Source organism: Geobacillus sp. JS12 (assembly GCF_001592395.1).
GTDB classification, from domain to species: Bacteria; Bacillota; Bacilli; order Bacillales; family Anoxybacillaceae; genus Geobacillus; species Geobacillus zalihae.
On the sequence record NZ_CP014749.1, the window covers coordinates 3058433 to 3116103 of the forward strand.

The 57671-nt window shown below is 52.3% G+C and carries 45 protein-coding genes, 2 tRNA genes, 3 rRNA genes and 3 pseudogenes (2 of these 53 running past the window's edge); 20 read left to right on the plus strand and 33 right to left on the minus strand.

Going from position 1 to position 57671, the window contains the following annotated elements; all coding sequences use genetic code 11:
• Both A0V43_RS14975 and manA read left to right on the plus strand, forming a co-directional pair.
• Nucleotides 1-175: pseudogene (locus A0V43_RS14975) on the plus strand (FAD-dependent oxidoreductase); it begins 1351 nt to the left of the window's first position.
• A 190-nt stretch (nt 176-365) separates the two neighbouring features.
• Nucleotides 366-1328, plus strand: coding sequence for a mannose-6-phosphate isomerase, class I (manA, locus tag A0V43_RS14980; RefSeq protein ID WP_063193495.1), 963 nt, complete (start codon nt 366-368; stop codon nt 1326-1328).
• A 123-nt stretch (nt 1329-1451) separates the two neighbouring features.
• Here the strand turns inward: manA and A0V43_RS14985 are convergent, their stop codons facing one another.
• Nucleotides 1452-2606, minus strand: coding sequence for a glycerate kinase (locus A0V43_RS14985; RefSeq protein ID WP_063193496.1), 1155 nt, complete (start codon nt 2604-2606; stop codon nt 1452-1454).
• 301 nt (nt 2607-2907) lie between these two features.
• On the opposite strand from A0V43_RS14985, the gene A0V43_RS14990 reads away from it, so the two are divergent.
• Nucleotides 2908-4146, plus strand: a complete 1239-nt coding sequence (locus A0V43_RS14990) for a GGDEF domain-containing protein (RefSeq protein ID WP_063193497.1) — start codon at nt 2908-2910, stop codon at nt 4144-4146.
• A gap of 80 nt (nt 4147-4226) precedes the next feature.
• Here the strand turns inward: A0V43_RS14990 and rlmH are convergent, their stop codons facing one another.
• The 20 genes and pseudogenes from rlmH to A0V43_RS15085 all read right to left on the minus strand — a co-directional run bounded on the left by rlmH (nt 4227) and on the right by A0V43_RS15085 (nt 24328).
• Nucleotides 4227-4706 carry a 23S rRNA (pseudouridine(1915)-N(3))-methyltransferase RlmH gene (gene rlmH, locus A0V43_RS14995; protein ID WP_041468625.1) on the minus strand — a complete coding sequence of 160 codons (480 nt, stop codon included), beginning with the start codon at nt 4704-4706 and terminating at the stop codon, nt 4227-4229.
• A gap of 84 nt (nt 4707-4790) precedes the next feature.
• Nucleotides 4791-4943 carry a CxxH/CxxC protein gene (locus tag A0V43_RS19395; RefSeq protein ID WP_083509335.1) on the minus strand — a complete coding sequence of 51 codons (153 nt, stop codon included), beginning with the start codon at nt 4941-4943 and terminating at the stop codon, nt 4791-4793.
• A 61-nt stretch (nt 4944-5004) separates the two neighbouring features.
• Nucleotides 5005-6225, minus strand: a complete 1221-nt coding sequence (locus A0V43_RS15000; RefSeq protein ID WP_063193498.1) for a S1C family serine protease — start codon at nt 6223-6225, stop codon at nt 5005-5007.
• 101 nt (nt 6226-6326) lie between these two features.
• Entirely contained in the window at nt 6327-7121 is a 795-nt protein-coding gene (locus A0V43_RS15005) for an MBL fold metallo-hydrolase (RefSeq protein WP_063193499.1), read from the minus strand.
• A 6-nt stretch (nt 7122-7127) separates the two neighbouring features.
• A complete protein-coding gene (locus A0V43_RS15010) occupies nt 7128-7910 on the minus strand; it encodes a two-component system regulatory protein YycI (RefSeq protein WP_063193500.1) in 783 nt (260 codons plus the stop codon).
• A complete protein-coding gene (locus tag A0V43_RS15015; protein ID WP_063193501.1) occupies nt 7897-9225 on the minus strand; it encodes a YycH family regulatory protein in 1329 nt (442 codons plus the stop codon). Before A0V43_RS15015 ends, A0V43_RS15010 begins: the two co-directional genes overlap by 14 nt.
• Nucleotides 9218-11047, minus strand: a complete 1830-nt coding sequence (gene walK / locus A0V43_RS15020) for a cell wall metabolism sensor histidine kinase WalK (protein ID WP_063193502.1) — start codon at nt 11045-11047, stop codon at nt 9218-9220. The genes A0V43_RS15015 and walK overlap by 8 nt, the downstream gene beginning before the upstream one ends.
• Before the next feature lie 6 nt (nt 11048-11053).
• Nucleotides 11054-11767 carry a response regulator YycF gene (gene yycF / locus A0V43_RS15025; RefSeq protein ID WP_011232938.1) on the minus strand — a complete coding sequence of 238 codons (714 nt, stop codon included), beginning with the start codon at nt 11765-11767 and terminating at the stop codon, nt 11054-11056.
• 188 nt (nt 11768-11955) lie between these two features.
• A complete protein-coding gene (locus A0V43_RS15030; RefSeq protein WP_063193887.1) occupies nt 11956-13242 on the minus strand; it encodes an adenylosuccinate synthase in 1287 nt (428 codons plus the stop codon).
• 217 nt (nt 13243-13459) lie between these two features.
• Nucleotides 13460-14824 (minus strand): replicative DNA helicase, encoded by a 1365-nt coding sequence (dnaB, locus tag A0V43_RS15035; protein ID WP_011232940.1) that lies wholly within the window; start codon nt 14822-14824, stop codon nt 13460-13462.
• Between the two features lie 78 nt (nt 14825-14902).
• Nucleotides 14903-15352: a 50S ribosomal protein L9 gene (rplI, locus tag A0V43_RS15040; RefSeq protein WP_020754217.1), complete on the minus strand. Its 450-nt coding sequence runs from the start codon at nt 15350-15352 to the stop codon at nt 14903-14905.
• 7 nt (nt 15353-15359) lie between these two features.
• Nucleotides 15360-17324, minus strand: a pseudogene (locus A0V43_RS15045) (DHH family phosphoesterase); the annotation flags it as partial.
• A 46-nt stretch (nt 17325-17370) separates the two neighbouring features.
• Nucleotides 17371-18297 carry a YybS family protein gene (locus tag A0V43_RS15050; protein ID WP_011232943.1) on the minus strand — a complete coding sequence of 309 codons (927 nt, stop codon included), beginning with the start codon at nt 18295-18297 and terminating at the stop codon, nt 17371-17373.
• 136 nt (nt 18298-18433) lie between these two features.
• A complete protein-coding gene (gene rpsR / locus A0V43_RS15055) occupies nt 18434-18670 on the minus strand; it encodes a 30S ribosomal protein S18 (RefSeq protein ID WP_008880812.1) in 237 nt (78 codons plus the stop codon).
• Between the two features lie 97 nt (nt 18671-18767).
• Nucleotides 18768-19262 (minus strand): single-stranded DNA-binding protein, encoded by a 495-nt coding sequence (gene ssb, locus A0V43_RS15060; protein WP_063193503.1) that lies wholly within the window; start codon nt 19260-19262, stop codon nt 18768-18770.
• Between the two features lie 30 nt (nt 19263-19292).
• A complete protein-coding gene (gene rpsF, locus A0V43_RS15065) occupies nt 19293-19580 on the minus strand; it encodes a 30S ribosomal protein S6 (RefSeq protein ID WP_063193504.1) in 288 nt (95 codons plus the stop codon).
• Between the two features lie 214 nt (nt 19581-19794).
• On the minus strand, nt 19795-20895 hold the full coding sequence (gene ychF, locus A0V43_RS15070) for a redox-regulated ATPase YchF (RefSeq protein ID WP_063193888.1): 1101 nt from the start codon (nt 20893-20895) through the stop codon (nt 19795-19797).
• Nucleotides 20896-21134: 239 nt separating this feature from the next.
• Nucleotides 21135-23156 (minus strand): molybdopterin-dependent oxidoreductase, encoded by a 2022-nt coding sequence (locus A0V43_RS15075; protein WP_063193505.1) that lies wholly within the window; start codon nt 23154-23156, stop codon nt 21135-21137.
• A gap of 56 nt (nt 23157-23212) precedes the next feature.
• Nucleotides 23213-23410, minus strand: a complete 198-nt coding sequence (locus A0V43_RS15080; RefSeq protein WP_011232948.1) for a DUF951 domain-containing protein — start codon at nt 23408-23410, stop codon at nt 23213-23215.
• Nucleotides 23411-23422: 12 nt separating this feature from the next.
• Nucleotides 23423-24328, minus strand: a complete 906-nt coding sequence (locus A0V43_RS15085) for a mechanosensitive ion channel family protein (RefSeq protein WP_063193506.1) — start codon at nt 24326-24328, stop codon at nt 23423-23425.
• Nucleotides 24329-24514: 186 nt separating this feature from the next.
• Here A0V43_RS15085 and yyaC point away from each other — a divergent pair, with 186 nt between their 5' ends.
• Nucleotides 24515-25138: a spore protease YyaC gene (yyaC, locus tag A0V43_RS15090; protein WP_063193507.1), complete on the plus strand. Its 624-nt coding sequence runs from the start codon at nt 24515-24517 to the stop codon at nt 25136-25138.
• A 72-nt stretch (nt 25139-25210) separates the two neighbouring features.
• Here yyaC and A0V43_RS15095 read toward each other — a convergent pair whose 3' ends face one another.
• From A0V43_RS15095 to rpmH, 11 genes are all read right to left on the minus strand, one after another.
• The gene (locus A0V43_RS15095) at nt 25211-25912 is read right to left on the minus strand and encodes a DUF554 domain-containing protein (RefSeq protein ID WP_015376129.1); all 702 of its coding nucleotides are present in this window, start codon (nt 25910-25912) and stop codon (nt 25211-25213) included.
• Nucleotides 25913-25966: 54 nt separating this feature from the next.
• Nucleotides 25967-26836, minus strand: a complete 870-nt coding sequence (locus A0V43_RS15100; RefSeq protein ID WP_063193508.1) for a ParB/RepB/Spo0J family partition protein — start codon at nt 26834-26836, stop codon at nt 25967-25969.
• Nucleotides 26829-27590, minus strand: coding sequence for a ParA family protein (locus A0V43_RS15105; RefSeq protein ID WP_011232953.1), 762 nt, complete (start codon nt 27588-27590; stop codon nt 26829-26831). Before A0V43_RS15105 ends, A0V43_RS15100 begins: the two co-directional genes overlap by 8 nt.
• A gap of 125 nt (nt 27591-27715) precedes the next feature.
• Entirely contained in the window at nt 27716-28561 is an 846-nt protein-coding gene (noc, locus tag A0V43_RS15110; protein ID WP_011232954.1) for a nucleoid occlusion protein, read from the minus strand.
• A 159-nt stretch (nt 28562-28720) separates the two neighbouring features.
• Nucleotides 28721-29437, minus strand: coding sequence for a 16S rRNA (guanine(527)-N(7))-methyltransferase RsmG (gene rsmG / locus A0V43_RS15115; protein ID WP_015376131.1), 717 nt, complete (start codon nt 29435-29437; stop codon nt 28721-28723).
• Between the two features lie 23 nt (nt 29438-29460).
• Nucleotides 29461-31350, minus strand: coding sequence for a tRNA uridine-5-carboxymethylaminomethyl(34) synthesis enzyme MnmG (gene mnmG / locus A0V43_RS15120; protein ID WP_011232956.1), 1890 nt, complete (start codon nt 31348-31350; stop codon nt 29461-29463).
• 18 nt (nt 31351-31368) lie between these two features.
• Complete coding sequence (mnmE, locus tag A0V43_RS15125; RefSeq protein ID WP_011232957.1) at nt 31369-32757, minus strand: tRNA uridine-5-carboxymethylaminomethyl(34) synthesis GTPase MnmE; 1389 nt, start codon at nt 32755-32757, stop codon at nt 31369-31371.
• Nucleotides 32758-33099: 342 nt separating this feature from the next.
• Nucleotides 33100-33756: an RNA-binding cell elongation regulator Jag/EloR gene (gene jag / locus A0V43_RS15135; protein WP_011232958.1), complete on the minus strand. Its 657-nt coding sequence runs from the start codon at nt 33754-33756 to the stop codon at nt 33100-33102.
• Entirely contained in the window at nt 33753-34517 is a 765-nt protein-coding gene (gene spoIIIJ / locus A0V43_RS15140) for a YidC family membrane integrase SpoIIIJ (RefSeq protein WP_063193889.1), read from the minus strand. The genes jag and spoIIIJ overlap by 4 nt, the downstream gene beginning before the upstream one ends.
• 74 nt (nt 34518-34591) lie before the next feature.
• A complete protein-coding gene (rnpA, locus tag A0V43_RS15145; RefSeq protein ID WP_011232960.1) occupies nt 34592-34957 on the minus strand; it encodes a ribonuclease P protein component in 366 nt (121 codons plus the stop codon).
• Between the two features lie 79 nt (nt 34958-35036).
• Nucleotides 35037-35171, minus strand: coding sequence for a 50S ribosomal protein L34 (gene rpmH, locus A0V43_RS15150; protein WP_003253900.1), 135 nt, complete (start codon nt 35169-35171; stop codon nt 35037-35039).
• A gap of 478 nt (nt 35172-35649) precedes the next feature.
• Here rpmH and dnaA point away from each other — a divergent pair, with 478 nt between their 5' ends.
• The 12 genes from dnaA (at nt 35650) to rrf (ending at nt 51982) form a co-directional block, all read left to right on the plus strand.
• Nucleotides 35650-37002, plus strand: coding sequence for a chromosomal replication initiator protein DnaA (dnaA, locus tag A0V43_RS15155; RefSeq protein WP_025949250.1), 1353 nt, complete (start codon nt 35650-35652; stop codon nt 37000-37002).
• Between the two features lie 172 nt (nt 37003-37174).
• Entirely contained in the window at nt 37175-38311 is a 1137-nt protein-coding gene (dnaN, locus tag A0V43_RS15160) for a DNA polymerase III subunit beta (protein WP_015373695.1), read from the plus strand.
• A 188-nt stretch (nt 38312-38499) separates the two neighbouring features.
• Nucleotides 38500-38730, plus strand: a complete 231-nt coding sequence (yaaA, locus tag A0V43_RS15165; protein ID WP_012820418.1) for a S4 domain-containing protein YaaA — start codon at nt 38500-38502, stop codon at nt 38728-38730.
• Nucleotides 38731-38741: 11 nt separating this feature from the next.
• The gene (recF, locus tag A0V43_RS15170) at nt 38742-39860 is read left to right on the plus strand and encodes a DNA replication/repair protein RecF (RefSeq protein WP_063193509.1); all 1119 of its coding nucleotides are present in this window, start codon (nt 38742-38744) and stop codon (nt 39858-39860) included.
• A 46-nt stretch (nt 39861-39906) separates the two neighbouring features.
• A complete protein-coding gene (gene gyrB, locus A0V43_RS15175) occupies nt 39907-41829 on the plus strand; it encodes a DNA topoisomerase (ATP-hydrolyzing) subunit B (RefSeq protein WP_012820420.1) in 1923 nt (640 codons plus the stop codon).
• Between the two features lie 149 nt (nt 41830-41978).
• Nucleotides 41979-44435: a DNA gyrase subunit A gene (gyrA, locus tag A0V43_RS15180; RefSeq protein ID WP_011229522.1), complete on the plus strand. Its 2457-nt coding sequence runs from the start codon at nt 41979-41981 to the stop codon at nt 44433-44435.
• Nucleotides 44436-44580: 145 nt separating this feature from the next.
• A complete protein-coding gene (locus A0V43_RS15185; protein WP_063193510.1) occupies nt 44581-45648 on the plus strand; it encodes an HD-GYP domain-containing protein in 1068 nt (355 codons plus the stop codon).
• Nucleotides 45649-46317: 669 nt separating this feature from the next.
• Nucleotides 46318-47874: ribosomal RNA gene (locus tag A0V43_RS15190) — 16S ribosomal RNA — on the plus strand.
• Nucleotides 47875-48094: 220 nt separating this feature from the next.
• A tRNA-Ile gene (locus tag A0V43_RS15195) sits at nt 48095-48168 on the plus strand.
• A 6-nt stretch (nt 48169-48174) separates the two neighbouring features.
• Nucleotides 48175-48250, plus strand: a tRNA-Ala gene (locus tag A0V43_RS15200).
• 325 nt (nt 48251-48575) lie between these two features.
• Nucleotides 48576-51504: ribosomal RNA gene (locus A0V43_RS15205) — 23S ribosomal RNA — on the plus strand.
• 361 nt (nt 51505-51865) lie between these two features.
• A 5S ribosomal RNA gene (gene rrf / locus A0V43_RS15210) occupies nt 51866-51982 on the plus strand.
• The 16S, 23S and 5S rRNA genes sit together here with 2 tRNA genes alongside, the layout of an rRNA operon.
• A gap of 44 nt (nt 51983-52026) precedes the next feature.
• On the opposite strand, the gene A0V43_RS15215 is transcribed toward rrf, so the two are convergent.
• Nucleotides 52027-53004 (minus strand): YaaC family protein, encoded by a 978-nt coding sequence (locus A0V43_RS15215; protein WP_063193511.1) that lies wholly within the window; start codon nt 53002-53004, stop codon nt 52027-52029.
• 125 nt (nt 53005-53129) lie between these two features.
• On the opposite strand from A0V43_RS15215, the pseudogene guaB reads away from it, so the two are divergent.
• From guaB to pdxT, 4 genes and pseudogenes are all read left to right on the plus strand, one after another.
• A pseudogene (gene guaB, locus A0V43_RS15220) lies at nt 53130-54595 on the plus strand (IMP dehydrogenase).
• A 104-nt stretch (nt 54596-54699) separates the two neighbouring features.
• Nucleotides 54700-56058, plus strand: a complete 1359-nt coding sequence (locus A0V43_RS15225; RefSeq protein WP_063193512.1) for a serine hydrolase — start codon at nt 54700-54702, stop codon at nt 56056-56058.
• A gap of 129 nt (nt 56059-56187) precedes the next feature.
• A complete protein-coding gene (gene pdxS / locus A0V43_RS15230) occupies nt 56188-57072 on the plus strand; it encodes a pyridoxal 5'-phosphate synthase lyase subunit PdxS (protein ID WP_020754770.1) in 885 nt (294 codons plus the stop codon).
• A 24-nt stretch (nt 57073-57096) separates the two neighbouring features.
• On the plus strand, nt 57097-57671 hold the 5' portion of the coding sequence (gene pdxT, locus A0V43_RS15235; RefSeq protein ID WP_015373696.1) for a pyridoxal 5'-phosphate synthase glutaminase subunit PdxT. It continues 16 nt past the right edge of the window; the window shows 575 of its 591 coding nt (coding positions 1-575); its start codon is at nt 57097-57099; its stop codon lies beyond the right edge, outside the window.

The window sequence follows — 57671 nt, forward strand, 5'->3', positions numbered from 1 at the left end:
ACTCCATGTCGTTGACACGACGTGCACTCATATGGGTTGCGAGCTGGAGTGGAACAGCGGCGACCGGACATGGGACTGCCCATGTCATGGCTCGCGCTTCTCGATCGATGGCGATGTGATCGAAGGACCGGCGAAACAGCCGCTCGCGCGCATTGAACTTGATGACGCGAAGTGAGGCGCTGACGCAGGACGGCGGCGCGTGCAGAACATCGTCGCAATCGGCATGTCGACCTTGAGTTCCAATGGGGTTGGGAGCGTATGTTCCTAACCCCCTTATCGTTTTCATTTGCCGATGGCGCATTTCGTGATAAGATGAAAATTAGAGTGGACTGCATGTTGTATGATGTTTTCGGGAGGGATGACGCATGGACCTTGAACCGATTTTTCTCACCCCTGTCTTCCAAGAACGGATTTGGGGCGGCACGAAGCTCGCCGAACGATTCGGCTACGACATTCCGTCTTCGCAAACCGGGGAATGCTGGGCGGTGTCCGCCCATCCGCACGGGCAGACGGTCGTCGCGCGCGGACCGTTTGCCGGGATGACGCTCGGACAATTATGGGAGGAACGCCGCGATTTGTTCGGCCACTTCCCGTCTGACCGCTTTCCGCTGTTGACCAAAATTTTAGACGCCAATGCCGACTTGTCAGTCCAAGTCCACCCGGACGATGAATACGCCAAAACGCATGAAGGCGGAGAACTCGGCAAAACGGAGTGTTGGTACATCATCGACTGCAAGCCGGGCGCTAAGCTCATTTACGGCCATTATGCGGAAACGAAAGAAGAGCTGCGCGCGATGATGGAGGCGGGGGAATGGGATCGTTTACTTCGGAAAGTGCCGATCCGCCCCGGCGACTTCTTCTATGTCCCGAGCGGCACGATCCACGCCCTTTGCGAAGGGACGCTCGTCCTTGAGACGCAGCAAAGCTCAGATACAACCTACCGCGTCTACGATTATGATCGCGTCGACAGCCAAGGGCGGAAGCGCGAGCTTCATCTCGAGAAAGCGATTGACGTCACGACCGTCCCGCATCGCGACATCGATGTCCACCCCCATGTCGCCGAATTTCCCGGCGCGACGGTGACGACCTTCGTGGAAGGAGACTACTTCGGCGTCCAAAAATGGGACGTCCATGACGCGTTCGCGTCAGAACAGACGAAACCGTTTCTCATCGTCAGCATCCTAAAAGGCGAAGGTGAGCTCGTCCGCGAAGGACAGACATACCCGCTTCGCCGGGGCGACCATTTCATTTTGCCGCATCAATTCGGCCGTTTCACCATTCGCGGCTCCCTCCAAGCGATCGCGTCGTGGCCACGGAAAGGCAAATAAACGCGGGTGTCCCAAAGGTTCGGGACACCCGTTCTCATTGCCATAAGCAGCAAAATGACCAAATTGTGTTCGATTTAAGGGGCGTCGCCTTTTTGGGTCAGCCCCTTCTTTTTGTCGAAAATATTAACGGGGGGATTGTTTTCCTAGTTGGCCAAGACGGTATACGCACGCAATATGCCGCGCCGTTTGCGTCACATACTGTTCCGCCTGCTCCAACGCTTTCTCGAGCGGAATGACGCCGGGAACAATTGTAAAGAGGGCGTCAATGCCATGGTCTAAGACGACCGCGCTGTCGTCGCCCAACGACCCGGCGATGCCGATGACGGGGACGCCGAACTGTTTCGCTGTCTTGGCAACGCCGATCGGCGTTTTGCCGAACACCGTCTGTCCGTCAATCCGCCCTTCGCCGGTGATGACCAAGTCAGCGTCTTTGACGCGCTCCGCGAGCTGAACCGTCTCGATCACAATCTCCACGCCGCGCTTTAGCTCGGCCGGGAGAAACGCGAGCAGTCCCGCCCCCAACCCGCCGGCCGCACCCGCTCCCGGGATGTCGCCGACTTGTTTGCCGAGATCGCGTCGGATGACATCTGCGTAATGCGCCAAATTCCGGTCAAGAACCGCGACCATATCCGGTGTCGCCCCCTTTTGCGGACCGAAAATGGCCGACGCTCCGTTCGGACCGGTAAGCGGGTTGTCGACGTCGCACGCCACGTCAATGCGGACTCCCCCAAGACGCGGGTCGAGACCGGAAAGGTCAATCGCATGCAAATCGGCCAGCGCGCCGCCGCCCGGACCGATGTCGCAGCCGTCTTCGTCCAAAAGCCTTCCCCCGAGCGCCTGCACCATGCCGGCCCCACCGTCGTTCGTCGCGCTGCCGCCAATGCCGATGATGAGGTGGGTGGCACCGGCATCCAGCGCTGCAAGGATCAACTCCCCTGTCCCTCGCGTCGTCGTCACCAATGGATTGCGCCGGTCGCGCGGGACAAGGTGCAGCCCTGAGGCGGCGGCCATCTCAATCACCGCCGTCTTCCCATCGCCAAGCAAACCAAAAAACGCCCGCACCGGCTCGCCGAGCGGCCCGGTCACTTCCGTTTCGACGATGCGGCCGCCGGTCGCATCAACGAGCGACCGCACCGTCCCTTCCCCGCCGTCGGCCATCGGCACCTTAACGTATTCCGCCTCCGGAAACACCGTGCGAAACCCACGCTCGACCGCCTCGGCGACTTCGAGCGCAGAAAGGCTTTCTTTAAATGAATCAGGAGCAATAACGATTTTCATTCTTTTTCCCTCCTCATGTGTCAAATTTTGTGGAAAAAAAGCGAAAAACAATGCCATTTTGTCTATTTTCACAATTATGTATATAGTACTATAATAGATATAACCATATGTTCGTTTGTTCCAATTGGGAACATGTTGATTCTATAAAAAAGACGGTTTCCAAATTTACCGTTCGCCATCGTCTGCTATAATCCGTATTTTTGCTGAAAGCCACTGGCATGTGAGCGGTCTTCCTCTTTTTGGAATCACTTCATCAACGACGAAGTTGTCAGAGGTCAGATTTATAGGAGAGAGAGCCGAGATGTTACTCCGAGCACGACCGATTATTTTTGCTGTTTTTTCCGCGTCCATTGCTGTTGTGTTTGTGTCAAAGCCGCCTTTCTTCGATCGCACCTATGTCATCGCTTTGCTGTTTTATTGGCTGTTTTCCAGCTTGTATTCACACTTGCGCGTCATAGACAAAACGAAAAACAATATTCCCGTTGATTACGGCATTAACTACAGTTTATCCTTCTGCTTATTTGCCGGCCCGTTCGGGCTGTTTATCTTTGAAGCGTTGTTTCGCTTGACTGAACATATAGCCAAAAAATATTTGAAAACAGCGGAACCCGATGAATGGCTGCACACATTGTACAACATTGGTTCGTTTGTGACGTTCAATTCGCTCGCGTTTGCCTTATACGATCTCCTTGGTCCGCTGTTTCAGTCTATTCCGTTCATTGGCTTCTGGCTGCTTTTATTCCTGCTCGTCATCGTCGTTTCCTTTTTGACTGACTGTTGCCTGATCATCATTTTTTATATAACCGGCGACATTCAGACACAGCGCGAGGCGTTGGATTTTATTAAGACGAGAAGCTGGATGGACATGGGAAAAACAGCGCTGACAAACGGTCTGTTATTTCTCTTTTTGCAAGAACAGCGGTGGGATATGCTTTTGAGCTTATTTTTGCTGAATTACTTCGTCAGCCGCTCGTTTTTTTCCAAATCGCAAAGCATCCAGCATAAACTAGAACGCGACCACTTCGAAAAAATGGCCTACACCGACTTTTTGACCGGCATCCATAACCGCGCCTACATGGATCAAACGATCGCCAAGCTAAACGGATCCGGTGAATGGATTGGCGTCGTCGTCGCCGATATCGACAATTTTAAAACGATCAACGACACGTATAACCATGCCGTCGGCGACGAGGTGATCCGCCATTTCGCCTCAACCTTGAAACAGTTTCTCAAAGAGGGCGATTTTTTGTTCCGCAGCGGCGGTGAAGAATTTACGATGTTTTTGCGTCATCGCACGTTTGAAGAGAGCGTCCGGCTTGTCGAGGAGATTCGAGAAGCAGTGCGCCGCAGCACCGTGTTGGTCGATTATATGGCGGCGAAACGTCCCATTGCCTATACGTCGTCGTTCGGTCTTTACTTTTGTCAAGCAGAAGGAACGATGTCAATTGAAAAAGCGTACATTTATGCCGACCATTTATTGCTCCGTTCGAAAGAAAGCGGCAAAAATAAAGTATCAGCCCAATGCGGGGGAGTTGCATAAATTAGGCGGCTCTCCCTTGACTTTTCCTTAGCGCAACCTAAGGTGAAGCAGTTCAATTAGTAAATAAACGGAAATTTCCCTTACTTATGATACGGTTCCCCGCGGTTAATGCGAAACGCACGATAAATCTGCTCGAGCAAAATGAGGCGCATCAGCTGGTGTGGAAACGTCATTTTCGAAAACGACAGCGTCTCATCGGCGCGCGCCATCACTTGTTTGCTTAAGCCAAGCGAGCCGCCGATGACGAACACCACTTTGCTTTTGCCGTAGGTGGCGAGCTCATCGAGACGGGCGGCGAATTGCTCGGACGATTTCATCTTCCCTTCAATCGCGAGCGCGATGACGTGGGCGTCATGCGGAATTTTCGCCAGCAGCCGTCCTCCCTCGCGCTCTTTGATTTGTTCCTCCTCAAGTTCGCTCGCCCGCTCCGGCGTTTTTTCATCAGCGACTTCGATGATGTCGATTTTGGCGTATGCGGACAGACGCTTTGTATATTCATTAATTCCAGCGATTAAATATTTTTCCTTCAATTTACCCACAGCGACAATGGAAATATGCACAAACAATCCCTGCCTTATAAACAGCTTATCAACAAGATTTATCCACATATACACAACACATATCCACATGTTGTGAAAAAACTGTTATCCTCCTACGACATATACAGCTTGTTTCGAGCAAAAACAGCACTGTTTTTCGCTGTTGTCCACAGGCAGGAGATCCGGCGCCTGTTCCGTTTCATCTACATATTGATCAATGGCGATGTCGACATGTTCTTCACATGTGAATATCATCATTCTCGCCCCTTTCCTTGTGGAAAAAAGAAGGAGCGTTTCCGCTCCCTCCATCCGCTTTCGTTTAATACGACTCGCGCGCCAGCTTCATCGTGACCGTGCGTTTTTTCCCATCACGATAAAACGTGACTTCCATCCGGTCACCGATCGATTTTTTCGTATACAAATATTTGCGCAAATCAAGCACGTTGCGGATTTTTTGGCCGTCAAGCGCCACGATGACATCAAACTGTTTTAAGCCCGCCTGTGCGGCCGGCGACATCGGCACGACTTGAATGACCGCCGCTCCTTCCGTTACGTTCGTCGGCAAATGGAGCGTCGCCTGCAAATGGTACGATGGGATGTCGCTCAGCGAGCGAAGTTCAACGCCCATATAGGGACGGCGCACTTGTCCGTATTTTTCCAAGTCCGAAATGATCGGAATGGCCGTGTTGATCGGGATCGCGAACCCGATGCCTTCAACCGCCTCTTGGGCGATTTTCATCGAGTTGATGCCGATGACTTGCCCTTTGATATTGACGAGAGCGCCGCCGCTGTTGCCCGGGTTGATCGCCGCATCTGTCTGCAATACTTCTGCATTCCAGTCTGGAGCGCCGTCTTGGTCCAAATCGACTTCGACTGTCCGGTTCGTTCCGGAAATAATGCCTTGTGTCACCGAGCCGGCAAACTGCAAGCCGAGCGGGTTGCCGATGGCAATGACCGGCTCGCCTGGCTTCACTGTATCGGAGTTGCCGAACTGGGCGACTTTTTTCACATGCTTCGCGTCAATTTCCAAGACGGCTAAATCCATAAGCACATCGCTGCCCAGCAACTTCGCCGGCACTCTCGTCCCATCTTTGAGGCTCACTTCGAGCTGACTGGCGTTTTCAACAACATGATGGTTCGTGACGATAAACGCCCGGCCTCCCGCTTTCTTGTAAATGACGCCCGATCCAACGCCAGCCTCGCCTCCTTGCGACCAGAAGCTGGCTTCTTGAATGTTGACAACGCCGACAACCGCATCCGACACTTGGTCGATCGCCTTTGTCACCGCCGTCGTCACATCAACGGAAACACTCTGCCGAATCGGTGGAGTTCCATTTTCCTCTGTTTTTGGCTCTTCCTCTGCTCTTTGATTCGGCACAACATCATACGGGAGGATATCCCAACGGGAAAGCGCCGGAATGGACATGAGGACGAGCAGCCCTCCTAACACGGCGCCGACAAGCGCGGAAACAAACGATCCGCTGCGCCGCTTCCTCCTCATTTGTTCGTACGGCTCATAATGGTCGTCGTAGTATCCCATGCTCACCCTCCTTTCCACATTCGTCTCCATCCCTCATTATAATCATGAACATGAGAAAAAATCCAACAAATGCGTCTCCCTCAGTTTCGGCAAAACGGGCTTTATACATACGCCAGCGCTGTCGCCCGACGCGGATCGGTATCATACAAACGAAAGTGGGCGCCGACCGCTAAGCCTTTCTGTTCCAACACTTGCGTCACGGTCATGCGCGCCAGCTCTTTCATATTGTTATCTTGGCTCAAATGGGCCAAATAAATTTGCTTTGTCCGGTCGCCGATCACGTCAGCAAGCGCCAAACCCGCTTCCTCATTCGAAATATGGCCGACATCGCTTAAAATGCGGCGCTTGACGCTCCATGGATATCTCCCCATCCGCAGCATGCCGACGTCATGATTGCTTTCAAACACGAACACATCCGCGTTTTCAATCGTCTTTTTGATCCGCTCGCTCACGTAGCCGGTATCGGTGAGCAACGCAAGCTTTTTTCCTTCATAGTGGAAAACGTAAAACATCGGCTCGGCGGCGTCGTGAGAGACGCCGAACGATTCGACGTCAACATCGCCGAACGTCCTTACCGCGCCGAGCGGAAAGACAAATTTTTGCTCGGGCGGAATGTCGCCGACCGCTTGTTCCATCGCCCGCCACGTTTTTTCATTGGCATACACCGGCAGCCGATACTTGCGGGCAAGCACCCCGAGCCCTTTAATATGGTCGCTATGTTCATGGGTGACAAGCAGCGCATCAAGCTGCTTTGGATGGCGGCCGATCTGGGCAAACAACTCCTCAAGCTGCTTGCCGCTCAAACCGGCGTCAACAAGCAGGCGCTGGCGGTCTGTCTCAATGTAAAAGGCGTTGCCGGTGCTGCCGCTGGCCAGCACACTAAATCGCATCGTCATGTTCTTTCACTCCAGCACATTTCCTTGATCATTGATCACTTGCCCTTCAAACGCATTGACGAAATAGTCTTCCTTCCGATTGACAACGATATGCCAAGTTGGAGTCAACACTTGGGATGCAGTAAATTGAACAAGCCCGTAATAGCCAAGCTCCACTTTTGTGACGCGGTCGCCCGGCTGCAAATGCCCTTTTCGGTACAACGTCTCAATGGCTTTAATCGCCGGGACGATATCTTGCTTCCGCTCGTACTTTTCCAAGTCGCTGAGCATCGTCTGTTCATACGACAGCGCTTCCCGTCTCCCGTTGACATGGATGACGAGCTTGCTGTTTTCATTGCCGTAAATCATCTTACCGTCATACACTTGGTAGCAGGTCAAGATTCCTTGTTTTTCATCAAACGACCAAAAGGCATATTGCCCGCCGCCGATGATGTAGCGCTGCAAAAACTCACGCAGCTGGTATGGATCGTCAATCGGCAGCGCAACCGGATCGATGAACGTCCCTTTGACTTTCGTTTCTCCTTCGATTTTCACTTTTTGCCCGGGCAGCTTTTTTACATCCGCCATGGTGAATGAGCGGCTTTTGCCGCTGACATACGCCGCTTTCGTCACTTCTTTCGGCAGATCCACATACGTAATGCCGTTCGCCTCAAGCTGCTCTTCAATCGTCGTTTCCAAAATGACATCGAGCTGGCTGCTGTGTCGTTTTTCCATAAACTGATAGCCTAAAAAGCAGTCGAGGATGAGGAACACGATAATAAAAATCGTCTTCGTTTTACTCCAGTCCATTTGTTCCCCCTCCTCCCGCCTCATCGCTCGTGTCCACCTTTTTCCACGTTTGTCCGTACAAGTAGAACCATGCCGGTTCAAGGCGGATGACTTTTTCCCGCTCGGGATCTTTGATGAGCTCATAGCCGATGGCGATATCTTTGATGAGCGATTTGCGAACGCCTTTCGTCTGTTCGAACCAGTTGACGACCTCATGGCCGGACGGCAGCGTTTTTGGTGTGCGGTTGCGATCCGCGATTTCAAGGCGGAAGAGCGGACGCTGGTATTTCATCAAATCGGACGCTCCCCACGTCTCCACGATTTCTGACATGCCGTATTCATTAAAGACTGGATAGCCGTTGACGACAAGCCGGAACGTGACTTTTCGATCCTCCTCGCTCCAGCGGGCGAAATGATACAGATCCGTCCAACCGCCATGCTCATTGACGAAATCAATGCTTTTTTGGATGATATGGGTTTCTTGCTCCGTTTGTCCCATATTCGAGACGCGCGCCGCTGGATTCACATACAGCAGCATCCGTTGAAGAAAATCGACGTCCATCAGCCGCGAACCGTCTGTATATTCTTCGCCAAACGGAATCAAATCTTTTTTGACAAAGCTTGGATCGCTAAAGAGCGCATCTTTAAACTTGTCTGCATCCAGCTCGTCGGTATAATATTGCAGACTGCTGAGCACCACTTCTTTTTCCGGCAAATACAACTGCTTCGTTTCGCTGACCGGATAAGCGAAATAACGCGGAAAATGGCCCGCTTCTTTCGCCAGCCGGCCGATCGCCGATAAGGAGGCATCGCTGGCAATGGCTTTGTAAATTTTGCGCTTGTCGGTCGCGATAAAATAAATGGGAAACTCATCTTTTCCACCAAGCGGAACGAGAATGCGATCAAAAGCCAATCCGTCAAGCCTCTTGTCCTCAATCTTGAAAATCAATCGGTATATGTCGATCGGCACTTCATCGGGGTAAATGATCTCAAGCCGCTCTTTGCCATTTAAAAACGATAAAAACTTCCCTTGCGGAACAGAAGACGAAACATCTTCGAAATCGTCAAGCGTCCATCTTCTCATTTCTTTCAGCACTTCATTTTTCTCTTCGTCTTTCGTCACAGCATAGGGGACGCCGTTTTTATGAATGAGAATCTGCCTTGGCTGCACGACCATCGCTGTATCCACTTGCGTATTGCTCACGGAGACGTGTTGAATGTATTCGTCGTTTTGCAACACGTCGTATTTCGGATGATATGTCCATAAGGCAAACGTTAAGGTAATGCTGATGAGCACAAGCAACGTCAACACGATGGTTTTGATCGTTTCATACATCGCACCAGTCATCCTTTTGCTCGCGTTCTAGCGGCAGCGTAAAATAAATCGTCGTCCCTTTATGTTCTTTGCTTTCCGCCCAAATCGTTCCGCCATGGGCGAGCACGACTTCTTTGGCAATGGCCAGCCCAAGCCCCGTACCGCCCAATTTGCGCGACCTGGCCTTGTCGACCCGGTAAAACCGCTCAAAAATTTTCGCCAAATCGGCCTTCGGGATGCCGACCCCTTCGTCGCTGACGCTGACAATCATTTCATCAGAAAGTTTGCGGACGCGAAATGTAATCGTCCCGCCTTGCGGAGAGTATTTCAAAGCGTTCGAAATAATGTTATCTAACACTTGCGTAATTTTATCTTCATCAACTTCAATAAAAATCGCCTCGCGCGGAATTTTGCGAACGAACCGGATGTTGTCGCTTTTCGTCAACTCAAATCGGTCAATGACTTTATGGAAATAGGCTGAAAAATTGATCCACGTTTTCTTCAGCTTGTAGTCTTTGCTGTCGAGCTTGGACAGATGGAGCAAGTCGTTGACGAGCCGAATCATCCGTTCCGTTTCATTTTGCACGACTTGAATGAACCTCGGCGCGATGTCTTTATCTTGCCAAGCGCCGTCAGCGAGCGCTTCTAAGTAGCTTTTCATCGTGGTGAGCGGCGTGCGCAATTCATGCGACACATTGGCGACAAACTGCCGCCGCTCGCGGTCGATTTTTTCCTGTTCGGTAATGTCGTGCAAAACGACGATCAACCCGTTGACAAATCCGCCCTCTTTTTGAATCACCGACAACGACGCGCGCAAAATATATAGTTCCTCATCCGTGCTGAAATCTAAAATGAGCGAATCGCGCTCCTCAAGCAGCGTTTCAAACGTATACTGGTCGGCAATGCCAAGCACGTCGACGATCGAACTCGACAGCACTGTTTCACGTGAAACATTCAAAATGTTTAACGCTGCATCGTTAATGAGAATGACGCGCCCGCGACGGTCGGTCGCAATGACGCCATCCGTCATATGCGTCAAGACGGACTCGAGCTTGCGCCGTTCCCCTTCCGTCGTCGCCTGCGCTTCCTGCAGTTTTTTGGTCAGGTTATTGAACGTCATCGCCAATTGGCCGATTTCATCATAGCCGTACACTTTGACCTTGCGTGAGAAATCTCCCCTCGTCATCGCCAGCGCTTGCCGGCGCATATCGGAAATCGGCCGGGTGATCGTGCGCGACAAAAAAATACCGAGCACGGCGGTAATGGCGAGAGCGATCCCCGTCCCGGTCGCCAAAATCATATTGATTTGCCGCATTTGCGAAAAGACGTTTTCCATCGAGGCGATGACGTAAATGACACCTTTGATTTCGCCGCTCGTTTTGATCGGAGTCGACGAAATGTACATGCGATGACCTGTTTTCGAATCGAGCAGCATCCGGTCGACGATTTCGCCGGTGACGAGGGAACGTTTTACATAAATCTCGGTCGTCCGCTTTCCGACGATGTTTTGCATATACGGATTGGATGTCGCAAGCACTTTCCCTTTCTCATCGATGACGCGCACTTCGGAAATGTCTTGGGAAACGAAATCATGAAGAAGCGAACGGATGTCTTCTTCCAATGTCGGGCTTTTTTCATCGCACTCCCGATTCATCGCCTGCTCGACGTTATAGGCGAGCAAGGTCACCCGTTCGTTTAATGAGTTTTTAAAGTTCTGCACAAGCTCCGTTTCCAGCTTGCGAACGAAGTACACGCCGATGATTTGCATGGCGACGAGAATCAGTAATACATAAATGATGACAAACTTAAAATGAATCGAACGGAATGGACCTACTTTTTGCATGCTGGCTCATGACTCCTGTTCCGGATTGCGCAAGTAATAGCCGACTCCCCGTCTTGTGACGATCCAATTCGGGTGGGAAGGGTTGTCCTCAATTTTTTCACGCAGACGTCTTACCGTCACGTCCACGGTGCGCACATCGCCATAGTAATCGTAGCCCCAGACGGTTTGCAGCAAATGCTCGCGCGTCATCACTTGGCCGATATGTTTCGCTAAGTAATGAAGCAGTTCAAATTCGCGGTGGGTCAGTTCAATGGTTTCCCCCCGCTTTTGCACGACATACGCGTCCGGACGGATGACGAGCGGGCCAATGACGATTTCATTTGTTTCGTTTTCTCCTTCTTCTTGGTTGGCCGTTTGCGCATGGCGGCGCAAGTTTGCCTTCACCCGCGCCAGGAGCTCGCGCGTGCTGAACGGCTTTGTCACATAATCGTCCGCACCAAGCTCCAACCCAAGCACTTTATCAATCTCGGAATCTTTCGCTGTCAGCATAATGATCGGCATATCATACTTTTTCCGCACTTCACGGCATACTTCCATGCCATCTTTTAACGGCAACATAATATCCAATAAAATCAAGTCCGGCATCGTTTCTTCAACTTTTTGCAGCGCTTCTTCGCCGTCGTAGGCGCAAATGACTTCATATCCTTCTTTTTGCAAATTAAATTGCAAAATATCGGCAATCGGTTTTTCATCATCAACGACTAAAATGCGTTTTTCCATCTCGCTCACATCCTTCCTTTTGCGATGGAATCCTATCATTACTAATTTACCATGTTATGAACATGAAATCATCCTTTGCCGATTGCCATTTTGAGGAGCCGATCAAAGAAAAAAGCATAGACGCGCGCGCATCTATGCCTGTCGTTTGCATTGTTTATACGCTGCCTGCCACCGTCCACTGTTGCCGCTTACGCGTAGACGCTGCGGACGACGTTCGTTTGCGAACGGTCCGGTCCGACGGAGAAAATCGAAAGAGGGATGCCGGTGAGCTGGGAAATGCGCTCGACGTAATGGCGGGCGTTCGCCGGTAGCTCGTCTAGACTTTTCACCCCGGTGATATCTTCCGTCCAGCCAGGAAGTTCTTCATAGATCGGCTCGCATTCGGCCAACACTTTTAAGCTGGCTGGAAATTCTTCGAGCACTTGGCCGCGGTAGCGATAGGCGACGCAAATTTTCAACGTTTCAATGCCGGTCAACACGTCGATCGAGTTAAGCGACAAGTCCGTAATGCCGCTCACCCGGCGGGCATGACGGACAACAACACTGTCAAACCAACCGACGCGGCGCGGACGGCCGGTCGTCGTCCCATACTCGCGGCCGACTTCGCGAATGCGGTCGCCGATTTCATCGTGCAACTCTGTCGGGAACGGCCCGTCGCCGACGCGCGTCGTATAGGCTTTCGCCACCCCGACGACATGCTTGATTTTCGTCGGCCCGACACCGGCGCCGATCGTGACCCCGCCAGCGACTGGATTCGACGACGTGACAAACGGATACGTTCCTTGGTCAATGTCAAGCATGACGCCTTGCGCTCCTTCGAACAAGACGCGGCGCCCTTCATCGAGCGCATTGTTCAATACGACCGATGTGTCGCAGACGTATTGGGCGATTTGCTGGCCGTACTCGTAATACTCCTCAAAAATGTCCTCCAATCGGAAGCCTTCGACCCCGTACACTTTTTCAAGCAACGTATTTTTCTCCCTCAAGTTGCGCTCCAGCTTTTCGGCAAACACGTCGCGGTCAAGCAAATCAACAATGCGGATGCCGATGCGCGCCGCCTTGTCCATGTACGCCGGCCCAATTCCTTTTTTTGTCGTGCCGATTTTGTTTGCCCCTTTCCGCTCTTCCTCAAGCTCGTCCAACTTCAAATGATACGGCAAAATGACATGGGCGCGGTTGCTGATGCGCAAATTATCAGTCGAAATGCCGCGCTCGTGCAAATACGAAAGCTCCGCAACGAGCGCCTTCGGATCGACGACCATCCCATTGCCGATGACGCAAATTTTATCTTTATAAAAAATGCCCGACGGGATCAAGTGCAGCTTATACTTTTCCCCGTTGAACACGATCGTGTGTCCGGCGTTGTTTCCCCCTTGATACCGGGCAATCACTTCCGCATTTTCCGATAAAAAGTCCGTAATTTTCCCTTTCCCTTCATCGCCCCATTGCGTGCCGACAACAACGACTGACGACATGGCGAGCACCTCCAGTTTCCTCGGTCTAAACATTGTCAGTGTACCAGTTTTCAGCCATAAAGTCAATGAAACACGAACATTAAAAGAAAATATCGTCTTTTTTATTCGTTTATTAATGATCAGGAAGGCTCCCTCTTCAACGCCGCGGGTGTAAACGGGGAAATAGTCAAAGACCAAAAGAACAAAAAGGCGCTCGACGCCGGCAGCGCGGTCCGTCTTACGCCCCCGGTGGAATTTGCGCCTCATCGAAACGGCGCTCTAAGTTGACGAATTTATTGTACTCTTTAATAAAGGCGAGCTGCACCGTCCCGACCGGGCCGTTCCGCTGTTTGGCGATAATGATTTCGATGATGTTTTTGTTCTCGGAATCTTTGTTGTAGTAGTCGTCGCGATACAAAAAGGCGACGATATCAGCGTCTTGCTCAATGCTCCCCGATTCGCGAAGATCGGACATCATCGGCCGCTTGTCCTGGCGCTGCTCAACGCTGCGCGACAGCTGTGACAAAGCAATGACCGGCACTTCGAGCTCGCGGGCGAGCGCCTTTAACGAACGGGAGATTTCCGACACTTCCTGCTGGCGGTTTTCCCGGTTGCGCCCACTTCCTTGAATGAGCTGCAAATAATCGATCACCACCATGCCGAGGCCGCTTTCCTGTTTCAAGCGGCGGCATTTGGCGCGAATGTCGCTGACGCGGATGCTCGGCGTATCGTCAATATAAATGCCGGCGTTTGACAAACTGCCCATCGCCATCGTCAGCTTGCCCCAATCTTCCGGCGTCAGCTTGCCAGTGCGCAAGTTTTGGGCGTTGATGTTGCCTTCGGCGCAAAGCATCCGCATCACAAGCTGCTGGGCGCTCATTTCCAAGCTGAAAATCGCGACATTTTCGTTCGTCTTCGTCGCCACATTTTGGGCGATGTTTAATGCGAATGCCGTCTTCCCGACCGATGGCCGGGCGGCGACGATAATCAAGTCGCTGCGCTGAAATCCGGACGTCATCCGGTCGAGTTCCGTGAATCCGGTCGGGATGCCGGTGATGTCCCCGTTCCGGTTATGGAGCATTTCAATGTTGTCATACGTCTGTACGAGAACATCTTTAATATTTTTAAAGGCGCCTGAATGTTTCCGTTGGGAAACCTCCATAATTTTCCGTTCCGCTTCATCGAGCAAAACGTCAATTTCATCTTCCCTTGTATAGCCATCTTGGGCAATCGATGTCGCCGTGCGAATGAGGCGGCGAAGCAATGATTTTTCTTCAACAATGCGGGCGTAGTATTCGACGTTGGCCGCTGTCGGCACAGAATCAGCAAGCTCGCTTAAGTAGGAGACACCGCCCACTTCCTCCAGCTGCTCCAAAGCGGCCAGTTCCGCCGTCACCGTCACTAAATCGACCGGCTCGCCTTTATCAGCGACGCGAAGCATGGCGTGGAAAATTTTTTGATGGGCCGCGCGGTAGAAGTCTTCGGGAATTAATCGTTCCGAGGCGAGCGTCAGCGCAGTGGGATCCAAAAACACAGCGCCAAGCACGGCCTGCTCGGCTTCAATGCTTTGCGGAGGAATTCGTTCTGAAAAAAGTTCGCTCATCGTCTCACCGCCTTTTCCCCCGTTTCATTTCCGTCGATAATGCCCCCGCCATAGCGGGCGGGGGCATCGTCGCTACCGTTATTTTTGTTCCTTGACGTGCACTTTTAAGGTCGCTGTCACTTCCGGATGGAGCTTCACCGGCACATTCGTATATCCGAGGGAGCGAATGGCATCAGCAAGCTCGATTTTCCGTTTGTCAAGCTTTAAGCCATGCTGGGTCTGAAGCGCCTCAGCGATTTGCTTGCTCGTGATCGAGCCAAACAAACGGCCTCCCTCGCCCGCTTTCGCCGGGATTTCCACCGTCAGCTTCTCGAGCTCTTCTTTCAGTTTTCTCGCATTGGCCAATTCTTCCGCCGCTTGGCGCTGCTCTTTTTGTTTTTGCGCCTCGAGCGCTTTGATGTTCGCCGGCGTCGCTTCAATGGCGAGCCCTTGTTTGAACAAAAAGTTGTTTGCGTAACCGTCGGCGACGTCTTTGATTTCCCCTTTTTTCCCTTTTCCTTTCACATCTTTTAAAAAAATGACTTTCATGATGGCTTCCCCCCTCGAAATAGTCATGAATGGCTTCACGCAGCTGCCGCTCCGCCTCTTCCACCGTCACTTCGGACAATTGGGCGGCGGCGTTTGTCAAATGTCCGCCTCCACCAAGCCGTTCCATAATGACTTGCACGTTGACATCGCCGAGCGAGCGGGCGCTGATGCCGACCGTCCCGTCGGACCGCTTGGAAATGACGAACGAGGCAACGACGCCGCTTAAAGTGAGAAGCGTATCGGCCGTTTGCGCAATCAACACTTGGTCGTGCACCTCGTTTTCGCCGCCTTTGGCGATGGCGATGCCATGCTCATCGATCACCGCCCGTTCGATCAATTTCGCCCGTTTGACGTAGTTGGCGATGCTTTCCCGCAGCAATTTTTGCACAAGCACCGTATCCGCTCCTTGGGCGCGCAAGTATGACGCGGCGTCGAACGTCCGCGAGCCGGTGCGGAGCGTAAAGCTTTTCGTGTCGACGACGATGCCGGCAAGCAGGGCGGTCGCTTCGAGCATCGTCAGCTTCATCCGTTTCGGTTGGTACTCTAACAGCTCGGTGACGAGTTCCGATGTCGAAGAAGCATAAGGCTCCATATAGACGAGAATCGGCGCCTCAATGAACTCTTCGCCGCGGCGATGGTGATCAATGACGACGATATGGTCGGTGCGATACAATAGCCGCTCTTCAATGACGAGCGACGGACGATGCGTATCGACGACGATCAAAAGCGTATCCTCGGTGACGAGCTCAAGCGCCTGCTCCGGTTTTAGGCATCTTGACCATAATTCAGCATGTTTTTTCATTTCCTCAAGCAACCGTTGCGCCCCGGCATCCGTTTTGGCCGGATCGACGACGATAAACCCTTCCTTTTGGTTCGATTGGACGACTTTTAAAACGCCGATCGCCGCTCCCATGGCGTCCATATCGGGATATTTATGGCCCATGATGAGCACTTTGTCGCTTCCTGCAATCAGTTCGCGAAGCGCATGGGAAATAACGCGGGCGCGGACGCGCGTCCGCTTTTCCATCGGGTTCGTTTTGCCGCCGTAAAACTTCACTTTTCCATTTCCTTGCTTAATCGCGACTTGATCGCCCCCGCGCCCCAACGCTAAGTCCAAGCTTGATTGGGCGAGCGCCCCCAGCTCCGGGAGCTGGGACACGCCGGCGCCGATGCCGATACTCAGCGTCAGCTGGGCATGATGTTTTGCCGTCTGCTCTCGCACTTCGTCGAGAATGGAAAATTTGCTTTTCTCGAGCCGCCCAAGAATATGTTCGTTCAATACGGCAATAAATCGGTCGGATGACGTCCGCTTTAAAAAAATGCCATAGTCGTTCGCCCACCGGTTCAACACGGACGTGACGAGGCTGTTTAGTTGGCTTTTTGCCTGATCGTCCATCCCTTGCGTAATTTCATCATAATTGTCAAGAAAAATAATGGCGAGCACCAGCCGTTCCGCTTCATACTGCCGCTTCAATTCCAAATGCTCCGTAACATCAAAAAAGTAAAGAAGCCGTTCCGAGCGGCGAATGACCACTTTCAGTTGCTTTCCGTTCAATTCGACGATCTCTTCGTCCGTTTTTCCCCTTTTCACAAAAGCGGCCAACGATTCGGAAAGCTCGGCGAGAGAGCGGCCGACAAGCGTCTGTTCCTTAAAGCAGGCGGCCAAAAAACGGTTCGACCACTCGATTTCTCCCCCTTCATCGATGAGCATAATGCCGATCGGCATTTGCATCAACGCTTCCTCGCCTACTTTTTTCACCCGGTGCGACAAATTGGAAATATAGTGCTCCAACTCTTTATGCAAGGAGCGTTGCGCCCCAATGACATAATAAAGCACAAACCCGACGCCAAGAAGGGCGACGAGGCCAAGCAGCCATTGGAAGTAAAACAAGCCGATCGCCATAAGCACCGCCAAGGCGGCTAACGCATAGAACGGATAGCGATACGCTTTCCTTTCATAAAAATGGGACATTCAAGTCAGCTCCTACACTGAAGAAATGACTCGCCTGATCCAATTATCATATGCGGCGGCGCAAATCAAATCCTAAATCAATTATACCGAATATCGCCACAAGATAAAGTAGAAAAGGCAGGAATAAGCAAACAACCGTCCCTGCCGCCACCACACCTTTGCCAACCCCTTTTTTGTAAGCGGCGTAGTAAAGAAACGAAAATCCTTGCACGATCATCGCCAGCTGCAACACATACGATAAGTTCAACACGGCGATATAGGCAAACGATCCTTCTTTGAACGGGAACAAGGAGAGAAGGAGCACGAAGACATACAACCACAATACCGTTTTCGGCCACATAAGCTCGCGAAACGGCGGCCATGAACCGACCGGCAGCTTCAGCCTCTTCATCACCGGCAGCGAGACGATGATCGTCGCGTACGCCAGCGCAAACGAAGCGATGACAAACAGCGTCGGAACCATATAGCCGATCAGCTTCAGCCCTTGTTCGAACTGCCTTTGCATCTCCAAAGGCGGCGCTTGTCCCATTCCCTTCATTAGATTCATTGCCGTGTCAAACGATTCTCGCACGAGCGCAAGCGTATCTTGGATCATATCGACGTGCAAAAATTGAATCGAGATGATGTAATCAAGCACGATATTCGCCAAAAATACAAGCGCGCCGACAAGAAGAACAAGATAACGGTTTTTCTGTTTCGAAAGCATCGCGCCGACGGCCATGCCGACGGTGCCAAACATAAGCGCCATCGGCAGCGACAAAAGCGAGCCGATCAAACCGGAGATGACAAGGGCCGCCGCCAGCAGCAACATAGCTGGAATCCACCCATGGCGCATCGTAAACACCATAAACGGAAGCGCTAAAAACAAAGCGGCGACAATCCCAATGACCGGCGCGTACAGCGCAAGCAAAAACAAAACAGCAAACAGCGCGAGCTCAATCGCCGCTTCGGTGAGGGCGTGCGTTTTTCGCAATGGACGTTCCCCTTTCTTTGTTTTTTTAGTGATTTGACCTCCTTCCCCACTTTCACTCTGCTTGGGAGTGGGAGTCCGCTCAGTCAGAGGAGATAAAAAAAGCAGTAAGGATCCCCCCTTACTGCTTGCTTTCGGCTCACTCATCCGCAACGTACGGCAGAAGCGCCATTTGGCGCGCGCGTTTGATCGCGACCGTCAATTTGCGCTGATATTTCGCGCTCGTTCCCGTTACACGGCGCGGCAAAATTTTGCCGCGTTCAGAAATGAACTTTTTCAGCAAATCGACATCTTTGTAGTCGATATGCGTAATGTTGTTCGCCGTGAAGTAACATACTTTGCGGCGTTTGCCGCGGCCGCCTTTCCGTCCTGCCATGCTGTTTCCTCCTTTCCATTGCCATCGTTTCCTCATCGGTGGAATGGCCCGCTGCCTGCGCTTTGCTTCAAGACAGGGGCTTCAAGCGACTTGTTTATTAAAACGGCAAATCATCATCAGAAATATCGATCGGCTGGCCGTCATTGGCGAAAGGATCGTCATCGATGCGGCCAAACCCTTTTTCATCGGGATGTCGGTGGTTCTGATCTTGTCCGAATGAGAATGGATCCCCGTAGTAGCCGCCTGCTGTTGCCCCTCGCTGCTCGCTCGTTCCTTTCGGCTCAAGAAATTGGACGCTATCAGCCACCACTTCCGTCACGTACACGCGCCGACCTTCTTGATTTTCATAGCTGCGGGTTTGCAGTCGGCCGTCGACACCAGCCAAGCTCCCCTTTTTCAAAAAGTTGGCGACGTTTTCCGCCTGGCGGCGCCAAACGACACATTGGATAAAATCCGTTTCCCGCTCGCCCTGCTGATTTGTAAACGGACGGTTGACCGCGAGCGTAAACGTGGCAACAGCCACTCCGCTTGGAGTGTAACGCAACTCCGGATCTCTCGTTAACCTGCCGACCAAAATGACGCGGTTAATCATCAGAACCACCTCTTCATCATGTCGAAAAGATTATTCTTCTTCTTTGACGACGATATGACGGATGATGTCTTCGCTGATGCGCGCTAAGCGGTCGAATTCTTGCACCGCTTTCGGCTCCGATACGACATTGATGATCATGTAATAGCCGTCGCGGTATTTTTGAATTTCATAGGCTAAGCGGCGCTTGCCCCAATCCGTCACGTTCGTAATCTCCGCGCCGTTTTCTTTCAACACGTTGTTGAACCGTTCCACGAGAGCTTGTCTCGCTTCATCGTCCATGTTCGGGCGGATGATGTACATGATTTCGTACTTTCTCACGCTCGTCACCTCCTTTTGGTCTAAGCGGCCCTTCCATTCGAAGAGCAAGGAGCAATCACCATTACTCACATTTGTTGATTATACCATGACCGACAACGATAAGCAAGGCAGTTTGCCGCATTCCGTCGGCGCAAACATCTTCCATCCGTATGGCCAAGCCAAAAACGGCCCCACGCCGTGACCTGCTGCATCCGCCCTGCCCTCGAACCAATGGTTACACGTTGAACCGGAAATGCATAATGTCGCCGTCTTGCACTTCGTAGTCTTTTCCCTCCAAGCGCACTTTTCCGGCTTCGCGCGCCGCCGCCATCGATCCAGCCGCGACAAGGTCATCGTACGACACCGTTTCCGCGCGAATAAACCCTCGCTCAAAGTCGGAATGGATGATGCCGGCGCATTGCGGCGCTTTCATCCCTTTGCGGAACGTCCACGCCCGCACCTCCTGCTCGCCGGCGGTGAAAAACGTCGCCAATCCGAGCAAGCTGTAAGCGGCGCGGATAAGTTGGTCAAGGCCGGACTGCTCGATGCCGAGCTCCTGTAAAAATTGCCGTTTTTCCTCATCGCTGAACTCAGCGATTTCCTCTTCGATTTTGGCGCAGACAACAATGACTTCAGCGTTGTCGCGCTTGGCAAACTCGCGCACGTCCTCGACAAACGGATTGCCGCTAGAGTCAGCGATATCTTCCTCGCCGACATTGGCGACGTAAAGCATCGGCTTTATCGTCAACAAATGCAGCTGCTTGACGACTTTCATCTCTTCATCAGTGAACTCGAGTGTGCGCGCCGGCTTGCCGGCTTCGAGCGTCTCCTTCAACCGCCGCAAAATGTCGTATTCAAACGCCGCCTCTTTATCCTTTTGCTTGGCGATTTTGCCGACCCGCTCGATTCGTTTGTCAATCGTTTCCAAATCAGCCAACACGAGCTCCAAATTGATCGTTTCGATATCGGCGAGCGGGTCGACTTTGCCCGCCACGTGGGTGATGTTTTCATCACTGAAGCAGCGGACGACTTGGCAAATTGCATCGACTTGGCGGATGTGAGACAAAAACTTGTTGCCAAGCCCCTCTCCTTTGCTCGCCCCTTTGACGATGCCCGCGATATCGGTAAATTCAAAAACAGTCGGCACCGTCCGCTTCGGCCGAAACATTTCCGTCAATACATCGAGCCGCTCATCGGGCACTTCGACGACACCGACGTTCGGCTCAATTGTGCAAAACGGATAGTTGGCTGACTCAGCACCTGCTTTTGTAATGGCGTTAAACAGCGTCGATTTGCCGACGTTCGGCAATCCGACGATTCCTGCTGTCAATCCCATTCGTTCCACTCCTCTTTCCCGTTCACATCTTTCCTCATTATATGGGCTGGCCAAGAAAATGACAAGCGCGCCGCAAGCGGGGAATGTTTCCTCTCCCACCCGCTTCAAAAAAGGCGGAAGTTTGCGCCCTTTTCCCAACACTTGGATGACAAAATCATCTTTTCGGATCAACAGCCTCAAACCGCATTTTGTCGTCGACAATATCTTTTTTCTACTGATCCGAAGCAACTGTGAACCGCTTACTTTGCTTCCGACGTGACTTTTTCAATATTGACCAAACAGTCATACAGCGTGCTGCCGCAGCCGTTATCCGACTCCAAATCGGACGTGAGGACGTTGACCGGCCCGCCGAACACTCCCCATTGTCCTTCGTCAATGTTGATCGTGCCTGGGTAGGCGCCATCAAGCATCTTGACCGTTCCCACGAGCGATCCACGGTCGTTGTAAACAAGCGCCCGGTCGCCATCGGCAAGACCTTTTGCCGCAGCAACATCAGCCGCTACCTCAATGCGGACTGTCTGAAGCGCTGGGATGAGCGGATAATGTTGCGAATGATTCGAACGGAGCGGATGGATCGTCAACAGCCGATACGGATATTTGGCGGCTAGTGCCGGATTGGACTCCTCCGATTCGGCCGGATACATGATTTGCAACCGGCCGTCCATCCCTTTTTGCTTGGCGATGATTGACGTAAATTCGTATTTTCCGCTTGGCGTTTGAAACCGGCGGTCGCGCCATGGCACCGGTTCGACAGGCAAAAGGACGCGGTGTTCTGTTTTCAATCGCTTCAGCGTAATGCCGTGATGCTCCAACGGCCGGAGCGCCATCGCAAGAAACTGCTCACGAGTATAGGCAAAATCATCCCCAAACCCGAGCCTTTTTGCCAGCTCCGTCCAAATCCACAAGTCCGGCTTCGCCTCACCCGGCGGGTCGACAAGCTTCGGCCCGTAGTTCAAATACGCATGGTACATCGATGAACAATAGACGTCTTCCTCTTCAAACGAAGCCGCTACTGGCAAAACATAATCAGCCATGGCAGCCGTATCGGTCATGAACTGCTCAAACACAACCACCGTTTCAACGGAAGCGAACGCTTTTTTCATCAAGTTCGTGTTCGGCACTTGAGCGAGCGGGTTGCCGCACGTGACGATCACCATGCCGATCGGTGGATCATTCGCCCGCAATATCTCTTCTCCCTGCTTCATCATCGTCCATGTGCGCGATGCCGTTTTCCGCTCTGGGAGCGTCAATGCGGCTTTATCAAAACACTCGCCCACCTGCAAGTTGCCAAAATTCGCCCCTCCACCCGGAATGCCAACGTTGCCGCTTGCGGCGACAAGGGCATCGATCCATCGGATTGTATTGCCGCCGTTCACATAGCGTTGCATGCCAAGGCCAAGATACGTTGCGGTCGGCCGGTCCCCGTAAAGCCGGGCCAGCTCCGTCATTTGATCGCGGCTAACACCGGTATGCCGCTCAATCTCCGCCAACGAAATTGTCTGCAATAGTTGTTTGACATCATCAAACCCAATTGTGTGTTGCTTGATAAAGGCCCGGTCCTCCAACCCGAGTCGAAGCAGCTCTTTCATAATGCCCATCGCCAAAAAAGCGTCCATTCCCGGCTTGATGCATACGTACTGATCGGCGATGCGCGCCGTCGGGCCAAACAGCGGATCGATGACCACAATGGTCGCCCCGCGTTTTTTCGCGGCAAGCAACCGCTCGAATAAATGCATGTTCGTGCGGGCGACGTTTCGCCCCCAAATGACGATGTGGCGGCTGTTGTCGATATCTTCTGGCGCATGGCTGTAGGCGTTGCCAAAATCCCATGTCTGCGCCTCAATGCCCGCGCCCCAGCAAAGGCTGCCGATAAGCTCTGTTGCCCCACCATAACAATTAAAAAAACGGCGGTCCAGGTTTTTCAGCAGCCCGTTGTTGGCGTAATCATGGCTGTGAAGCACGGCTGTCGGCCCAAATTGTTCTTTCAACTTCCGCATTTTCCCGGCGATGTCATCAAGCGCCTCTTCCCAAGAAATGCGAACGAACTGCCCGTTTACTTTTTTCAACGGATAGAGAAGGCGTTCTTTGGCGTTTACCCGCTCTTTCAACATCCGCCCGCGTCCGCAAATGTTCCCTTTCGTGATGGGATGGTGTTCGTCGCCGTCAACCCGTACGACTTTCCCCTCGTTCACCGTCACCTTCAGCCCGCATACGTCCCAGCAGTTGAGCGGACATGATGTTACATGCGTCGTTCCCGTCATTTTCTCCCTCCCCTTCGCAACAAAAGAGCATGGCCTCGCCACCATACTTCATTTGCTTATTCTTCATGCTTGACGAGCACTTTTTTCATTTTGCGGATAAACTCTTTGCGCGGCAACAAAACGCTATGGGCGCACCCTTCGCATTTAATGCGGATGTCAGCGCCCAAGCGGATCACTTTCCAACGATTCGTTCCACATGGGTGCGGCTTTTTCATTTCGACGATATCGTATAGGCCGAACTGTTTCTCTTCCATCGATCCACCTCCCTATGACAACGATTGCTCCCGTTGCGGCTTTGCCTCCGGCTGCTCTTGTCCGTCGCGGCGATGCAGCACAAGCCGCGGGTACGGGATTTCGATTCCCCGTTCGTCCAACAGCAACTTCACTTCCTTGCGGATCGCCCGAGCGACCGCCAGATGGCGCATTGGCTTCGTTTCGCACGTGATGCGCAATACGACTTCTGAGCTGGCTAAATTTTGCACGCCAAGCAATTCCGGCGGGGCGACCATGTCTTCATACTTCGCCGGCAGCTGCGGAAGAAGCTCGCGGATGGCTTTCTCCGCCTCTTCAATGTCTTCTTCATAGGCGATGCTGACGTCAACGACAGCGAGGCTGTTGTGCAGTGAATAGTTCGTCACTTGAGTGATGCTGCCGTTTGGCAAAATGTGCACTTCCCCGGTCCAACTTTTAATTTTCGTCACCCGAAGCCCAATCGTTTCAACATACCCTTCAAAATTGCCGATGCGCACATAATCGCCGACCGCAAACTGGTCTTCAAAAATGATGAAAAATCCAGTGATGATGTCTTTCACTAAGCTTTGTGCGCCAAAACCCACGGCCAGCCCGACGACCCCAGCCCCGGCGAGCAGCGCTTTGACGGGAACGCCAAACGTATCTAAAATCATCAAGAGCGCAATAAAATATAGTACGTACGTAATGACGTTGTCGAGCAGCCGAACGAGCGTCGCCTCCCGCCGTTCGGAAATGCGGATCGGCGCCTTCTCGCGCACTTTGAACATGTTATGAACGGCGATTTTCAACACTTTCACTGCAATGGCGCATATGAGTAGGATGAGAACAATCTTCAGCGTCCCTTTTCCGATCTGGAGCCACAATTTCTCATCTATCAAAAATGCGAACAATCGGCTCATCGTTTTTTCCATCGTGTTCAACGTTGGCGACACCTCAATCTTTTTTCTTGTTCTGCGCTTTTATTTTAACAAGACCGGCCGCTGATTTGTAGACCGATATCCCGTTATCGCGAAGAAAAGGCAAGAAAACGAACAATGAAATGTATATCATTCTTTTATTTTCCGTATACTGTTAATACTTTTGAAACGAAAGTAGGAGTGAAGCGAATGAGCATACCATCGATATTTTTCTCGTCCAAGGAGGAAAGGGACCGCGTGTTTTACGATGAACAAGGGGCGGTGTCGTCGATCGCTTGGCGGGTTGCCTCACTGCTTCCCGATCCGCTCGTTCAGCCGGTCGCTATCGTTTGCATCGGCACAGACCGCTCGACCGGCGATTCGCTTGGACCGCTCGTCGGCACAATGCTCAAAGAGAAGCCGTTGGCTCGCTTCCACGTGTACGGAACACTCGAAGAACCCATCCATGCCGTTAATTTGGAAGAAAAGGTAGAAGCCATTCGACTCATTCATCACGATCCGTTCATGATCGCGGTCGATGCCTGCCTCGGTCGGCTGAAAAGCGTCGGCGCCATCACGATTGCCAAAGGACCGGTCCGCCCTGGGGCTGGGGTCAACAAACAGCTCCTTCCCGTCGGCGACGCCCATATTACTGGGGTTGTCAATGTCAGCGGGTTTATGGAGTTTTTCGTCCTGCAAAATACGCGCCTCCATCTTGTCATGAATATGGCGAAAACAATCGCCAACGGCATTTACGATGCAGAGCGGTTCATCATCCGAAAAGAGCGGCTCGCTGCCCCTCCGCTCCCAACAGACCGGCATTCATTATGGTAGGCAGCCAATCCCCCTCTTGATCAGCTGTTCAAAGAGGGGATTTCTTTTCTGTCCGGCCAAAACAACCGGCCGTTAAACGAGTGAAAGAATGAAAACGGCGGCTGCCGTAATGAGAATGCTCGGCAGCAAATTGGCCACGCGAATGTTCGTCAAACCGAGCATATTGAGTCCAATAGCCATAATTAAAATACCTCCGGTCGCCGTTGATTCGGCGATGAACGAATCGAGCACTTCCTTCGGCACAAACCGTTCGATTTGCGTCGCCAACAGCGCGATGCTCCCCTCATAAACAACGACCGGCAAGGCGGAGAAGATGACGCCGATGCCGAGCGTCGTCGTCAAAATGACACTGGCAAAGCCGTCTAAAATCGATTTCGTATACAAGACGCTATGGTCGCCGCGCAGCCCGCTGTCAAGCGCTCCGACGATGGCCATCGCCCCGATGACAAACAACAACGTCGCGCTGACAAACCCTTTCGCGATGCTTCCTTGCCCGTTTCCGCTCACTTTCGCCTCGAGCCATTGACCGAGCTGGTTCAGCTTTTCCTCCCAGTTCCACCACTCCCCGAGAATGCCGCCGAAAACAAGGCTGAAAATAACAACGAGAAACTGTTCGCTTTTCATTCCCATTTGTATGCCAAGCAGCGCCACCGCAAGCCCAATCCCCCCCATCACCGTTTCCTTTACTCGCTCGGGGATGCGATGAAGCCATTTTCCAATCAACGCCCCGGCGATAATGCTCACTGCGTTGACAATCGTCCCTAACAACACCATGATGTCCAACCCTCTCTTGCAAAAAAATAAACCGGCCTTGATCAAAGGGCCGACTTACTCGTCGAACCGCACATCGAGCAGTTCTAATATTCTCTCTAAATCTTCCAGAGAAAAAAACTCAATTTCAATTTTTCCTCTTTTCCTCGTTTGTTTAATTGTGACGTTCGTCCCGAATTTTTCGCGCAGCAACGATTCGCTTTCCCGAATAAACACGCTTTTTTCCGGCGGTTTCCGCTTCGATGTTTCACGTGAAACATTTTCGTTCGCTTGTTGGATCAGTTTTTCAAGCTGGCGGACGTTCAACCCTTCGCGAATCGTCCGTTCCACGATCGATTTCATTTTGCTTTTTTGTTTCAGCCCTAAAAGCGCGCGGCCATGCCCCATCGAAAGTGTGCCGTCAATGAGCAGCTTTTGCACATCTAGAGGGAGGGACAACAAACGCAAATGATTAGCGATGTGCGGACGGCTCTTCCCAACACGGCTCGCGACTTCCTCCTGGGTTAAGTGCAGCTTGTCCATCAACATTTTGTACGCCATCGCTTCCTCGATCGGGTTCAAATCCTCGCGCTGCAAGTTTTCAAGAAGGGCGAATTCCATCATTTGCTCATCAGTCAACTCGCGCACCACGACCGGCACTGACGGCAAATTCGCCTCTTTGGCCGCCCGGTAGCGCCGTTCGCCAACGACGATTTCAAATCCGTTCGGTACACGGCGGACGATGAGCGGCTGCAAAATGCCGTGCTGCAAAATCGATTGCTTCAACTCCTCAATCGCCTCAGGCTGAAACGTTTTCCGCGGCTGGTACGGGTTTGGATGAAGGTCGTGAATGCTTACTTCCCGCACCGTTTCCTCTTTCCCATTCAATTCATTGAGAGAAAGGTTGTCAAACAGCGCACTGATGCCTTTGCCGAGACCTTTAGCCACGTTCAAGCACCTCCTTCGCCAGTTCCAAATACACTTCCGCCCCCCGCGATTTCACATCGTACAAAATGATCGGCTTGCCATGGCTTGGCGCCTCGCTCAGCCGCACGTTTCGCGGGATGATCGTCTGGTACACCTTTTCGCGGAAATACTTTTTGACTTCTTGAATGACCTGCAAGCCTAGATTCGTCCTTGCATCAAGCATCGTCAACAGAACGCCTTCGAGGCGCAAATCATAGTTTAAGTGCCGCTGCACAAGCCGGATCGTGTTAAGCAGCTGGCTGAGCCCTTCTAACGCATAATATTCGCATTGGACAGGGATGAGCACGGAATTGGCCGCTGTCAACGCGTTGAGCGTCAGCAAGCCGAGCGAAGGAGGACAGTCGATAATAATGAAGTCGTATTTGTCTTTCAGCGGCTCGATCGCGTTTCTCAGCCGGATTTCGCGGGAAATGACCGAGACGAGCTCAATTTCTGCGCCGGCCAGCTGGATCGTCGCTGGAATGACGTATAAATTTTCGATGTCCGTCGGTCGAATGACATCTTTTGCTTTCATGTCGCCAATGATGACATTGTAAATGCATTCGTCGACATCGCCTCGCTCAATGCCGATGCCGCTCGTCGCATTTCCTTGCGGATCGGCGTCAACAAGCAGCACTTTTTTTCCAAGATGCGCCAAACAGGCCGATAAATTGACCGCCGTCGTCGTTTTTCCAACTCCGCCTTTTTGGTTTGCAATAGCAATGACTTTTCCCACGATGCCACCTACCTCTATCTCTTCCTCAATCCATTTTATTTTAGCACGAAAACAGGAAAATGACTTTGTTTTCTGAAAGAAAAAACCCCATCAGCAGTGCTTGATGAGGCAAAAGGTGACTTTCGTTATTTTTTCGCGATTCGAATCGTAATTTGATAGTAGTCATCGAATTCTTCTTCTTCAGATTGGACGGACACCCCGCTGCTTTCGACCATGGAAAGCGACTGGCGGATCGTGTTGACGGCGATGCGCATATCGCGGCTGAACGCCTTTCGCTTCGGTTTTGGCTTCCGTTCCCCCGCCTCGAGCAGCTTTAACACCCGATCTTCCGTCTGCTTGACATTCAACTGTTTGTCGATGATTTCTTGCAGCAGTTTCAGCTGTTTTTCTTTATCTTTCAAGGCAATCAACGCGCGCGCATGACGTTCCGTAATCGCCCGTTGCAAGAGCGCCTCTTGCACCTCTTGCGGGAGTTTCAGCAGACGCAGCTTATTGGCGATCGTCGACTGTCCTTTGCCGAGCCGCTGAGCGAGCGCTTCTTGCGTCAAATCATGGAGCTCGATCAATTTGGCGTACGCCATCGCCTCTTCAATCGGCGTCAACTCTTCGCGCTGTAAGTTTTCAATGAGGGCGACGGAGGCGGTTTCTTTGTCATTTAAGTTTTTGATGATCGCGGGGATTTCCGTCCAGCCAAGCTTTTGCACCGCTCTCCATCTCCGCTCGCCGGCGATGATTTCAAACCGTCCGTTCCCGCATTCGCGGACGACGATCGGCTGGATGATGCCGTGCGTGCGGATCGTCAGCGCCAACTCGTCGATCTTCTCTTCATCAAACATCGTGCGCGGCTGAAAGCGGTTCGGAATAATGCTTTTGACCGGAATGTGGCGAACTTCCTCCCGCTCTTGCTTTTCCTCCATTTCTTCCTGTTCTTTTTCTCCAAAGCTGAACAAGCGCGAAAATGGATGTTTCATCCCCCTACACCACCTTTGGACATACTTGGCCAAAATGTCTCTGTCTCGCCCGGCATACACCGCCTTACAGTCGGTTTTTTGGCGCGGGACGAAGGCGGGGAGCGAAACAGCTTGTTTCTCTCTTTCAGCCGGCAAAGCCCTCCCCCGCCCGCAAAGACGCTACTGAATCGGTTGTTTGTTCGGCGTTCCCGGTTTGCGCGGGTATTGGTTCGGCGTTTTTCTCATTTTTTGGATGAAAATGATCGTTCGTTCGCCTTCGTCAAACGGCAACGTGAACGTTTCCGTCGCCGTCACTTCTCCGCCAAGCACAGAAATCGCCTTGTTTCCCTCTTTCAGCTCCTCGGGCGCCGAAGCAGCTTTCATCGCAATGAATGTCCCGCCCATTTTCACGAGCGGAAGGCAAAGTTCGACAAGCACTGGCATGCGCGCCACCGCTCTGGCCGTGACGACGTCAAATGATTCGCGCATCCCCTTTTGACGGGCGAATGTCTCAGCGCGTTCGTGGTAAAGCGCCACGTCCGCAAGCCCGAGCTCGGTGATCAGATGCTCTAAAAAACGGATGCGTTTTTGCAACGAATCAACGATGGAAACGCGCAAATGCGGAAAACAAATTTTGAGCGGAAGGCTCGGAAATCCCGCCCCCGATCCGACGTCGCAAAGCGCAAGGGGCGCTGAAAAGTCGTAGTAAAAAGCCGGGGACACCGAGTCGAAAAAGTGCTTGACATAGACGCCGGGCTTGTCCGTAATAGCGGTCAAATTCATTTTCTCGTTCCACTCAACGAGCAGTTCGTAATAGCGCTCAAACTGCGCAAGCGCCCGGGAAGAGAGGAGAATTCCCCTCTCTTCGAGCATGGTTTGAAATTGTGTCGCCTCCATAAGCCAATCCTTTCCCTCATTGTTTATTCATTCGACACGCGCGCGATTCTTCCTTGTTCCAAATACACTAATAATATCGAAATATCGGCCGGATTGACGCCGGAAATGCGCGACGCCTGGGCGATCGAAAGCGGGCGCACTTGTTTGAGCTTTTGCCGCGCCTCGGTTGCCAGCCCTTGGATGGCGTCGTAATCGATATCTTCCGGGATTTTTTTGTTTTCCATTTTTTTGAGCCGTTCGACTTCTTGCAACGATTTTTGGATGTAGCCCTCGTACTTGATTTGAATTTCGACTTGCTCAGCCACTTCCGGAGCGATCTCCTCGTCAGCCGGCGCCAGTTTTCGGATGTGCTCGTACGTCATCTCCGGGCGACGGAGCAAATCGGCGGCGCGAATGCCGTCTTTCAGCTCGCTTCCACCCGCTTCACGGATGACTTCCTGCACTTTTGGCGTCGGTTTGATGATCACCGTTTGCAGCCGCTTTTTCTCCCGTTCGATCGCCTCTTTTTTCGCCAAAAATTTTTGATACCGCTCTTCGGAAATGAGACCGATCCGATAGCCGAGCTCGGTCAGGCGCAAATCGGCGTTGTCATGGCGAAGCAAAAGCCGGTACTCGGCTCGCGACGTCAGCAGGCGGTACGGCTCATTCGTCCCTTTCGTCACCAAGTCGTCGATTAAAACGCCGATATAGGCATCCGAACGGCTTAAAATGATTTCTTCGCGGCCGAGCGCACGGTGGGCGGCGTTAATGCCGGCCATAATGCCTTGGCCCGCCGCTTCTTCATAGCCGGACGTGCCGTTGATTTGCCCTGCGGTATACAAGTTTTTCACAAGCTTCGTCTCGAGCGTCGGCCATAGTTGCGTCGGCACGATGGCATCATACTCGATCGCATAGCCAGCCCGCATGAGCTGCGCCTTCTCAAGTCCCGGGATCGTCTCGAGCAGCTTGCGCTGGATATGTTCCGGCAAACTTGTTGACAACCCTTGCACGTACACTTCTTCCGTTTCCCGCCCTTCCGGCTCGAGGAAAATTTGATGGCGCGGCTTATCGTGGAACCGGACGACTTTATCCTCGATCGATGGGCAATAGCGCGGCCCGGTTCCTTTAATCATGCCGGAGTACATCGGCGACAAGTGCAAGTTTTCATCGATGATGCGGTGTGTTTCCTCCGTCGTGTACGTCAGCCAGCACGGCAGCTGATCCGTGATGTATTTTGTCGTCTCGTACGAAAACGCCCGCGGCTCCTTGTCCCCCGGCTGAATTTCCGTTTTGCTGTAGTCGATCGTCCGGCTGTTGACGCGCGGCGGCGTGCCCGTTTTGAAGCGAACAAGCTCAAACCCAAGCTCTTCTAAATGCTCGGACAGCTTAATCGACGGCTGCTGGTTGTTCGGGCCGCTCGAATATTTAATGTCTCCGATGATGATTTCCCCGCGCAAAAACGTCCCGGTCGTAATGACGACCGCCTTGGCGTAATAATGCGCCCCCGTATGAGTGATGACACCTTTGCAAACGCCGTCTTCGACGATCAGCCGCTCGACTTTTCCTTGCAGAAGCGTCAAATTTTCTTGATTTTCGAGTGTTTTTTTCATTTCCCGCTGGTACAGCACTTTATCGGCTTGCGCCCGAAGCGCGCGGACGGCTGGCCCTTTGCCGGTGTTTAGCATCCGCATTTGAATGTATGTTTTGTCAATGTTTTTTGCCATTTCCCCGCCGAGAGCGTCGATTTCGCGCACGACGATTCCTTTCGCCGGGCCGCCGATCGACGGGTTGCACGGCATGAACGCGATCATATCGAGGTTGAGCGTAATGACAAGCGTCTTCGCCCCGATGCGCGCCGAAGCTAATGCCGCTTCGCAGCCGGCATGGCCAGCGCCAACGACAATGACGTCATACGTTCCTCCATGGTAATCCATATGGCATTTCCTCCTCGCTTATTTTCCTAAACAAAACTGAGCAAACAGCTGATCAATCAAGCTTTCATGGACCGTATCACCAATGATTTCGCCAAGCAACTCCCATGCCCGGCGCAAATCGATTTGCACAAGATCAACCGGCATGCCGGCGTCAATGCCGGCCAAGGCATCCTCGATCGCTGTTTTCGCCTGCTCGAGCAAGGCGATATGGCGAGAGTTGGAAACGTACGTCAAATCGCCGGCTTCCAGCTCACCCCCAAAAAACAGGTCAGCAATCGCCTTCTCCAGTTCATCAATTCCTTGTTCATGCAACAGGGATGTCCCCACGACCGGCCGGCCGGCCGCCAGCTCCTTGACTCGCTCCATATCGATCCGCCGGGGCAAATCGGTTTTATTCACAATGACGATGGCGTCCATTCCCTCGATCATGGCAAACAGCCGCTCGTCCTCTTCCGTCAGCGGTTCATGATAATTCAAAACGAGCAAAATTAAGTCGGCCCGCTTCAACATTTGCTGCGAGCGCTCGACGCCGATCCGTTCGACGACATCTTCGGTTTCGCGGATGCCAGCCGTATCGATCAAGCGAAGCGGTACGCCGCGGACGTTGACATATTCCTCGATGACGTCGCGCGTCGTCCCCGGAATATCGGTGACGATCGCCCGATTTTCATGGGCGAGCGCATTCAAAAGCGACGATTTGCCGACGTTCGGCCGCCCAATGATGACCGTTGCCAGCCCTTCGCGCAATATTTTTCCTTGTGCGGCGGTCGACAGCAGCTTTTCAATTTGCCCGCGCACATATTCCGCCTTTTCCCGCAAAAGGCGCGGCGTCATTTCTTCGACATCATCGTATTCCGGATAATCGATATTGACTTCAACATGTGCCAGCGTCTCCAAAATCGTCTGCCGCAACTCGCGAATCAATTTTGACAGGCGCCCTTCCATTTGCTGTAGGGCGACGTTCATCGCTCTGTCGGTTTTGGCGCGGATCAGGTCGATGACTGCCTCAGCTTGAGATAAATCGATGCGCCCATTTAAAAACGCCCGCTTCGTAAACTCCCCCGGCTCGGCGAGCCGCGCCCCGTTTGCCAGCACGAGCTGCAGCACCCGATTGACGGAAACAAACCCGCCATGGCAGTTGATCTCGACCACGTCCTCGCGCGTAAACGTCTTCGGTGCGCGCATAACTGATACCATTACTTCTTCAACGACCCGTCCGCTTTTCGGATCGATGATATGCCCGTAGTGGATCGTGTGCGATGGAACGTCTTTGAGCCGCTTTCCGCTCGGGCTGCGGAAAAGCCGGTCAGCGATCTCAACCGCTTGATCTCCGCTCAACCGAACGATGGCAATCGCCCCTTCGCCCATCGGCGTCGAAATGGCGGCGATCGTATCAAATTCCGTCAAAGCTGTTCACCTCTCTTTACTCCGCTTTCTCTATATCCACAGCCCGTTTTGGCCGCTTTTTTTCCTTGTGCATATTCACTTAGTTCAATTTTAACTTATCCACATGTGAATAACAATACGGCGCGCTCAACGCGGTTGTTGAAAAATATAAGCGGCGGCCGTCAAAAAAGTTGGTGGAAACTAGTGATTGCTTCACAATCATCTGGACGGATAGGCAAAAAAGACCGTTGCTGCGCTGTTTCCCCATTTGAAGAAGCTCTTGCTGGAGCGTTTCCCCCATTTCCATCGCCAATCTTCCAGGCGGCGCCAATCCCGTAAAAAAAGAGGCCGCCTCTCTACAGTTTAGCGAGGCGCCTCTTTTTTCGGCGACATTTTGCCTGTTTTCGGAGCGACGACAATCGAACGGTGCGGATCAACGCCAACGGAATAGGTCAAGACGTGCTTGTTGTCAGCCAGCGCTGCATGGATGATCTTCCGTTCATGCGCCGGCAACGGCTCCAACCTTACTTCTTTTCCCGTCTTCACCGCCCGGGCGGCCAGCTTGTGCGCCAGTTCGATCAGCGCCTTTTCCCTTCGTTCGCGGTAATTTTCGACATCGACGGCAATCGACACGTATTCGTCAGCATGGCGGTTGGCGACGAGCTGCGCCAAAAACTGAAGAGCGTTTAACGTTTGCCCGTGCTTGCCGATCAATAGACCGACCGGCCCCCCGTGCACATGAAGCGTCACCTGCTTGCCGCGGCGGACGGCTTCGATGCTTGCCCCTTCCGCCCCCATTTGCGCGATGACTTGCTGCAAAAAGCGAACCGTCTCCTCAACCGGGTCGATTTTCAGCACGGCTTTCACAACCGCCGGCCGGCCGCCAAACAAGCCAAACCAACCTCTTTTCCCTTCATCGAGCACAACAATAACCGCACGCTCTCGAGGAACGCCAAGCTGCGCGAGCGCCAACTGCACCGCCTCTTCGACTGTCCGGGCAGTCGCGGTCACTTCTTTCACTTTTTCGCTCCTCCTGAATGGGCGGCAATCTCCGGCCCTTTAATGAGATACGTTTGCACAATGGAGAAAATATTTCCGACGACCCAGTAAAGCGACAAAGCAGCTGGGAAGTTGATCGCGAAAATGACGATCATAGTCGGCATCATCCAAAGCATCATCGCCATTTGCGGGTTTTGCTGAGCGGAGCCGGCCATCATGATTTTCTGCTGGATGAACGTCGTCACGCCGGCAATGACCGGCAAAATGTAGTACGGGTCTTTTTCGCCAAGGTCAAACCATAAAAAATTATGTTGGGCAATTTCTCTCGTCCGCATGATGGCATGGTAAAATCCAATTAAAATCGGCATCTGGATCAAAATCGGGAAGCAGCCGGCCATTGGGTTGACGCCGTGCTTTTGGAATAAGAGCATCATCTCTTGCTGGAGCTTTTGTTGAGTTTGCGCGTCTTTTGAGCTGTATTTTTTGCGGAGCGCTTCCATTTCCGGCTGAAGCGCTTGCATCGCCTTCGCGTTGCGCGTCTGTTGGATCATCAGCGGCAAAATCAATAAGCGGATCAAAATGGTGACGACAATGATTGACAACCCAAAGCTTCCGCCGAGCAGCCCGGCGACATATTTGATCAGCCAAGAAAGCGGATAAACGATATACTCGTTCCAAAACCCCTTGCTTTCCGGGGTGATCGGTTTGTGAATTTCCGTGCATCCGGCCAGCACAGCCGCTAACGCACCGAACAAAATGATGAATCTGATTCGCCTTTTCACCTTCTTTTTTCCTCCCACATATACAAGTTCACGTATGTATTTTACCATCTTTTTTTGCCGCGTGGAGCATTTTTTCAAGCCGAATGCGACGGTTGGCCTCCTTTTTTCAGCCCTCCGGATTTCCGGAGCACATGGATTAAACTTTTTTTTACTTCCGCATAATTCATCTCCGCCACCGGCTGCCTAGCGATCACGACATAATCTTTGCCAGGGGCAATCTCCTCTTTCAATTCGAGGAAGCATTGGCGGATGTAGCGCTTGATTCGATTTCGGACGACAGCCTTGCCGAGTTTTTTGCTGACAGACAGCCCGATGCGAAAATAAGGCTGCTCCGGGCGGTCAAGCGTGTAGATGACAAACTGGCGGTTGGCCGTTGAAGCGCCCCTCTGAAACACTTCCTGGAACTCTTCGTTTTTCTTGATCCGATACTTTTTTTTCATTCTCCCCAAACACTCCATTTGCCTAATTTCCCGGCGGCAAAATATTGAGAAAAAAGACCACTGAAACTTCAGTGGCCTATTATGCAGACAAAACTTTTCTTCCTTTGCGGCGGCGGCGCGCCAACACTTTTCTGCCGTTTCTCGTGCTCATGCGCGCGCGGAATCCGTGCACTTTGCTTCGTTTCCGTCTATTCGGTTGATACGTCCGTTTCATCTATGACACCTCCCTAGGGAATAACAGTTACGGGCAGTCTTTCTCATTATATTGAACAATCTTAGCAAATGTCAACCGCCTCTTCGTTTTTCCAACTTTGATCAGCGCTGTGGATAAATTTTTTCTCCCTATCAACAATCCACAACATTTATCGACATTTTTTTCACATGTTCAATGGTGTGGATAATGATTTTTTCACACCTTGTCCATTTTGTGGATAATCAAAAAAATCCCGTTGCAACAAGCCGCTTTATTTGCTATTATTATTGTGTTTTCACTATGGATAATTATGTGGATAAGATGAGTCTATCCACATTTTGTGGATAGATTGTGGATAGTTTTTTCACAACGCGTTAATAATATTACCCACAGATGGTGGATTTTGTCGAAAAGCTTCTTTATTTCCTTAATACGCTTTTTCCACAAACTTATTTTTTTAAACAAACGATCATCCTCTGACTTAAGGGAGGGGCAACGGGTGGAAAATATCCATGACTTATGGGATCGCGTGCTCGCGGAGATTGAACGAAAAATCAGCAAGCCGAGCTTTGAAACTTGGCTCAAGTCAACAAAAGCCCACTCTTTACGAGGTGACACGCTCGTCATCGTAGCCCCGAACGAGTTTGCTAGAGATTGGCTTGATTCTCGCTACTCTCATTTGATTGCGGAAACGATCTACACCATCACGGGCGAAGAATTGGCCGTCAAGTTTATCATTCCGCCAAATCAGGATGATGAAGAACTAGAGTTCCAGTCATCTAAGAAAAAGCAACGGAAACCGTATGAAGAGACAAACGATTTCCCACAAAGCATGTTAAATCCGAAATACACATTCGATACGTTTGTCATCGGCTCCGGCAACCGGTTCGCCCATGCCGCTTCATTGGCGGTCGCTGAGGCTCCGGCCAAAGCATACAACCCCTTGTTTATCTATGGCGGCGTCGGACTTGGAAAAACACACTTAATGCACGCGATCGGCCATTACGTGATTGAACATAACCCATCGGCGAAAGTGGTCTATTTATCTTCAGAGAAGTTTACGAATGAGTTTATTAACGCCATCCGAGACAACCGCCCTGACGACTTTCGCAACAAGTACCGGAACGTTGACGTACTACTGATCGATGATATTCAGTTTTTGGCCGGAAAAGAACAAACGCAAGAAGAATTTTTCCATACGTTTAATACGCTGCACGAGGAGAGCAAGCAAATCGTCATCTCAAGCGATCGACCGCCGAAAGAAATCCCAACACTCGAAGACCGCTTGCGTTCGCGCTTTGAGTGGGGGCTCATCACCGACATTACGCCGCCTGATTTGGAGACGCGGATCGCTATCCTCCGCAAAAAGGCGAAGGCGGAGGGGTTTGACATTCCAAACGAGGTAATGCTTTATATCGCCAATCAAATTGACTCGAACATCCGCGAGCTTGAGGGCGCTCTCATTCGCGTCGTCGCTTATTCGTCGCTCATCAACAAAGAGATCACCGCTGACTTGGCAGCAGAGGCATTGAAAGACATCATCCCGAGCGCAAAGCCGAAGGTAATCACGATTCAAGACATTCAGCGCGTTGTTGGACAGCATTTCAACATCAAGATGGAAGATTTTAAAGCGAAAAAGCGAACAAAATCGGTCGCGTTCCCTCGGCAAATTGCCATGTATCTCTCCCGCGAACTGACCGACTGTTCGTTGCCGAAAATCGGCGATGAATTTGGGGGACGCGATCATACAACCGTCATCCACGCCCATGAAAAAATATCAAAGCTTTTGCAAACCGATACGCAGCTGCAAAGGCATATACAAGAGATTCAAGAAAAGCTGAAGCAACTGTGAACAACTGTCTCGGTTTTATGCACAGCTTATCCACATGTGGACAGGCTGTGCTTGCTTCGCTTTTTTTGTTTATCCACATACTAACAAGCCATACGACTAGTACTACGGTTTTTGTTTTTATATTTTCATAATTTATTTCCGACGATCTAAAGAAACAGGGAGGAACAGCAACGTGAACATTTCCATTGACCGCGAAGCGTTGGCCAAGAGCGTCCAAGACGTGATGAAAGCCGTATCGACAAGAACGACGATTCCGATTTTGACCGGAATCAAACTAACAGCAACCGCCTCGGGAGTAACGCTGACCGGAAGCGATTCCGACATTTCAATTGAATCGTTTATTCCGCTTGAAAAAGAAGGCAAGTTGCTCGTTGATGTGAAAAGACCGGGGAGCATCGTACTGCAGGCGCGCTTTTTCTCTGAAATCGTGAAAAAACTGCCGCAACAAACGGTGGAAATCGAAACGGAAGACAACTTTTTGACGATCATCCGCTCGGGGCACTCAGAATTCCGCCTCAATGGGCTAAACGCCGACGAATATCCGCGCCTGCCGCAAATTGAAGAAGAAAACGTGTTTCAAATCCCGGCTGATTTATTGAAAACCGTGATTCGGCAAACGGTATTCGCCGTTTCTACATCGGAAACGCGCCCAATCTTGACAGGTGTCAACTGGAAAGTTGAACATGGCGAGCTTGTCTGCACAGCGACCGACAGTCATCGCTTAGCCATGCGCAAAGTGAAAATTGAGTCGGAAAATGAAGTATCATACAACGTCGTCATCCCTGGAAAAAGTCTTAATGAGCTCAGCAAAATTTTGGATGACGGCAACCACCCGGTGGACATCGTCATGACAGCCAATCAAGTGCTATTTAAGGCCGAGCACCTTCTCTTCTTTTCCCGGCTGCTTGACGGCAACTATCCGGAGACGGCCCGCTTGATTCCAACAGAAAGCAAAACGACCATGATCGTCAATGCAAAAGAGTTTCTGCAGGCAATCGACCGAGCGTCCTTGCTTGCTCGAGAAGGAAGGAACAACGTTGTGAAACTGACGACGCTTCCTGGAGGAATGCTCGAAATTTCTTCGATTTCTCCGGAGATCGGGAAAGTGACGGAGCAGCTGCAAACGGAGTCTCTTGAAGGGGAAGAGTTGAACATTTCGTTCAGCGCGAAATATATGATGGACGCGTTGCGGGCGCTTGATGGAACAGACATTCAAATCAGCTTCACTGGGGCCATGCGGCCGTTCCTGTTGCGCCCGCTTCATACCGATTCGATGCTTCAGCTCATTTTGCCGGTGAGAACATATTGACCCACCGCCCTCCTATTGGCGAAAACCATTCAGCTTCAAGGGCAAAAGCCGCCCGACAACGCTGCTTTTTCTCAAGTCCGATGAGAAGGCGGGCAACATCTATGCCCATCCTTCTCATCGGCTTTCTTTGCGAGTGGGCGGATTTTCCGGTAAAATAAAAGAATAGGCAGTTTGAAGGAAAGCGAGCGATGACACGGATGGAACAACGGGTGACGATTACAACGGAAACGATTACGCTGGGGCAGCTTTTGAAACTTGTGCGATTGATCGATACTGGCGGTGCGGCCAAATGGTTTTTGCAGGAACATCACGTGCTTGTCAATGGAGAACGGGAAAACCGGCGCGGGCGAAAGCTGAGAGACGGCGACCGGATCGACATTGAACCGTTTGGCACGTTCGTCGTCGTAAAAGCGGAGTAGGTGAAGGTTCGGTGTTTTTGACCAACTTAACGTTGACGAATTACCGGAATTATGAGTATGAAACGCTGAATTTCGGCGAGGGCGTGAACGTCATCTTAGGAGAAAATGCCCAAGGAAAGACGAACATGATGGAGGCCATTTATGTTTTGGCTATGGCGAAGTCGCACCGCACGTCCAACGATAAAGACCTTATCCGTTGGAATGAAGAGTATGCTAAAATAGAAGGAAGAGCGGAAAAACGAAGCGGGTCGTTAACGCTTGAGTTGCTTATTTCAAAAAAAGGAAAAAAAGCAAGATGCAACCATATTGAACAGCAACGGCTCAGCCAATACGTCGGCCATTTGAATGTCGTCATGTTCGCTCCCGAAGACTTGAATTTAGTCAAGGGAAGTCCGCAAGTGCGGCGCCGATTTGTCGATATGGAAATCGGGCAAGTGTCGCCTGTGTATATACATGATTTGAGCCAATACCAAAAGCTGCTGCAACAACGCAATCATTACTTAAAAATGATGCAGGCGCGCGAGCGGAGCGATGAGGCGGTTCTTGATGTGTTAACTGAGCAGCTTGTATTGCTGGCGGCCAAAATTACGCTGCGGCGCCGCCAGTTTTTGTCGCTGCTTGAGCAATGGGCGATGCCAATCCACTATGAAATCAGCCGCGGCGCCGAACAGCTTTGCATCCGATACGAACCGTCGGTCGACGTATCAGAAAAGGCGGAATTGTCGAGAATAGTAGAAGCATACAGTGAAACGTTCGCCGCCATGAGGGAACGGGAAGTTCTGCGGGGAACAACGTTGGTCGGCCCGCATCGCGATGACATCGCGTTTTTCGTGAATGGAAAAAACGTGCAAACTTTCGGTTCCCAGGGGCAACAACGTACAACCGTGCTAGCGGTCAAGCTGGCAGAACTTGAGCTCATCTTTTCCGAGTTAGGCGATTACCCCATTTTATTGCTGGATGATGTGTTGTCAGAACTTGATGACTTTCGGCAAACCCACCTCCTTGATGCCATCCGGAAAAAAGTGCAAACTTTTGTCACAACAACAAGCATTGACGGCATTAAGCACGATATCATTCAAGAAGCGGCCATTTATCGAGTCCATTCTGGCTCGGTAACCGCTCCTTCTTGACCGCGAGACCGTTGAACGTTTGCGAAGAAAGCGTAGGTGATCAGGCATGACAATGGAACAACGGGTTGAGCAGACGTACGATGCAAGCCAAATCCAAGTGCTTGAAGGCCTTGAAGCGGTCCGCAAGCGCCCGGGGATGTACATCGGCTCGACGGGGCCGAAAGGACTGCACCATCTCGTTTGGGAAATCGTCGACAACAGCATCGACGAGGCGTTGGCGGGCTATTGCACAAACATCGATGTGACGATCGGCAAAGACAACAGCATCACCGTCGCCGACAACGGGCGTGGCATTCCGGTTGACATTCACGAGGCGACCGGGCGTCCCGCCGTCGAAGTCATTATGACCGTCCTTCATGCCGGTGGGAAATTTGGCGGAGGGGGCTATAAAGTGTCCGGCGGCTTGCACGGCGTTGGCGCTTCGGTCGTCAACGCCTTATCGGAATGGCTCGAAGTGTACGTCTATCGGGATGGAAAAATCCATTACCAGCGGTACGAGCGCGGAGAACCGTGCACCGACTTGCAAGTCATCGGCGAGACAGACCGGACCGGAACGACGACCCGTTTTAAGCCGGACCCGGAAATTTTCACTGAGACGACCGAATTTGACTATGAAACGCTGGCCACTCGGTTGCGTGAGCTCGCCTTTCTAAATCGCGGCTTAAAAATCACGCTGACGGACGAACGGGTTGACAGCCGAAAAAACGAATATGTTTACGAAGGCGGCATTCGTTCATACGTCCGTCATTTGAACCGAACACGAGAAGTGCTGCACGAAGAGCCAATTTATATCGCTGGCGAGCGTGACGGCATTGCCGTAGAAATCGCCTTGCAGTACAACGACGGCTATACGAGCAATATTTATTCGTTTGTCAACAACATTCATACGCATGAAGGCGGCACACATGAATCTGGCTTTAAAATGGCGCTGACGCGCATTATCAATGATTACGCTCGCAAGCAGCAAATTTTTAAAGAAAACGACGCGAATTTGACTGGCGAAGATGTGCGCGAAGGGCTGACGGCCATCGTGTCGATCAAGCATCCATCGCCGCAGTTTGAAGGGCAAACGAAAACGAAGCTCGGCAACAGCGATGCGCGCACGGTGACCGACGCTGTCTTTTCCGAACAATTTGAAACGTTTTTGCTTGAAAATCCGACGATTGCCCGAAAAATCGTCGAAAAAGGCATGATGGCGGCGCGAGCGCGGCTGGCGGCGAAAAAAGCGCGCGAACTGACGCGGCGCAAAAGTGCGCTTGAAATTTCCAATTTGCCGGGCAAACTGGCTGACTGTTCGTCAAGAGACCCGTCGATCAGCGAGCTGTACGTCGTCGAGGGCGATTCGGCCGGCGGCTCCGCGAAACAGGGGCGCGACCGCCATTTCCAAGCGATTTTGCCGCTGCGCGGGAAAATCCTTAACGTGGAAAAAGCGCGCTTGGACAAAATTTTGTCGAACAATGAGGTGCGGGCGATTATTACCGCCCTTGGCACGGGCATTGGCGAAGAGTTTGACATCTCAAAGGCGCGTTACCATAAGGTCATCATCATGACTGACGCCGATGTTGACGGGGCCCATATTCGTACGCTTCTTTTAACATTTTTTTACCGTTATATGCGGGAATTGATTGAACACGGCTACATTTATATCGCTCAGCCGCCGCTGTATAAAATCGAGCAGGGAAAACAGGTGCGTTATGCTTACAACGACCGCCAGCTTGAGAAAATCCTTGCTGAGCTGCCGGACCAGCCAAAACCGACGATTCAACGCTATAAAGGACTGGGCGAAATGAATCCGGAGCAACTTTGGGAAACGACGATGAATCCGGAAACGAGAACGTTGCTGCAAGTGAGCTTGCAAGACGCCATTGACGCAGATGAAACGTTTGAAATTTTAATGGGCGATAAAGTTGAGCCGCGCCGCCAGTTCATCGAAGAAAATGCCCGTTATGTGAAAAACTTGGACATTTAGGATAAAAAAGAGGGAATCAGCCGCCCTCCTCGCTTCACCTTGCCGACGGGGACACCCGGCGCGCGAGCGAAGCGGCGCCCGCCGTCCGTCCGCGTCCGCCTGGCCGGGCGGTCCGGACTGGAGGAGGTTTCAAAGGGAGGTTTGAACGAATGGCAGAACACGAACAACCGCGCATCCGCGAAGTGAACATCAGCCAGGAAATGCGTTCTTCGTTTCTTGACTATGCGATGAGCGTCATCGTTTCGCGCGCCCTGCCGGACGTGCGCGACGGGCTGAAGCCGGTACATCGCCGCATTTTATATGCCATGCACGACCTCGGCATGACTGCCGATAAACCGTATAAAAAGTCGGCTCGCATCGTCGGCGAAGTGATCGGGAAATATCATCCGCACGGGGATGCCGCCGTGTATGACACGATGGTGCGCATGGCGCAAGATTTCAACTACCGCTACATGCTTGTCGACGGACATGGCAACTTCGGATCGATTGACGGCGACGCGGCAGCAGCGATGCGCTACACGGAAGCGCGCATGTCGAAAATCGCCATGGAGCTTTTGCGCGATATCAACAAAGACACGATTGACTATCAAGACAACTATGACGGTTCGGAAAAAGAACCGGTCGTGCTGCCGTCCCGGTTTCCTAATTTGCTTGTCAACGGTTCATCCGGCATCGCTGTCGGAATGGCGACGAACATTCCGCCGCACCAGCTTGGCGAAGTGATTGATGCCTTGTTGGCATTAAGCCAAAATCCGGAGATGACGGTTGCCGATTTGATGGAATACATCCCAGGACCTGACTTTCCAACCGCTGGACAAATTATCGGCCGCAGCGGCATCCGCAAGGCGTACGAAACGGGTCGCGGCTCCATTACATTGCGCGCCAAGGCCGAAATCGAGCAGCAGCCAAACGGCAAGGAAACGATCATTGTGACCGAGCTCCCTTACCAAGTAAACAAGGCGAAACTGATCGAGCGGATCGCCGAACTTGTGCGCGACAAAAAAATTGACGGCATCACCGACTTGCGCGACGAGTCGGATCGGAGCGGCATGCGCATCGTTATCGAAGTGCGGCGCGATGCCAACGCGAAGGTTGTGTTGAACAATTTGTACAAACATACGGCATTGCAAACGAGTTTTGGCATCAACATGCTTGCTTTGGTAAACGGCGAGCCGAAAGTGCTGAACTTAAAAGAGTGTTTGGAGCATTATTTAAACCATCAAAAAACCGTCATCCGCCGGCGGACGGCGTTTGAGCTGAAAAAAGCCGAGGCGCGTGCTCACATTCTGGAAGGGTTGCGCATCGCCCTTGACCATTTGGATGAAGTGATCGACCTCATCCGCCGCTCACAGACAACGGAGGCGGCGCGCGAAGGGCTGATGGCGCGGTTCTCACTCAGTGAACGGCAAGCGCAGGCGATTTTGGATATGCGCCTGCAACGGTTAACCGGCCTTGAGCGGGAAAAAATCGAACAAGAATACCAAGACCTTGTCCGTCTGATCGCAGAACTGAGAGGCGTATTGGCCGACGAAGAGAAAGTATTGCAAATCATTCGCGATGAACTGAGCGAAATTAAGGAGCGGTTCAACGATGAGCGGCGCACGGAAATCGTTTCAGGAGCCGTTGAGCAGTTCGATGACGAGGATTTAATTCCACAAGAGCATGTCGTCATCACGCTTACTCATAAAGGCTACATCAAGCGCTTGCCTTTATCGACGTACCGGAGCCAAAAACGCGGCGGACGGGGCGTGCAAGGCATGCATACGGCGGAAGACGATTTTGTCGAACATTTGCTCATTACGTCGACTCATGACACCGTGCTGTTTTTCACGAATAAAGGGAAAGTATATCAGGCAAAAGGCTACGAGATTCCGGAATTCGGCCGCACAGCCAAAGGGCTGCCCATCATCAACTTGCTTGAGCTCGATAAAGATGAGTGGATCAATGCCATGATTCCGATTGAAAGCGAGTTTAGCGATGAACGCTACCTCGTGTTTGCGACAAAGCAAGGAATTGCCAAACGTTCCCCGCTTTCAGCGTTCGCCCATATTCGCAACAACGGGCTTATCGCCATCCATTTGCGCGAAGGGGATGAACTGATTTCTGTCCGGCTGACGGATGGCAAAAAGCATTTGATCATCGGTACGAAAAACGGCATGCTCATCCGTTTTCCGGAAACCGACGTGCGGGCGATGGGCCGCAGCGCGACTGGAGTCAAAGCGATCACGCTTGATGACGGGGATGAAGTAGTTGGCATGGAAATTTTAGAAGACCATCATGATGTGCTTGTCGTCACGAAAAAAGGGTTCGGCAAGCGCACTCCGGCCTCGGAATACCGCGTGCAAAGCCGCGGGGGCAAAGGATTGAAAACGTGCAACGTCACGGATAAAAACGGTCCTGTCGTTGCGGTGACAACCGTCGTCGGCAATGAAGACGTCATGGTGATCACGACCGGCGGCGTGCTCATTCGCATTGCCGTCAGCGATATTTCTCGGACGGGAAGAATCGCCCAAGGCGTTAAGCTCATTCGCCTCTCTGGCGAAGATGGGCATGAGTGCGTCGCTACAGTGGCGAAAGTGCCTGAGGAAGAAAGGGACGAGGAATAAAGAAGAAGATCATTCAGCCTAACGGAAACGGCGCTTCGCCTATAGGCGCGGGGCGTCGTTTTTCTGTTTCAAAAGCCTGCCATCGCGGCCAAAATCATGTTACGATAGAAATACAGAGAAAAAAAGACAAAGGGGGCACTAATCGATGGTCCGTGTGAAACGCTCCCAGCTTCGCGAAGGATGCGTGCTCGCTGAAGATGTGCTCGGCAAGACGAAACGTCCAATTATACCGAAAAACACCGTGATCACGAAACCGTTGCTACTCGTACTTGAAAAATTCCTCGTTGAGGAAGTGGACGTTGAACCATTGCTTGCTAACGGTGAACCATTTCCCAACGTCGATTCCGCATCAACGGCGGCTGCCAAACAGCCGATGGCCTTCTACTTAGAGGCGGTCCAACGATACAAAACATGGTTTCAATCGTGGCAAGCCGGTTTGCCGGTTGATATCGGCGAAATCAGAGGGGTCATCATTTCGCTTTTTGAACGAATGGCGGGCCAAAAACGGGAGTTGCTTATGTTGCATCATTACGCAACAAAGGACGAATATTTGCACCATCATGCCGTCAGCGTCGGGCTGCTCGCGGGCTTTTTGGCCATGCAGCTTGGATACAGCGAAGGGGAATGCCACCAAATCGCCCTTGCCGGTGTGCTAGCAGACTGTGGCATGGCGAAAGTAAGTAAGAGAATTTTGACAAATCCGTCAGCGCTCACTGAAGCCGAGTTCAATGAAGTAAAGCAGCACCCTGTCTTCAGCTACCGCATGGTGCAAAAAATCCCTGCGCTAAACCATGGGGCAAAACTTGCTGTGTTGCAACATCATGAACGAAATGACGGCAGCGGCTACCCGCTCGGAGTAAAAGCAGAAAGAATTCACCCTTACAGCCAGATCGTCGCCGTCGCTGATGTCTACCATGCCATGACTTCAGAACGGTTATACCGTCGCAAACAGTCGCCGTTTCGGGCCGTTGAAACGATGCAAAGGGAGCAGTTCGGCAAACTGAGTACAGAAGCTGTCGCCGCGCTGGTGAACAATCTCATCGGCCTACAAACAGGAGCTGTCGTCAAACTCTCCAACGGCGAAATGGCTGAAGTGATGTTTATTCCTTCGGACGAGCCAGCCCGGCCGATCGTCAAGATCATCGAAACCGGACAGTTGCTGTCACTAAGCGTTCAGCGGGACATATATATCGAGGAAATGGTGCAAGGTTGATCAGTGTCAGTTCCAAAAAAATACTATTGCCTAAACAACATCCACATGATACAATCAACATTGCTTGTGACGGTAAAGAAATAAAAAAGTTGTTGACTTTTCGTTGTCCATGGGTTATTATTTAATAGCTGTCATCATTAAGGGACAGCGAAAAAGCTCCTTGAAAACTAAACAAAACGCAAGCGTCATAAGAAAAGCGGAGGCGCCGTAATTTCGCCTAAAGGCAGCCTGCGTCCTGTGGGCAACGGCGAAATATCGCCATCCTGGCGATCTCGAAGCCAAATGTTCTTCACCCTTAGTGGTGCTTGCACCCCGAGGGGGAAGGTGATTTGGCAGAAGAGAGCGAGGCGCCGAAGCTGGACAATACGGAAAAGCTGAGGCTCGCGGGTCGCCGCGATGGGCAAATGTTCTTCGCCTGCAGGGATTTACAATCCCGAAGGCGAAGGTTATTTGACCCCGAGCGGCGGCGGGCCGAAGCTGGACAATACGGAAAAGCTGAGGCCGCTTGCCTATCGGCGAAACGCGCTGAGAGGCCCGCGAGCGGGCTTAGCCCGCCGCAGCGGGACACGAAGCGTCGCGAGCCGATAGCGGCCGAAGCTAGACAATGCGAAAAGCTGAGGCCGCTTAGCGCCTTTGGTGCTGCGGCTGAAGCAAAAAGCCAATCAACTTTCTTTGGAGAGTTTGATCCTGGCTCAGGACGAACGCTGGCGGCGTGCCTAATACATGCAAGTCGAGCGGACCAAATCGGAGCTTGCTCTGATTTGGTCAGCGGCGGACGGGTGAGTAACACGTGGGCAACCTGCCCGCAAGACCGGGATAACTCCGGGAAACCGGAGCTAATACCGGATAACACCGAAGACCGCATGGTCTTTGGTTGAAAGGCGGCCTTTGGCTGTCACTTGCGGATGGGCCCGCGGCGCATTAGCTAGTTGGTGAGGTAACGGCTCACCAAGGCGACGATGCGTAGCCGGCCTGAGAGGGTGGACGGCCACACTGGGACTGAGACACGGCCCAGACTCCTACGGGAGGCAGCAGTAGGGAATCTTCCGCAATGGGCGAAAGCCTGACGGAGCGACGCCGCGTGAGCGAAGAAGGCCTTCGGGTCGTAAAGCTCTGTTGTGAGGGACGAAGGGGCGCCGTTCGAAGAGGGCGGCGCGGTGACGGTACCTCACGAGAAAGCCCCGGCTAACTACGTGCCAGCAGCCGCGGTAATACGTAGGGGGCGAGCGTTGTCCGGAATTATTGGGCGTAAAGCGCGCGCAGGCGGTCCCTTAAGTCTGATGTGAAAGCCCACGGCTCAACCGTGGAGGGTCATTGGAAACTGGGGGACTTGAGTGCAGGAGAGGAGAGCGGAATTCCACGTGTAGCGGTGAAATGCGTAGAGATGTGGAGGAACACCAGTGGCGAAGGCGGCTCTCTGGCCTGCAACTGACGCTGAGGCGCGAAAGCGTGGGGAGCAAACAGGATTAGATACCCTGGTAGTCCACGCCGTAAACGATGAGTGCTAAGTGTTAGAGGGGTCACACCCTTTAGTGCTGCAGCTAACGCGATAAGCACTCCGCCTGGGGAGTACGGCCGCAAGGCTGAAACTCAAAGGAATTGACGGGGGCCCGCACAAGCGGTGGAGCATGTGGTTTAATTCGAAGCAACGCGAAGAACCTTACCAGGTCTTGACATCCCCTGACAACCCAAGAAATTGGGCGTTCCCCCTTCGGGGGACAGGGTGACAGGTGGTGCATGGTTGTCGTCAGCTCGTGTCGTGAGATGTTGGGTTAAGTCCCGCAACGAGCGCAACCCTCGCCTCTAGTTGCCAGCATTCAGTTGGGCACTCTAGAGGGACTGCCGGCGACAAGTCGGAGGAAGGTGGGGATGACGTCAAATCATCATGCCCCTTATGACCTGGGCTACACACGTGCTACAATGGGCGGTACAAAGGGCTGCGAACCCGCGAGGGGGAGCGAATCCCAAAAAGCCGCTCTCAGTTCGGATTGCAGGCTGCAACTCGCCTGCATGAAGCCGGAATCGCTAGTAATCGCGGATCAGCATGCCGCGGTGAATACGTTCCCGGGCCTTGTACACACCGCCCGTCACACCACGAGAGCTTGCAACACCCGAAGTCGGTGAGGCAACCCGCAAGGGAGCCAGCCGCCGAAGGTGGGGCAAGTGATTGGGGTGAAGTCGTAACAAGGTAGCCGTACCGGAAGGTGCGGCTGGATCACCTCCTTTCTAAGGAGAAAAGCGGAGGCGCCGAGATCGGCTCTCGAAGCCAAATGTTCTTCACCCTTAGTGGTGCTTGCACCCCCGAGGGGGAAGGTTATTTGGCAGAAGAGAACCAGGCACCGGAGCTAGACAGAATTTCTTGACAAAACCTATCAGTTTGATTATAATGACGCTTGCTGTTTTGTTTAGTTTTGAGGGAACTTATTGTTCCTTGCAATGTGTATATGGGCCTATAGCTCAGCTGGTCAGAGCGCACGCCTGATAAGCGTGAGGTCGGTGGTTCAAGTCCACTTAGGCCCATTGGATGGGGCCTTAGCTCAGCTGGGAGAGCGCCTGCTTTGCAAGCAGGAGGTCATCGGTTCGATCCCGATAGGCTCCACCATATCAAGTTTTGCGTCTGTGCCTGCGTCTGCTAGCGGGTTCAGGGAAGCAAGATTCCTCGGCACAAGACTGCAGAGAAGTGAATTCAATGAAGTAGTCTCGTTTGCGTCTGCGTCTACAAGCGGATTCGGAGAAGCCGAATTCCTCGACGCAAACCAGCGAAGAAGCGAATTCAAAGGAGCTACTTTGCGCCTTCGTCTTCCAGCAGGTTCAAGGAAGATGGATTCCTCGGCGCAAAGCTGCAAAGAAGCAGACTCAAGGCAGTAGCTTCGTTCCTTGAAAACTAGATAACCGATAAAGCAAAGGAAGAAGCCGAGAGCGCGATAGGTTAAGCTAGAAAGGGCGCACGGTGGATGCCTTGGCACTAGGAGCCGATGAAGGACGGGGCAAACGCCGAAACGCTTCGGGGAGCTGTAAGCAAGCGTTGATCCGGAGATGTCCGAATGGGGGAACCCACTGTCCGTAATGGGGCAGTATCCATGCCTGAATCCATAGGGCATGGAGGGCACACCCGGGGAACTGAAACATCTTAGTACCCGGAGGAGAAGAAAGCAACCGCGATTCCCTAAGTAGCGGCGAGCGAAACGGGAACAGCCCAAACCAAGAGGCATGTCCTCTTGGGGTTGTAGGACCGCTCACGATGGGAGTGAGAAAGGGACGGGGTAGACGAACCGGTCTGGAACGGCCGGCCAGAGAAGGTGAGAGCCCTGTAGTCGAAACTTCGTTCCCTCCCGAGCGGATCCTGAGTACGGCGGGACACGAGGAATCCCGTCGGAAGCAGGGAGGACCATCTCCCAAGGCTAAATACTCCCTAGTGACCGATAGTGCACCAGTACCGTGAGGGAAAGGTGAAAAGCACCCCGGGAGGGGAGTGAAAGAGAACCTGAAACCGTGTGCCTACAAGTAGTCAGAGCCCGTTGATGGGTGATGGCGTGCCTTTTGTAGAATGAACCGGCGAGTGACGATGGCGTGCGAGGTTAAGCCGAAGAGGCGGAGCCGCAGCGAAAGCGAGTCTGAACAGGGCGTGTGAGTACGTCGTCGTCGACCCGAAACCAGGTGATCTACCCATGTCCAGGGTGAAGGCCGGGTAACACCGGCTGGAGGCCCGAACCCACGCACGTTGAAAAGTGCGGGGATGAGGTGTGGGTAGGGGTGAAATGCCAATCGAACTTGGAGATAGCTGGTTCTCCCCGAAATAGCTTTAGGGCTAGCCTCGGGTTTAGGAGTCTTGGAGGTAGAGCACTGATTGGGCTAGGGGCCCAAACCGGGTTACCGAACCCAGTCAAACTCCGAATGCCAACGACTTATGCCCGGGAGTCAGACCGCGAGTGATAAGATCCGTGGTCGAGAGGGGAACAGCCCAGACCGCCAGCTAAGGCCCCGAAGTGCACGTTCAGTGGAAAAGGATGTGGAGTTGCAAAGACAACCAGGATGTTGGCTTAGAAGCAGCCACCATTTAAAGAGTGCGTAATAGCTCACTGGTCGAGTGACTCTGCGCCGAAAATGTACCGGGGCTAAACGTGCCGCCGAAGCTGCGGGATGACCGTTGGTCATCGGTAGGGGAGCGTTCTAAGGGCAGAGAAGCCAGACCGGAAGGACTGGTGGAGCGCTTAGAAGTGAGAATGCCGGTATGAGTAGCGAAAACAGAGGTGAGAATCCTCTGCGCCGAAAGCCTAAGGGTTCCTGAGGAAGGTTCGTCCGCTCAGGGTTAGTCGGGACCTAAGCCGAGGCCGAAAGGCGTAGGTGATGGACAACAGGTTGAGATTCCTGTACCACCTTCTTCCCGTTTGAGCGATGGGGGACGCAGGAGGATAGGGCGAGCAGGCGGCTGGAAGAGCCTGTCCAAGCCGTGAGGCTGATCTGCAGGCAAATCCGCGGATCATAAGGCCAAGCGGTGACGGCGACGGAGTGATCCGGAAGTCCCCGATTTCACACTGCCAAGAAAAGCCTCTAGCGAGGGAAGAGGTGCCCGTACCGCAAACCGACACAGGTAGGCGAGGAGAGAATCCTAAGGCGCGCGGGAGAACTCTCGTTAAGGAACTCGGCAAAATGACCCCGTAACTTCGGGAGAAGGGGTGCTCTTTGGGGTGAAGAGCCCTGAAGAGCCGCAGTGAAAAGGCCCAAGCGACTGTTTATCAAAAACACAGGTCTCTGCGAAGCCGAAAGGCGACGTATAGGGGCTGACACCTGCCCGGTGCTGGAAGGTTAAGGGGAGCGCTTAGCGGAAGCGAAGGTGCGAACCGAAGCCCCAGTAAACGGCGGCCGTAACTATAACGGTCCTAAGGTAGCGAAATTCCTTGTCGGGTAAGTTCCGACCCGCACGAAAGGTGTAACGACTTGGGCGCTGTCTCAACGAGAGACCCGGTGAAATTATACTACCTGTGAAGATGCAGGTTACCCGCGACAGGACGGAAAGACCCCGTGGAGCTTTACTGCAGCCTGATATGGAATTTTGGTATCGCTTGTACAGGATAGGTGGGAGCCTGGGAAGCCGGAGCGCCAGCTTCGGTGGAGGCGGCGGTGGGATACCACCCTGGCGGTATTGAAATTCTAACCCGCACCCCTTAGCGGGGTGGGAGACAGTGTCAGGTGGGCAGTTTGACTGGGGCGGTCGCCTCCCAAAAGGTAACGGAGGCGCCCAAAGGTTCCCTCAGAATGGTTGGAAATCATTCGGAGAGTGCAAAGGCACAAGGGAGCTTGACTGCGAGACGGACAGGTCGAGCAGGGACGAAAGTCGGGCTTAGTGATCCGGTGGTTCCGCATGGAAGGGCCATCGCTCAACGGATAAAAGCTACCCCGGGGATAACAGGCTGATCTCCCCCAAGAGTCCACATCGACGGGGAGGTTTGGCACCTCGATGTCGGCTCATCGCATCCTGGGGCTGTAGTCGGTCCCAAGGGTTGGGCTGTTCGCCCATTAAAGCGGTACGCGAGCTGGGTTCAGAACGTCGTGAGACAGTTCGGTCCCTATCCGTCGCGGGCGGAGGAAATTTGAGAGGAGCTGTCCTTAGTACGAGAGGACCGGGATGGACGCACCGCTGGTGTACCAGTTGTCCCGCCAGGGGCACCGCTGGGTAGCTATGTGCGGACGGGATAAGCGCTGAAAGCATCTAAGCGTGAAGCCCCCCTCAAGATGAGATTTCCCACCGCGTTAGGCGGGTAAGATCCCTCGAAGATGACGAGGTCGATAGGTCCGAGGTGGAAGCGTGGCGACACGTGGAGCTGACGGATACTAATCGATCGAGGGCTTAACCTAGTGAGAAAAGTGAAAGCGCCGCGATTAGCTCTCGAAGCCAAATGTTCTTCACCCGCAGGGGTGCTTGCACCCCGAGGGGAAGGTTATTTGGCAGAAGAGAGCTAGGCGCTGGAACTGGACAAAGAAAAGCGCAGGCGAGCGGGTCGCCGCGATGGGCAAATGTTCTTCACCCGCAGGGGTGCTTGCACCCCGAGGGGGAAGGTTATTTGACCCCGAGCGGCGGCGAGCCGGAGCTGGACAATGCGAAAAGCGCAGGCGAGCGGCTTCTTCCGACGGTTATCTAGTTTTGAAGGAATGAACATCCTGTTGACAAATCCAACAGGATGGATATAATAATTACTGTCCAAGATGATCACCATTGCCTAGTGGCTATGGCGGAGGGGAAACACCCGTTCCCATCCCGAACACGGAAGTTAAGCCCTCCAGCGCCGATGGTAGTTGGGGCCAGCGCCCCTGCAAGAGTAGGTCGTTGCTAGGCAAAAATCCCCTGCTGTATATACAGCAGGGGATTTTTGATTTGATTCAACCCAAAAATTTCCGCATTAAGTATTCATGAAGCAGCAACGGCACTTTTTCCGCCGACACGGAGAGAAACTCAAGAATAAAAGTGTATGCCTTGCTTGGGTAAGAATGGAGAAGCTCGCTCCACCATTCCGTCTCATAGCGCGAAATCATGCTCAAGTTATACAGCAACAAGTAATGGGCGTGTATTTCTGGAAGCGAGAATGTTTTCTCTTTCTTGACTGGAATTCGGAGTGTACCGTCAAGATGGAATAAAAACGGACCTTCTCCGGCCGGCGACAGCGGCGATTCTATATGAAAATACAGAAATTCTCCTTCTTCTTTGGCGAACGAAAGCCGCTTTCCTTGTCCTTCTTCACAGAGATATTGGACAAAGCGGGACAACGACATATGGTAGTGGTCCAAAATCACTTTTGGGATGGCGAGCATCGGCGGCGAAGCAGTATGTACAACAGGCAAGGATAACGTTTTTTTTCGCCCGCTTAGAAGAAAAAATGTTTCATGCAACTCGCCAATTCGTTGCAACAGCGTGCCCATGCGAAATTTTTCCCCAGCTTCTTGTTTCACATGAAACATTTTTTCAGAAAAATGTGCGAATAAACCGTTTTTTTGTATTTTCACTTCATCATCTAAAAATTCGTAGCCCTGTTTTTTTCGTTTTCTTGCTGATACACCATGGGCCAAGACCGATGTTGATTCCGGGTAGTCGGGGTCGACAGTGAGCAGGCATGCTTTTAAGAGCTGCACCATGCCGTAAAACAAGAGAACCGGCTTGATGGACAGCGGCGCCTGCTGGGCAGCGGCGTAAAAGTTTTGCCCGTGTTCCAGATAATATAAAAATGGGTAACAGTTTGCATAACTGCGTTGAACGGCGTCATCCCGCTGCAGCTGTTGATAGCATTGCCGCAAAAATTGCTGCGCAGTATCGGCCGAGCGGAAAACAGAAAGGCGAAACAGTTGACCGTGATTTCCGAACATTTTTACCCCCCTTACATAGAATTGTCTTGAAATAACTGAAAAGTTGGACATTTTCTTGATTCCTTGACAGTAGTTTAACCAGTTGTTAAGCTACTAATAATATTTCCGGACAAGGGGGAGAAAACATGTGGGAAGCGAAATTCGCCAAGGAAGGATTGACGTTTGATGATGTTCTTCTCGTCCCAGCGAAGTCGGACGTATTGCCGCGCGATGTTGATGTAACCACGAAGTTGAGCGATACGCTGCAGTTGAACATCCCGATTCTCAGCGCTGGGATGGATACGGTCACCGAAGCGGAGATGGCAATTGCGATGGCGCGTCAGGGAGGCCTTGGCATCATTCACAAAAATATGTCGATCGAACAGCAGGCCGAGCAGGTCGACAAGGTGAAACGGTCGGAACGAGGCGTCATTACGGACCCGTTTTTCCTAACGCCGGATCATCAAGTGTATGATGCAGAACACTTAATGAGTAAATATCGGATCTCGGGGTGCCGATCGTCAACAACCCCGAGGAGCAAAAATTGGTCGGCATTATTACGAACCGTGACTTGCGTTTCATTCAAGACTATTCGATTAAAATTTCCGAGGTAATGACGAAGGAAAACTTGATCACTGCTCCGGTGGGGACAACGTTGGAGGAAGCAGAGAAAATTTTGCAGCGACACAAGGTCGAAAAACTGCCTCTTATTGATGAAAACGGTGTGCTGAAGGGATTAATTACGATCAAGGATATTGAAAAGGTCATTGAGTTCCCGAATTCAGCGAAAGATGCGAAAGGGAGGCTGATTGTCGGGGCGGCCGTCGGGGTGACGGCGGACACGATGATTCGCGTCAAAAAGCTTGTTGAGGCAGGGGTTGATGTCATTGTCGTTGACACAGCGCACGGCCATTCGAAAGGCGTCCTAGAGACGGTGGCCAACATCCGACGCCAATACCCGGACTTGAACATCATCGCCGGCAATGTCGCGACAGCTGAAGGGACGCGCGACTTGATTGAGGCTGGGGCGAACATTATTAAAGTCGGAATCGGTCCGGGTTCCATCTGCACGACCCGGGTTGTCGCCGGGGTTGGTGTGCCGCAAATTACGGCGATCTACGACTGTGCGACTGAGGCGCGCAAACATGGCGTCCCGATCATCGCTGACGGCGGGATCAAATATTCCGGCGACATTGTGAAGGCAATCGCGGCTGGGGCGCATGCGGTTATGCTCGGCAGCTTGCTTGCTGGTGTTTCCGAAAGCCCGGGTGAGACGGAAATTTATCAAGGCCGCCGCTTCAAGGTGTACCGGGGCATGGGGTCGGTCGCAGCCATGGAGCGCGGCAGCAAAGACCGCTATTTTCAAGAAGATGCGAAAAAGTTTGTCCCGGAAGGCATCGAGGGACGCGTTCCATACAAAGGGCCGCTTGCCGACACGATTTATCAGCTTGTCGGTGGGTTGCGCGCCGGCATGGGCTATTGTGGAACCCGCAATTTGGAAGAGCTGCGCGAAAAAACGCAGTTTATCCGCATGACGAGCGCGGGGCTCCGTGAAAGCCATCCGCATGACGTGCAAATTACGAAAGAAGCGCCGAACTACTCTGCTTTTTGATCGGAGTTGCGCCGATCGGCTCAACTTTGACGGAGACATGTCCTCCGTCTATTTTTTTGGCCGACGGTATGTTACAATAACGGTTGTGTGAGGAGGGTGTCATTGTGAGGAGGAGAAAACAAAACTGGTTGTTTTGGTTGCTGTCGATTTGCCTTTGTTTAACGTTTGGTCCGTTTCAACAGACGGTGAAGGCGGAAAGCGCCCCGCTTGACATCCGGGCGGACGCTGCGATTTTAGTGGATGCACAAACGGGAAGAATTTTGTATGAAAAAAATATCGATACGGTGCTTGGGATTGCCAGCATGACGAAAATGATGACCGAGTATTTGCTTCTTGACGCCATTAAGGCGAAGCGCGTCAAATGGGATCAAATGTACACGCCAAGCGATTACGTGTACCGGCTGTCGCAAGACCGGGCGCTGTCCAATGTCCCGTTGCGAAAAGATGGCAAGTATACGGTGCGTGAGCTGTACGAGGCAATGGCCATTTATTCGGCGAACGGGGCAACGGTCGCGATTGCTGAGATCATCGCTGGATCGGAGAAAAATTTTGTGAAAATGATGAACGACAAAGCGAAAGAGCTTGGGCTGAAAGATTATAAGTTTGTCAATGCCACAGGGTTGAGCAATAAGGATTTAAAAGGATTCTATCCAGAAGGGACAAGCTCAAATGAGGAAAACGTCATGTCCGCACGTGCGATGGCGATGCTTGCCTACCGGTTGCTGAAAGATCATCCCGAAGTGCTGAAAACAGCGAGCATTCCTCATAAAGTATTCCGGGAAGGAACAAAAGATGAAATCAAAATGGACAACTGGAATTGGATGCTGCCTGGGCTTGTGTACGGATACGAAGGTGTAGACGGGTTGAAAACCGGCTATACGGAATTTGCCGGCAACTGTTTCACCGGGACGGCGAAACGAAACGGCGTCCGCTTGATTTCGGTTGTCATGAACGCGAAAGATGCGAGTGGGAAAACAACAAAAGAGGCGCGCTTTAAAGAGACAGAAAAACTATTTAACTACGGATTCAACCAATACTCCCTCGAGACGCTTTATCCAAAAGGGTACCAGCTGAAAGGAAAAGAAACACTTCCGGTCGTGAAAGGGAAAGAAAAAGAGGTTCGTGTCGCGACAGGAAAGAATCTGGATCTGCTTGTGAAAAACGGCGAGGAAAAACAATACAAACCTGTATATGTGTTGGACAAGAAAAAAATGACAAAAGAAGGAAAGCTAGTCGCCCCTTTGAAAAAAGGGGAAACGGTTGGATATATGACGCTCGAATATAAAGGGGACGACTCCCTTGCCTTCTTAAGCCCAGACATGCAAAAAAACATCCGTGTGCCGCTTGTCACAACAGCTGAAGTCGAAAAAGCCAATTGGTTTGTTCTTTCGATGCGCGCGGTCGGCGGACTGTTTGCTGATTTATGGACAAGCGTTGCCAAAACGGTGAAAGGTTGGTTGTAACGCTGCTCCCCGGCTAAGGGGAGCTTTTTTCCATTGTGATTTTTGTAAAAATTGAGGTAAAATAAAACAGTGGAATCATCCTTTTGCGTATATAGCAAAGCATAAGGATAGGAACAGGGGGAATCAACGTTGGCATTGACAGGTACAGACCGCGTCAAACGCGGCATGGCGGAAATGCAAAAAGGCGGCGTCATTATGGACGTCGTCAATGCGGAGCAAGCGAAGATTGCTGAGGCGGCAGGGGCTGTCGCGGTTATGGCGCTCGAGCGCGTCCCGGCGGACATTCGCGCCGCTGGCGGTGTCGCGCGCATGGCCGACCCGACGGTGATCGAAGAAGTGATGAAGGCCGTTTCGATCCCAGTCATGGCGAAAGTGCGGATCGGTCACTATGTTGAGGCGCGTGTCTTAGAGGCGCTTGGTGTCGACTACATTGACGAAAGCGAAGTATTAACGCCGGCTGATGAGGAATTCCATATTGACAAACGGCAGTTTACCGTTCCATTTGTGTGCGGTTGCCGCGATTTAGGGGAAGCGGCGCGCCGCATTGCAGAAGGGGCATCGATGTTGCGAACCAAAGGAGAGCCGGGGACAGGCAACATTGTTGAGGCCGTGCGCCATATGCGCAAAGTGAACGCGCAAATTCGCAAAGTCGTCAACATGAGCGAAGATGAGCTTGTCGCTGAGGCGAAACAGCTCGGGGCTCCGGTTGAGGTGCTGCGCGAGATCAAGCGGCTTGGCCGCCTGCCGGTCGTCAACTTTGCCGCCGGCGGTGTCGCGACACCGGCTGACGCTGCCTTGATGATGCACTTGGGTGCGGACGGTGTCTTTGTTGGGTCTGGCATTTTCAAATCGGAAAATCCGGAAAAATACGCGCGCGCGATCGTAGAGGCGACGACTCATTACGAAGACTATGAATTGATCGCACACTTGTCGAAAGGATTGGGCGGCGCGATGCGCGGCATCGATATCGCGACATTGTTGCCGGAGCACCGGATGCAAGAACGCGGCTGGTAAGCTAAATAAAGGAGCAAAGCAACGATGAAAATAGGTGTACTTGGACTGCAAGGAGCTGTGCGGGAGCATGTTCGCGCCATTGAGGCGTGCGGCGCCGAGGCGGTCATCGTGAAAAAGCCGGAGCAGCTTGAAGGGTTGGACGGTCTTGTGCTGCCGGGCGGCGAAAGCACAACGATGCGGCGGCTCATCGACCGCTATGGGCTGATGGAGCCGCTCAAGCAATTTGCCGCTGCCGGCAAGCCGATGTTCGGCACGTGCGCCGGACTCATTTTGCTGGCGAAGCGAATTGTCGGCTATGACGAGCCACATTTAGGATTAATGGACATTACAGTCGAGCGGAACTCGTTCGGTCGGCAGCGGGAAAGCTTTGAGGCGGAGCTGTCGATTAAGGGTGTCGGCGACGGGTTTGTCGGCGTCTTCATCCGTGCTCCGCACATTGTCGAGGTCGGTGACGAGGTCGATGTCTTGGCGACATACAACGACCGCATTGTCGCGGCCCGGCAAGGCCAGTTTCTCGGCTGCTCGTTCCATCCAGAGCTGACCGACGATCATCGATTGATGCAATACTTCCTCAACATGGTCAAAGAAGCGAAAATGGC

Bases quoted from the DNA above. Each gene is read 5' to 3' on its own strand.
- noc (WP_011232954.1), bottom strand. From the start codon at position 28,561: ATGAAACATCCATTTTCGCGCTTGTTCAGCTTTGGAGAAAAAGAACAG.
- yycF (WP_011232938.1), bottom strand. From the start codon at position 11,767: ATGGAAAAACGCATTTTAGTCGTTGATGATGAAAAACCGATTGCCGAT.
- A0V43_RS15000 (WP_063193498.1), bottom strand. From the start codon at position 6,225: ATGGGATACTACGACGACCATTATGAGCCGTACGAACAAATGAGGAGG.
- rnpA (WP_011232960.1), bottom strand. From the start codon at position 34,957: ATGAAAAAAAAGTATCGGATCAAGAAAAACGAAGAGTTCCAGGAAGTG.
- A0V43_RS15075 (WP_063193505.1), bottom strand. From the start codon at position 23,156: ATGACGGGAACGACGCATGTAACATCATGTCCGCTCAACTGCTGGGAC.
- yyaC (WP_063193507.1), top strand. From the start codon at position 24,515: ATGAGCATACCATCGATATTTTTCTCGTCCAAGGAGGAAAGGGACCGC.
- A0V43_RS14990 (WP_063193497.1), top strand. From the start codon at position 2,908: ATGTTACTCCGAGCACGACCGATTATTTTTGCTGTTTTTTCCGCGTCC.
- A0V43_RS14985 (WP_063193496.1), bottom strand. From the start codon at position 2,606: ATGAAAATCGTTATTGCTCCTGATTCATTTAAAGAAAGCCTTTCTGCG.
- dnaB (WP_011232940.1), bottom strand. From the start codon at position 14,824: ATGAGCGAACTTTTTTCAGAACGAATTCCTCCGCAAAGCATTGAAGCC.
- rpsR (WP_008880812.1), bottom strand. From the start codon at position 18,670: ATGGCAGGACGGAAAGGCGGCCGCGGCAAACGCCGCAAAGTATGTTAC.
- mnmG (WP_011232956.1), bottom strand. From the start codon at position 31,350: ATGGATTACCATGGAGGAACGTATGACGTCATTGTCGTTGGCGCTGGC.
- gyrB (WP_012820420.1), top strand. From the start codon at position 39,907: ATGACAATGGAACAACGGGTTGAGCAGACGTACGATGCAAGCCAAATC.
- ssb (WP_063193503.1), bottom strand. From the start codon at position 19,262: ATGATTAACCGCGTCATTTTGGTCGGCAGGTTAACGAGAGATCCGGAG.
- yaaA (WP_012820418.1), top strand. From the start codon at position 38,500: ATGACACGGATGGAACAACGGGTGACGATTACAACGGAAACGATTACG.
- rpmH (WP_003253900.1), bottom strand. From the start codon at position 35,171: ATGAAACGGACGTATCAACCGAATAGACGGAAACGAAGCAAAGTGCAC.
- A0V43_RS15185 (WP_063193510.1), top strand. From the start codon at position 44,581: ATGGTCCGTGTGAAACGCTCCCAGCTTCGCGAAGGATGCGTGCTCGCT.
- ychF (WP_063193888.1), bottom strand. From the start codon at position 20,895: ATGGGATTGACAGCAGGAATCGTCGGATTGCCGAACGTCGGCAAATCG.
- A0V43_RS15005 (WP_063193499.1), bottom strand. From the start codon at position 7,121: ATGACGATGCGATTTAGTGTGCTGGCCAGCGGCAGCACCGGCAACGCC.
- A0V43_RS15030 (WP_063193887.1), bottom strand. From the start codon at position 13,242: ATGTCGTCAGTCGTTGTTGTCGGCACGCAATGGGGCGATGAAGGGAAA.
- rsmG (WP_015376131.1), bottom strand. From the start codon at position 29,437: ATGGAGGCGACACAATTTCAAACCATGCTCGAAGAGAGGGGAATTCTC.
- manA (WP_063193495.1), top strand. From the start codon at position 366: ATGGACCTTGAACCGATTTTTCTCACCCCTGTCTTCCAAGAACGGATT.
- A0V43_RS15095 (WP_015376129.1), bottom strand. From the start codon at position 25,912: ATGGTGTTGTTAGGGACGATTGTCAACGCAGTGAGCATTATCGCCGGG.
- A0V43_RS19395 (WP_083509335.1), bottom strand. From the start codon at position 4,943: ATGATGATATTCACATGTGAAGAACATGTCGACATCGCCATTGATCAA.
- A0V43_RS15215 (WP_063193511.1), bottom strand. From the start codon at position 53,004: ATGTTCGGAAATCACGGTCAACTGTTTCGCCTTTCTGTTTTCCGCTCG.
- A0V43_RS15010 (WP_063193500.1), bottom strand. From the start codon at position 7,910: ATGGACTGGAGTAAAACGAAGACGATTTTTATTATCGTGTTCCTCATC.
- walK (WP_063193502.1), bottom strand. From the start codon at position 11,047: ATGCAAAAAGTAGGTCCATTCCGTTCGATTCATTTTAAGTTTGTCATC.
- rplI (WP_020754217.1), bottom strand. From the start codon at position 15,352: ATGAAAGTCATTTTTTTAAAAGATGTGAAAGGAAAAGGGAAAAAAGGG.
- A0V43_RS15015 (WP_063193501.1), bottom strand. From the start codon at position 9,225: ATGTATGAAACGATCAAAACCATCGTGTTGACGTTGCTTGTGCTCATC.
- gyrA (WP_011229522.1), top strand. From the start codon at position 41,979: ATGGCAGAACACGAACAACCGCGCATCCGCGAAGTGAACATCAGCCAG.
- A0V43_RS15080 (WP_011232948.1), bottom strand. From the start codon at position 23,410: ATGGAAGAGAAACAGTTCGGCCTATACGATATCGTCGAAATGAAAAAG.